The following is a 57,236-nucleotide window of genomic DNA, read 5'->3' as shown; positions in this document are numbered from 1 at the left end:
GGGGGCTGGTGCATTGCGTCCGAGCACCATACGACGGATGGGCCCGGTCGGTCCCACACGGTAATCGCTCGGTCACCGGCCCGGGCGTGGCCATCGGGTCGCGTCCAGCGGGACCGGGGGGCTACGATCGGCCGCCTTGCGGGCCGGTAGCTCAATGGTCAGAGCAGTCGACTCATAATCGATTGGTTGCGGGTTCGAGCCCCGCCCGGCCCACGCGGACCGCTCGCTGGCGCTCGCGAGGTGTCCTGTGGCTTCGCCACGGACGTCCGCGTGGGCTTCGCCCAGCCGTCACCCGCTTCGCTCGGACCGTTCGGGCCACGGAGGCCAAGCCCTGACTCGACAGTCCCTGGTGTGTTCGGGTGTGTTCGGGTGTGTTCGGGTGTGTTCGGGTGTGTTCGGGTGTGGGGGTTGTGTTCTGGGGTCGGGCGTGTCGTAGTGGGGGCAGGTCGTCCGTTCGAGTCGAAGGGCATGTCATGCGTCGGATGTTCGTGGTGTTCCTCCTCCTGCTGGTCGTCGCGTGTGGCTCCTCCGATGGGGCCGACGAGCCCAGCCCTGCTGGCGGTGACGACCCGGCGGCCGCCGGGGAGGGGGAGGTGACCCTGTCGATCGTCGACTTCGCCTTCGGTGACGTGGGCCCCGTGCCCGCCGGCAGCACGGTCCGGGTGGTCAACGGCGACGACGCGACCCACACGTGGACCGCAGCCGACGGCACGTTCGACTCGGGCCGGATCGATGCTGGCGGGGAGTTCTCGACCACGGTCGACGTGCCCGGCGAGTACGCGTTCGTGTGCAGCATCCACCCGTCGATGACCGGCACCCTCGTCGTCACCGAATGACGCTCGCCGCCCTACCGGCCCTGCCCGATGGGCCCGACCGGTAGGGTGAGGGGCCCGATCCGCCTGCCCTCGCAGGCGACCACGAGAGGCAGACCATGGGGCCACTGGACCAGCACCCGATCGGATCGGGCTTCCGCGCCAAGTCCACGGCGGCCGAGGTGATCGCGGGCATCGACCTCTCCGGCCACGAGGCCGTGGTCACGGGCGGCTACTCCGGTATCGGCCTGGAGACCGTGCGGGCCCTCGTCGGCGCCGGCGCCCACGTGACCGTCCCTGCCCGCCGACCCGACGTCGCCCGTGACGCGCTGGAGGCGTTCGGTGACGACGTCGACGTGGTGGCCATGGACCTGGCCGACCTCGCCAGCGTGCGACGGTTCACCGAGGACTGGACGACCCCCGACCGCCCCCTGCACCTCCTGATCGCCAACGCGGGGATCATGGCGTGCCCCGAGGGGCGGGTGGGCCCCGGCTGGGAGATGCAGCTGGGCGTCAACCACCTGGGCCACATGGCCCTCTACCTCGGCCTCGAACCGGCGCTGCTCACCGCCGAGGGCGCCCGCGTGGTCGCGCTGTCCTCCATCGGCCATCGCATCGGTGGGATCCAGTGGGACGACCCGCACTTCACCACGACCACCTACGACAAGTGGCGGGCCTACGGGCAGGCCAAGACGGCCAACGCGCTGTTCGCCATGGCCGTCGACGCCCGCGGCGCCGACCGCGGCATCCGGGCGTTCTCGGTGCACCCGGGCGGCATCTTCACCCCCCTCCAGCGCCACCTTCCCCTCGAGGAGATGGTCGCGCTCGGCTGGAAGAACGCCGACGGCACCATCCCCGACGCGGTCAAGCGGGGCTTCAAGACGCCGGAGGAGGGCGCGGCGACGACGATCTGGGCGGCCACGGCACCGAAGCTGGCGGGCCTGGGTGGGCTGTACTGCGAGGACGTCGACGTCGCCCAGCTGGCCGGCTCGGTCAGCCCACCCCACCAGCACGTCCGGCCGTGGGCCTGCGACCCCGACGCCGCCGAGCGGCTGTGGGCCCTCAGCGAGGGATGGCTGGCCGAGGCCTAGCGCAGGATGGCGCCATCGTCGAAGGGTTCGGTCCCCGGGACCAGGCGGAGGTTGGCCAGGCCTGGCTCGTTGGCGATGACGTAGTCCATGGACAGCGCCAGGTCGGTGACGTTGTTGGACGCCGGGAACGGGGCGGCCTCGACGGTGGACACGACCGCCAGGGCGTTGCCGTCGGCGTCGAGGTACCCCGACCCGGAGTCACCGGGGATGCCCGGGGTGACCGTGAAGACGTTGTGGTTCCAGCCCTCGTTGTCGGTCCCGAGCGACAGCCCGCGCTTGGGGCTGGTCTGCTCGATGCCGAACCGCAGGGAGGAGTTGCCCCACGAGTAGACGGGCTCAGCGACGGCGGTGCCGCCACGTGCCAGCGCGACGGGGCCGCCGAACACCGGCACGGAGGGGTTCACGTTCGTCCAGTCGGCTCGGGCGATGCGGACCAACCCGAAGTCGTTGTTCATGCACGTGGCCGTGTCGGTCTCGCCGATCCGTCGCATCGTCAACGACGCGTTGTAGGCGACGCTGGCGGTTGTGGTCGCCCCCTGGACCTCCACCGGATGGCCGACCGGATAGGCGATGTCGGTGCACTCGTCGGCGTTGCCCGTCTCGGCGGCACAGTGGCCGGCGTAGCCGAGCAGCACGTCGGTCAGGTACTCGACCCCGTCGATGGCCTCGACCTGCACGAAGACGAAGTTGGAGGTGCACTGGCCACCCTCGACCCGGGTCTGCACACCCGGGTGGATGCTCGCGGTGTCGGCATCTGCCCACGCCCACCCGTCCCACCTGGGGAAGGTGACCTGCGCCTCGGCGGCGGTCGGGGTCACGGCGAGGCTGGCCAGCAACGCCAGGCCGAGGGCCAGGAGCATGGCACGGACGGGACGGGTGAGGGACACGTGTGGTCTCCGGTCTGGATCTCCAGGGGTCCTCCCACTGTTCGCCGTCGACGGACCGGATCCCTTCCTCCGCTGCGGACAATGGCACCCAGGAGGCTGATCCCGGCGGGCGACGACCCGTCGACCGTCCACCACTGACACCACGGTGAGCACAGCTGCACGGCCCGGCCCCGACGCCCGACCACGGTCGGCAAGACTGGGTTCCCACATGCACGACTTCACCTTCACCACGCCCGTGTGGGAACACGATGGCGACGCGTCATGGCACTTCGTGACGTTGCCCGAGGAGGACAGCGACCACATCCGGGAGATCACCGGCGGCGCCGCTCGGCGGGGCTTCGGCTCGGTCCGTGTCGAGGTCCGCATGGGCCGCTCGACCTGGCTGACGTCGCTGTTCCCCGACAAGGGACGCGGCTGTTACGTCCTCCCGATGAAGAAGGCGGTGCGGACCGCCAACGGCGTCGGTGACGGCGACGTGGTCACCGTCACCGTCCGGCTCGTCGACCTGTAGGCCGGGCGACCGTCAGGGGCCGCCCGGCGCACCCCGCTCCCCTACTGGCCGACGAAGTCGGCCAGTACCCGGTTGAACGTCTCGGACGGCCGCATGGCCGCGGACGCCTTGTCGGCGTCGGGGGCGTAGTAGCCACCGATGTCCATGGGCTCGCCCTGGACCTCGTTGAGCTCGCCGACGATCGTGTCCTCTGCCTCCCCGAGCGCCGAGGCCAGCGGCGCGAACCGTTCGGCGAGCGCCGCGTCCTCGGTCTGCTCGGCCAACGCCTGCGCCCAGTACAGCGCCAGGTAGAAGTGCGAACCGCGGTTGTCCAGCTCACCCACCTTGCGCGACGGCGACCGGCCCTCGTCCAGCAGCTTCTCCGTGGCGGTGTCCAGCGCCGCACCGAGCACCCTGGCGCCCGCGTTGTCGGTCGTCTCGGCCTCGTGGTCCAGCGACACGGCCAGCGCGAGGAACTCACCGAGGGAGTCCCATCGCAGGTGGTTCTCGGCCTCGAACTGCTGGACGTGCTTGGGTGCCGACCCGCCGGCGCCGGTCTCGAACAGGCCACCGCCGTTCATCAGCGGGACGATCGACAACATCTTCGCCGACGTGCCGAGCTCGAGGATGGGGAAGAGGTCGGTCAGGTAGTCACGCAGCACGTTGCCGGTGACGGAGATGGTGTTCTCGCCCTTGGCGGCCCGGTCCAGCGTGACGCGGGTGGCGTCGGCGACGTTCATGATGCGGATGTCGAGGCCGTCGGTGTCCTCCTCCGCGAGGTAGGCGTTGACCTTCTCGATCAGCTGCGCGTCGTGGGCGCGGGTCTCGTCCAGCCAGAAGATCGCCGGCCAGCCCGTGGCGCGCGCTCGACGGACTGCCAGGGACACCCAGTCACGGATGGGGGCGTCCTTGGCCTGGCAGGCACGCCAGATGTCGCCGGCCTCGACCTCGTGGGACATCAGCACGTTGCCGTCACCGTCGACGACCTTGACGGTCCCGTCAGCCGGGACCTCGAAGGTCTTGTCGTGGCTGCCGTACTCCTCGGCCTTCTGCGCCATCAGCCCGACGTTGGGGACGGTGCCCATCGTGGTCGGGTCGAAGGCGCCGTGGGCCTTGCAGAACGCCACGGTCTCGGCGTACAGGTCGGCGTAGGAGCTGTCGGGGATGGTGGCCTTGGTGTCGTGCAGCTCGCCGTCGGGACCCCAGTCCTGGCCGCCGTCACGAATGACGCGGGGCATGGAGGCGTCGATGATGACGTCGGAGGGCACGTGCAGGTTGGTGATGCCCCTGTCGGAGTTCACCATGGCCATGTCGGGGCCGTCGGCGATGCGCTGCTCGATGGCGTCGCGGATCTCCGCGGCGATGGCGTCGTCGAGGTTGTCGAGGGAGGAGAGGACCCCGCCGAGCCCGTCGTTGGGGTTGGCTCCAGCCCGCTCGAGCTCCTCGCCGTACTGCTCGAACACGTCGGCGAAGTACACCTTCACGGCGTGGCCGAAGATGATCGGGTCGGAGACCTTCATCATCGTGGCCTTCATGTGGAGGCTGAACAGGACGCCCTTGTCCTCGGCGTCGGCGATCTCGGCGGCCAGGAACTCCTGCAGGGCCTTCGCGCTCATGTAGGTGGCGTCGACGACCTCGCCCTCGAGGACCGGCACGGACTCGCGCAGCACCGTCTCGGTGCCGTCGGCGGCCTCGTGGACGATCCGCAGCTCGCCGGCGGAGTCGATGGTCACCGACTGCTCGTTGGACCGGAAGTCGTGCTCGCCCATGGTCGCGACATGGGTGCCCGAGTCGTTGTCCCACGAGCCCATGCGGTGCGGGTTCTTGCGGGCGTAGGCCTTCACGGCGGCAGGGGCACGACGGTCGGAGTTGCCCTCGCGGAGCACCGGGTTGACCGCGCTGCCCTTGACCGAGTCGTACGCGGCCCGGATGGCCTCCTCCAGCGGGGTGGCGGGCTCGTCGGGGTAGTCCGGCAGCTCGTAGCCCTTGGCCTGCAGCTCCTTGATCGCGGCCTTCATCTGCGACACCGATGCGGAGATGTTGGGCAGCTTGATGATGTTGGCCTGCGGGGTCTTGGCCAGCTCCCCCAGCTCGGCCAGCGCGTCGTTGACCTGCTGCTCGGGCTCAAGGTGGTCGCCCATCGCCGCAAGGATGCGGCCGGCCAGCGAGATGTCCCGGGTCTCGATCTGCACCCCGCACGCCCCGGCGAACGCCTCGATGATCGGCAGGAACGAGTACGTCGCCAGCGCGGGCGCCTCGTCGGTGTGGGTGTAGATGATGGTGCTCATGGGACTCTTTCGTCTCTGTGTGCGGTCGGCGAGATTCGAGCGGATGCTACCGAGCGGCCGAGGGATCCGCTGATCCCAGCAGGTCCTCCATCGCGGCGGTCGCGGCGGCGATCAGCGGGGCGGTGTCCTCGCCCTCGCGGGATCGCACGGCGAGGGTCATCAGCAGGCTGGTCAGCGCCCAGGCGATGGCCTCCGCACCCTCGGGCGTGTCGACCTGGCCTGCGGCTGCGGCCCTGCGGACGCCCTGCACGATCGCGTCGTGCAGCTCGGCCATCTCCGGCGGCAGGTCCTCGGGTGTGGGTGCCCCCGAAGGATCCCCGTCGGAGGACGCCGGCACCGGCTCGGTCCATGTCGTGTTCCCGACCGGCGGGTCGTCGAGCAGGCGCGACACCATGCGCAGGAGGTCCTCCCGCAGCGAGGTGCCGGTGCGGATGGCCGCCAGCAGCGGATCGAGGGCCTGGCGCGTCGCCCGGGCGGCTCGTCGCGCGACCCTGAAGCCCTCCAGCGCCAGCGACCCGGCGGACCGGCTGGCGGCCTCGACGACCTCGCCCAGCAACGCCTCGAGCGACCCGTTGGCCGTCGCGGCACGCCACTGTTCCTCCTCCGACAGCGTGCGATCGGTCGGGGCCCCGTCGGCGTGGTGTGTCATGACCCCGATGATGCGTCGGATCCGCGGTCGGAAACCAACCGATGGCGGCCGCGTCGCCCCGGAGACACAGGAAGTTCCGTCCGTCGGCAGGAACTCGGCGGGTCCGTCGCGAACCGGGGGGCATGCGCAACAGGACCGCTTCCGCACTGATCGCAATCGTGGCGTTGCTCGGCATCGCCGCAGCCGACCCGCTGGCCCTGCTGGCCGAGATGCGAACCCACGTCCACAAGATCCCGGAGGTCTCGCAGGCCGTCCCGAACGAGTCGCTGGGCGCGACGCCGTGCGTGGACGGCATGGCCGGCCCGTTCCCCTGTGACGGCATCGACCTGCTGTCGTTCACCCCGATCAGCGAGTTCGCGGGGCTGCCGACCTACGCCCCGGTGCTGTACAGCTCGGTCCGAGGGTCCGACGTGTGGGGCTGGACGTCGCCCGAGACGGGTGATGAGTACGTGCTCTTCGGCAAGACCAACGGCGTGGCGTTCTTCCGGGTCACCGACCCGACGGCGCCGGAGTACCTGGGCACGATGCTCAACACCGCGGCCGCCCAGCTGGTCTGGCAGGACATCAAGGTCTACGACAACAAGGCCTACGCCGTCAGCGAGTCCAACCCCCACGGGATGCAGGTCTTCGACCTGTTCCGGCTCGACGGCGTCACCGAGCCCCAGGACTGGGTGATGGACAGCTTCTATCCCCTCAACGTCGCGGCCCACAACCTGGCGATCAACGAGGAGACCGGCTTCGCCTACATCGTCGGCGGCAACGCTGGCCTGGCTGCCGAGGACCAGTGCCGCGCCGGCCTGCACATCGTCGACCTCAAGACGCCCGTGCCCACCTTCGCCGGCTGCTACGTCGAGGAGGGCGGCGTCGGCGTCGTCGGATCGCTGGTCGGCCCGCTGGGTGCCCTGTCGCGCTACGTGCACGACACCGAGTGCGTGGTGTACCGCGGCCCCGACGTGGACTACCAGGAGCACGAGATCTGCTTCAACAGCTCCGAGACCCACGTCGCGATCGTCGACGTCACCGACAAGCTGGCCCCCAGCCACATCGCGTCGATCGAGTACGACCTGACCGAGTACGCCCACCAGGGCTGGCTGACCGACGACGGTCGCCACTTCCTGCTCGGAGACGAGCTGGACGAGGACGCCAACGCCGGGCTGCCCACCCGCACGCTCGTCTTCGATGTCGAGGACCTCGACAACCCGTCGTGGCAGGGCACCCACTACGGGCACTCGCAGTCGATCGACCACAACATGTACATCCGCGACGGGCTGGTGTACCAGTCCAACTACGCCTCCGGGCTGCGGGTCGTCGACCTCTACGACATCGACGACGTCGACCACGACCACGCCAACGGCAACGAGCTGGAGGAGGTCGCCTTCTTCGACGTCTTCCCCGACAACGACGGCACGTCCTTCTCGGGAACCTGGTCCAACTACCCCTACTTCGACTCGGGCACCGTGGTCATCAGCGGCTACGACGGCCTGTGGCTCGTGAAGGTCCAGGACGAGGTGTTCGACGACATCGTCACCGCCCGTCCCGACCACGACCTGGCCGACCGCTAGGCCGACGCGGACCGCCCCTGTCCGGCCGGCTGGGACCGGACGGGGGCGGACCTTGGTCAGCGGGCGACCGGCGTGGCACACTTGTCGCTCCGCACGGGACACGGAGTCCTCCGAACCCATGCGTGACCGCCGGCCACGGCCGGCACCTTCCGAGGTAGCTCAATCGGCAGAGCAATCGACTGTTAATCGATAGGTTGTGGGTTCAAGTCCCACCCTCGGAGCCACATTTCCCACCGCGCCTCCGGTGCGATCCCCCGGGTCCTCGGCGCGAAGGGCCGCCAGCGCAGCGTCGACCCCGGCGCGGAACGACTCGGCGTCGGCGTACAGCCAGGCGCGCTGGAGCAGCGTCTCTCGGATGTCATCCATCGGTGCCTCACCTCCGGCGCGCAGGCTAGGCCGCAGGTGTTTCCCGGCCGTTGCTGGACCATGAACACCTGCTGATCTCCCCGACCCGTCCCCACCCTCGGTACGGTGTCGGTCAGCACAGTGCACGGGACGCGGGAAGGACAGCAGCGATGGGATTCAGGTTCGGGGTCGTCACCGGCTTCGCGGTCGGCTACGTGCTCGGCGCCAAGGCAGGCCGGGAACGCTACGAGACCATCCGGCAGACCGCAGATGTGTTCATGGGATCCCGCACCGCCCGTCACCTGGAGGACGGGCTGCGCGAGGCCTGGTCGTCGGCCAAGGAGGAGTTCCCCGCCGTCGGTCAGGCCGGCGAGCAGATGGGACGTGTCCTGGACCTGCACGACCGCCTCGACGGGCAGGGCTGACCCAGGGCGGGGCCGACCGACGGGCCTAGTCGCGCAGGTAGTCCCGCAGCTGATCGGATCGTGAGGGGTGGCGCAGCTTTGCCAGCGTCTTGGCCTCGATCTGGCGGATCCGCTCACGGGTGACGCCGAACTCGTCGCCGACCTCCTCCAGCGTCCGGGCCTGCCCCCCGTCGAGCCCGAAGCGCAGCGCGATGACCCGCTGCTCCCGGTCGTTGAGGGTGTGGAGCACCCCGCGGATCTGGTCCTGCATCAGGTGGAAGCTGGCGGCGTCGAGCGGTACCACGGCGGCCTCGTCCTCGATGAAGTCGCCCAGCGAGGCGTCGTCCTCGCCACCGACGGGCGTCTCGAGGCTGACCGTCTCCTGGGAGATCTTGAGGATGTCCTCGATCTTCTCCTCGTCGATGTCGAGCTCTGCCCCGATCTCCGCCGAGGTCGGGTCACGGCCGAGCATCTGGTGCAACCGTCGCTGGGTGCGGACGACCTTGTTGATCGTCTCCACCATGTGGACGGGGATGCGGATGGTCCGGGCCTGGTCGGCGATGGCCCTCGTGATGGCCTGCCGGATCCACCAGGTGGCGTAGGTGGAGAACTTGTAGCCCTTGCGGTAGTCGAACTTCTCCACCGCTCGGATCAGCCCGAGGTTGCCCTCCTGGATCAGGTCCAGGAGCACCATGCCCCGACCCACGTACCGCTTGGCGATCGACACGACCAGCCGCAGGTTGGCCTCGACCAGCCGCCGCTTGGCGATGTGCCCGCCGCGCTCCACCCGGGTCAGCTGGCGACGTCGGACGATCGCGTCGTCGTCGTCGACGTCGAGGGAGGCGAGGAACACGCCAGCGGCCAGCCCCGCCTCGACGCGCTTGGCCAGGTCGACCTCCTCCTCGGCGCTGAGCAGCTCGACGCGCCCGATCTCCCGGAGGTACAGCCGCACCGGATCCCCTGTGGACGCCGGCACCACGACATCCGACGGGGGGTCACGACGGCGGGGCGCGGCCTTCGGCGGTGGTGGGGGTGGCTTGCGGGTGGTGATGCCCTCGGCCGACAGCAGGCTGGTGAGCGCCGTGTCGGCCCCCTCCCCCACCCGTGCGCCCGCCAGCGCGTCGTCGACCTCCTGCGGGGTCACGTACCCCCGCTGACGGCCGACGTGCAGCAGGTCGGTGACCGCATGGGCGTCCAGCAGGGCCGCCTCGACCTCGGCGGCGTCCCGTCCGGTCGTCGCCTTCGCCGCCGCAGGCGGGGCATCGGCCGTCCCCTCCTGCGGTATCCGTTGTGCGCTGCTCACAGCGCCCCCCTTCCCTCGTGGGCCCGCCAGACCCGTTCGAGCTCGCCGATCTCCCGCATCAGCTCGCCGCGTTCCTCCGGTGCCAGCCGTTCGCGGCTGTCCGACAGCCGGTTGCGGGCCGCCTGCCATCGACGTTTGGCGTCCCGGCCCCGCAGGGCCTCGAGCAGCCCGGCGATCGCGGTCTGCTCGGGCACGGTGGTCAGCTCGGCGACCGCAAGTCCCCGGACCCGGCGACGCATGTCGTCGTCGGGCATCGCGTCGAGCACGGCCTCGAAGTCGTCACCGGCCTTGCAGATCGCCCGGAACAGCTGGCGCGACGGTTCGGCGGTGAAGACCTGCTCGTCCAGTAGCTGCCACCCGTCGGGCAGCAGCTCGGGCCGCTGCAGGGCGACCTGCAGCACCTGCCGTTCGAGCTGCATCTGCGGATCGCGGCTTCCGGGCAGGACGGTGCGATCCGGCGGGGCCGCCGTCGTCGTCCGGCCCCGTCCCCCGGGTGGGTACGTCCGGTTCAGCTCGTCCTCGATCCGTTGCGCCGGCAGCCCCACCGCGGGGGCGACCACGTCGAAGACGTACTTGTACCGCAACGAGGGGTTGTCGATGCGGCCCAGCAGCTCGAAGGTCGACTGGTACGCCGCCGTCTGCAGCTCGGGAGTCGACAGGTCCGCGGTGCGCAGCTTGTGCTCGATCTGGAACTCCACCGCGGTCTTGCGGCCCGCCATGACCTGCTCGACCGCCGCTGCGCCGCCCTCGGCCACCAGGTCGGCCGGGTCCTTGCCCTCGGGCAGGACGAGGACGCCGAGGTCGGTGACGTTCGCCGCTTCGGCCCGCTCCCGAGCACGCTCGGCAGCCTCGAACCCGGCGTTGTCGGCGTCGAGGCAGAGCGTGACCCTCGCGTCCATCCGCTCGATCATCGCGAAGTGCTGCTCGGTGAGGGCGGTGCCGCACGGGGCGACGGCCTGGGTCGTGCCCGCCAGGTGCAGGGCGATGACGTCCATGTACCCCTCGACGACGAGGACCTCGCGGCGCTTGACGATCTCCCGCCGCGCGAGGTGCAGGCCGTAGAGGGTGGTGGACTTGTCGTAGACCTCGGTCTTCGGCGAGTTGATGTACTTGGGGGCGGTGCCGTCGATCCTGGTGACCACCGGCCCGTCGGGCAGGATCCGCCCGCCGAAGGCGACCACGTCGTTGCCCCGCTGGTCGTGGATGGGGAACAGCACCCGGGCACGGAACCGGTCGATGAGCCCGTGCTTGCCCTGGGTGGACAGGCCGGCCTCGATGAGGTCCTTGGCGGCCGCCCCCTTGCGCTGCATGTGGGTCGACAGCTCGTCCCAGGCGTCCGGGGCCCATCCGATCCCGAAGACCTCCCAGGCGCCGGCGGGGACCTGCCGGTCCAGCAGGTAGCTGCGGGCAGCGGCCCCGTCGTCGGCCTTGAGTCGCGACCGGTAGAACGCGGCGGCCTCGCCGATGATCTCCAGCATCCGCGTGCGCTTGCCGAGCGCGGCCTTCTGCCCGGGCCGCAGCTCCTGGTAGCGCAGGTCCACGCCGAACTGCCGGGCCAGCTTCTCCACGGCGTCGGCGAAGGACAGGCCCTCGATCTCCATCACGAACCCGATGGCGTCGCCGTGGGCGTTGCAACCGAAGCAGTAGTACACGCCCTTGACCGGGTTGACGGAGAACGATGCGCTGCGCTCCTCGTGGAACGGGCAGCGCCCCATGAGGCTGGTGCCGCTGCCCTTCAGCGTGGTGTAGGGCGCGATCACCGCGCTGATGTCCATCCGGTCCTTGAGGGTCCGGATGTCGTCATCGTTGATGCGCCCAGCCACGTCCGTCCGAGTCTAGTGTCGGGTTGCGACGTCGTCGGGACCCACGGGCACTCGGCGTCGGCTCAGAGCCGGTGCGGTGACCGCCGGGGCAGCAGCAGCTGGTTGAACAGGCGCAGGGCCTGGCCGTCGGTCAGCGACGTGACGAAGTCGATGACGCGCTGCAGCTCGGGATCACCGCCGTTGCGGAACTGGCTGGGCAGCCGGCCGGGGTTGTCGACGTAGAAGACGACGAGGCTGGACAGGCAGTGCGCGCCACGTGCCCGTTCGGCGAGGACCCCGTGGCGACCGCTGACCCGGGTCGTCGCGACGTCCTCCATGGCGTCGAGGGCGGTCGCGGCGGGGCTGGACAGGCGGATCTCCGGGGTGTCGGCCGACGCCTGCACCGCGTCCGCGCACAGTGCGGTGATCCAGTCCTCCGGGGTCGGGCCGAGGATGCTCGTGGCCCGTTCGGGAAGGTCCTCCGACACGATGACCCCAACGGACAGGGCGTCGCGGAGCTCGCCGATGACGCCGGCGATCCGATCGGCCAGGCGGACGACCTCGCCCTCTCGGGTGGCGGGCATCTCCGCGGCCACGGTGTGGGTCGCGATGCCGTCGCGGACCTCCCAGCACAGGTTCAGGCCCTGGCCGTCCTGCTCGATGAGCTCGACCACCCTGACCGACTGGTGGTTGTGGCGGAAGGGCTCCTCGGTGAACAGTCCGAACGCCTCGTCCCCGGCCCGCGCGAACGCCGCAGCACCGAGGTCACGGCCCAGGGCGATGGCCTCGGTCAGGTCCTCGTTCAGCCGCAGGGCCCGGCTGATGGTCCGGGCGATCCGTGACCCGAACAGCGTGTGGTCGATGCGCGAGCGGTACCCGTCCCCGCCGGGGGCCAGCAGCACGTGGCTCTTGTCCTTCAGCCGTCCGAACGCGGTCGAGGCGAGGATGCGGTGCACGTCGACCTGGAAGGTCGAGCGGAGCGGATCGGCCGGCTCGTGTTGTTCGCGCCCCTTGGTCTCTGCGGACAACGTCGCCCATCCCGAGAGGCTGGCACGCTCCAGTTCCTCGGTTCGATCACGGGGGGTTCGTGACGTTGCCACCGACCACGAGGCTAGCATCGGCGTCGCGATGGAACCCGTGAAGCCGAACGAGCTCGTGGTCGCTGCCCGTGTGGCCGACGGCCTGGTCTACGTCGCCGGCATGGCCGGCGTCGTCGCGGGCGCCCTGCTGTTCAGGGACGGCAACCTGCCGTTCGCGATCATCGCCTGGGTCGTGACGTTCATCGCGGGGACGGTCCTGCGGCTGGCGGCGTGGATGGCCCGCGGGGTCGCGCAGATCATGCAGCGCACCGAGCGCATCGAGTCCGATGCGGCCCGGCTGGTCCGCGATGCGGTTGCCGACGCCGAGCCGCACGACCCCTGGGCCCGGCGCGACCTGCGCTGACCCCGTTCCGACGGTGGCTCAGGCCGTGTCGGGACTCCACGGCTGGGCGAAGCGCTCCTGGAGGTAGCCGACCAGCTTCTCGATCGGGATGCGCTCCTGGGTCATGGTGTCGCGGTCGCGGACGGTGACCGCCCGGTCGTCCTCGACGGTCTCGAAGTCCACGGTGACGCAGAAGGGCGTACCGACCTCGTCCTGCCGGCGGTAGCGGCGGCCGATCTGGCCGGCCTCGTCGTAGTCCACGTTGGCGAAGTGCGGCTTGAGCAGGTCGTTGACCTCTCGCGCCGTCGGGGTCAGCGTGTCCTTCTTCGACAGCGGCAGGACCGCGACCTTCACCGGCGCGATCTCGGGGTGCAGCTTGAGGACGGTCCGGGTTTCGGTGCCGCCCTTGGCCGTCGGCGCCTCCTCCTGCCGGTAGGCGTCGACGAGGAACGTCAGGGCGATCCGGTCCACGCCGGCCGCCGGCTCGATGACGTAGGGGATGTAGCGCTCGTCGGCAGCCTGGTCGAAGTACGACAGGTCCTTGCCCGAGTGCTCGGCGTGCTGGGTCAGGTCGAAGTTGCCCCGGTTGGCGATGCCCTCCACCTCACCCCAGCCCATCGGGAACCGGTACTCGATGTCGACGGTGCCCTTGGAGTAGTGCGACAGCTCGTCATCGGCGTGGGGACGGATACGGATGTTCTCGGTGCGCAGGCCCAGGTTGCGGTACCAGTCGTAGCGCTGGCGGATCCAGTAGGCGTGCCACTCCTCGTCGGTGCCGGGCTTGCAGAAGAACTCCATCTCCATCTGCTCGAACTCGCGGACGCGGAAGATGAAGTTGCGGGGGGTGATCTCGTTGCGGAACGACCGACCGATCTGGCCGATGCCGAAGGGGATCTTCTTTCGAGCGGTCAGCTGCACGTGGGCGAAGTCCACGAACATGCCCTGCGCGGTCTCGGGTCGCAGCCACACCTGCGCTGCGGTGTCCTCCGTCGGGCCGACGAACGTGCGGAACATCAGGTTGAAGGCCTTGGACTCCCCGAAGGTGCCCACCTGCCCGCAGGAGGGGCAGAAGACCTCGCCCTTCTTGTTGGTCTCCAGCTGGTCCTCGCGATGGCGGGTGTTGCAGTTGCTGCACTCCACCAGCGGGTCGGTGAAGCCACCGACGTGGCCGGACGCCTCCCACACCTGCGGGTTCATCAGGATGGAGGCCTCCAGCGGCACGACGTCGTCGCGCAGCTGGAACATCGCCTTGCGCCACGCGTTGCGGACGTTGTCCTTCAGCGCCACGCCGAGCGGGCCGTAGTCCCACGCCCCGCGCAGGCCGCCGTAGATCTCCGAGGACTGGAAGATGATGCCTCGGCGCTTGCACAGCTCGACGATGGTCTCCATCGAGGTGTGGTGCTCGGTCACGGTGTCGTCGGCCAGCGGGTCGACGGTCTCGTAGTCGGCGTCGAACGGGGGCGGCAGGTGCGGGTCGTCGGTCACAGAGGGCTCCAGGGGCGTGCGCGGCATCGCCCGGTCGTCGGGACGGATGGGGGGTGATCGGGTGGACGAACGATCATACGGGGCGCAGTCAACGTGCCGGCCACCCCGTGGTGCAGGTGCGGAACCGATTACGAGAACCGTTGGTGGACCAGTGTTGCTATTTGTCCGCTGACCGTGTTTCATTGTGGACGAAGGGGGTGGGCTTTCTTGTCCCACCGATGATGGAGAATGCCTGATGGGCCGACCTCGTGATCTCGAGGCCCGTGACCGAATCCTCAAGGCGACCCACGATCTGATCACCACAGCGGATGCCGACGCATCCATCAACGCCATCGTGGCGCGAGCGGGCGTCGGCAAGGCGACGGTGTACAGGTGGTGGAACAGCCGAACGGCTGTCGTGCTGGACGCGCTCGTGGAGGTGCGCGGCGAACCCGCGTCCCCGCAGCAGACCGATGACCCCTGGGCTGACCTGCGCGCCCTCGTCGTCGACCTGGCCGAGCTCGTGGTCGGCGACACCAGCGCGCTGACCCGCGATCTGCTCGGCGCCGTGCTGCGTGGCGACGAGGAGGCCGGGGCCATCCGCGAGCTGCTGCTCGAGCGTGGCCAGCAGGACCTCGCGGCGGCGCTCCAGCGCGGTGTCGACGAAGGGGTCCTGCGCAAGGACCTCGACGTCGACGGTGCCGTCAGCGCCATCCACGGCTCGTTGTGGCTGCGTGCCCTGAGCAACGAGGGCAACGACGGTCAGTCCGCCGAGAAGGTCGCTGACGAGCTGCTGGAGGTCCTGTCGGGCGGTCTGCGCCCTCGGGTCTGACACGCCCCTCCTCCACCGAACGACACGAGGCGCCGCACCCCGAAGGGGGCGGCGCCTCGTCCGTGTCCGGCGGGCCGGAGGATCGCCTCCCTAGAGGATCTGGGAGAGGAACAGCTTGGTGCGCTCCTCCTGGGGGTTGTCGAAGAAGTGCTCCGGGGTCCCGACCTCGACGATCTCGCCGTCGGCCATGAACACCACCCGGTCGGCGACGGCCCGGGCGAAGCCCATCTCGTGGGTGACCACGATCATCGTCATGCCGGAGGCCGCCAGCTCCTGCATGGCATCGAGGACCTCCTTGACCATCTCCGGGTCGAGCGCCGAGGTCGGTTCGTCGAACAGCATGACCTTGGGCTTCATGGCCAGCGCACGGGCGATCGCCACGCGCTGCTGCTGGCCACCCGACAGCTGACCCGGCTGCTTGTGGGCCTGCTCGGGGATCTTCACCATCTCGAGCAGCCGCATGGCCTCGGCCTCGGCCTCGGCCTTCGGCTGCTTGCGGACCTGCCGCGGGCCGAGGGTGATGTTCTCCATGATGGTCATGTGCGGGAACAGGTTGAAGCTCTGGAAGACCATGCCGCACTCGCGGCGGATCTCCTGGATGTTCCGCACGTCGTTGGACAGCTCCACACCGTCCACCACGATCCGACCCCGGGTGTGCTCCTCGAGGTGGTTCACGCAGCGGATCATCGTGGACTTGCCCGAGCCGGACGGTCCGATGACCACCACGACCTCCTGGGCACCGACGACGAGGTTGATGTTCTTCAGGGCCTGGAAGTCCCCGTAGAACTTGTCCATGTCGCTGATCGTGATGATCGGCTCGCCCGTCCCGCCGGGCTTCAGTGCGGCGGAACGGAGATCGTCGAGGTTGCTCATCGGGTACCAACTCCAAGCTTGGTTTCGAGACGCTGTGATGCACGGGACATGGAGAAACACATGACCCAGAAGATGAAGGCGACGAAGGCGTAGACCTCCGGCGCGTAGCCCTGGTTCTGGAACTCGGGGCTGGCGAGGATCGGGTCGGACACGCCCAGCAGGTCGAACTGGCTGATGATGATCAGCAGCGTCGTGTCCTTCAGCAGGGCGATGAACTGTCCGACCAGCGCCGGGATCGAGTTCCGCAGCGCCTGCGGGAGGACGATCTTCCGGGTGATCGTGACCGGCGAGAGGCCGACGGCCTGCCCGGCCTCGGTCTGCCCGCCGGGGACCGACTGGAGGCCACCACGGACGATCTCGGCCACGTAGGCGGCGCTGAACAGGGTGAACATGATGATCGCGCGGATCACCGACGCCGGCGGTTCGAAGCTGGAGGGGAAGAAGAACCGCAGGGCGAACTCACCCATGAACAGCAGCGTGATCAGCGGCACACCCCGGATCAGCTCGATGTAGAGCACCGCGACCGGCCGCAGGAGCGGGAAGCTCGACCGGCGGGTCAGGGCGAGGACCACACCCAGCGGGAAGCAGGCCGCGATGGAGATGAAGGCGACGTTGACGGTCAGCAGCAGGCCACCGAAGTTGTCGACGTTGCCCGGGTTGAACCCGGTCTCGAGCAGGAAGGCCAGGAGGACGAGGCCGGCCAGGATGAGCGTCCGCCGGTGCAGCACCGACTCCGGCAGCAGCGCCGGGATGCGCTGGCCGACGAAGAACGGCACCGCGAGCCCGATGACCAGCAGCGTCGGGGTGATCGTCTCGGTGAAGCTGAGGATCACCGCCATCGCCAGCACGGGCGGGGCGACGATGCCGAGCTTCGTGCGGGTCGTCATCGGTGGCGAGGTGTCGCCCGGCATGCGGCCCGACGCGAAGCCCAGGGTGAAGGCGATCGTGTAGATCGCGGCCCACAGCATCGGGTAGCCGATGTCGGTGCCGTCGAACTGGGTGCCGACCATGTAGCGGATCAGCTGGGAGCTGATGATGTCCCAGGAGTTCCGCATGCCACCGTCGGGAGTGACCTTCTCGTTGAAGAACACGAAGATCGACGCGCGGTAGAGCACGTACCCGAGGATCAGCCCGAAGACGATCGTCAGGATCGAGTTCTTGGTGTCCTTGAACAGGTTCTCGCGGATCAGGCCGCGGAGCCCGTGGTCGAGGCCGGTGGGCAACGGCGCGTCCGGTGCGACCGGGTTGTCCTCCGGGCCGGGGGTCTGGGTCTTGATGGTGCTCATCGGGTCTCCAGCGCCAGTCGGTTGTTGAAGAAGTTCGCGATGAGCGAGATGCCCAAGGAGAACGTCAGGTACAGCCCCATCAGCACGACCACCGTCTGGATCGCCGGCGCGGCGTTGTTGGTGGCACGGCCGAAGATGGCGGTGATCTCGATGTAGCCGACGGCCACCGCGAGGGAGGAGTTCTTGGTGATGTTGAGGTACTGGTTCGCCAACGGCGGGATCATGATCCGGAAGGCCTGCGGCAGGATCACGAAGCGGTAGCGCTGGAAGGTCGACAGCGCGACGGCGTTGGCGGCCTCCGTCTGCCCCTTGTGGATGGCTTGGATGGCGCCACGCACGATCTCGGCGACGTGGGACGCGGTGTACAGCGTGAGGGCGACGGTGAGCGAGGCGTAGTTCGGGATGACGGTCAGGCCACCGCCGACCTGCCGGCCGTCGATCATGGCCGGGTCCAGCGCGAGGGCGTTGCCGGCGATGAAGTTGCCGATCGCGACGACGACGAGGAACGCGCCGATGCCGTACAGCCCTCCGCGGGCGGGCTGGCCTGTCCTGGCGTTGACGCTGCCCCGGTAGGCGGCCATCAGGACCGCGGCGAGCAGTCCGAGGCCGATGAACGCCACGAACATCAGGCCGCTGGCGTCGGGGTTCAGCCACGGGATGCCGATGCCGCGGTTGGACACCACGAACGCATCCAGCGGCGTGGGCGCCTCGGTGATCTGCGGCAGGGAGCCCAGCGTGATGCCGAAGTGGGCGATGAAGATCCACACCAGCGCCGGCACGTTCCGGAACGTCTCCACGTACAGGGTGCCGAAGGTGCGGACCGCCACGTTGTTGGACAGCCGCGCGATGCCGATCAGGATGCCGATGATCGTGCAGCCGGGGATCCCGACCAGGATCACCCTGACGGTGTTGAGGTAGCCCAGCCAGAAGGCTCCGAGCACGCTCTCGTCAGCGGCGTCGTCGAGCCCGGGGATGGCCGAGCCGAACTTGCCGTCCAGGAACTCGAACCCGGTGGGCAGGCCCGCCGCCTGCAGGTTCGTCCTGATGTTGTTGTAGAGGTACGCCGCTACTGCGACGACCACCGCCAGGACAGCAATCTGTCCGATCCACCGGATGACCCTGACGTCCCTGTAGAACGGCGGATTCTCCTGGCTTCTCAGCGGCGGAATGGGGGCAGTGGTTGACACGTGGCCTCCTCGAGCGCGTGCGCTGTCGTCTGTGTATCCGTTGAGTGTTTCAGATTGGACAGCATTCGGGGCGGACGTTTCCGCCCGCCCCGAACACCAACTGGCTGCTGGAGCAGCCCGGCCGCCGCGTCAACGGCGGCCGGAACCGTGCTCTAGCGGAACGGCGGCGCGTAGTGCAGGCCGCCCTCGGTCCACAGCTGGTTGACACCCTCGTCCAGACCGATGGGGAGGATGTTGCGGTCGAAGATCTCCTGGTAGTTACCAACAGCCTCGATCACGCGAACGGCCCACTGCTCGTCCGGGAAGCCCAGGCCGGCACCGGTCGTCTGACCGTCCTCCTGGCCCAGGAAACGGGCGATGTCGGCGTTGGCGCCGGCGTCGAAGGAGCCGATGTTCTCGGAGGTCAGGCCGAACTCCTCGGCCTGGAAGGTCGCGAAGACGACCCACTGGACGATGTCGAACCACTGGTCGTCACCCTGGCGGACGGCCGGGCCGAGCGGCTCCTTGGACATCACGTCGGGGAGGATCTTCACGTCGCCGCCGGTGTAGGTGGCCGCGAAGGAGGCCAGACCGGAACGGTCCGTGGTGTAGGCGTCGCAGGCGCCGGTGGAGAAGTTCTCCGTGACCGCGGCCTCGTCGGCAACGTTGACGGGCTCGTAGGAGATGCCCAGGTTGTCGAAGTAGGTCTCGAGGTTCAGCTCGGTGGTGGTACCGGTCTGCACGCAGATCAGGTAGCCGTCCATGTCCTCGACAGCCTCGGCGGGGTCGTCAGCGTTGACGAGCATGCCCTGGCCGTCGTAGTAGGTGGTGGCGGTCCACTGCAGGCCCAGCTCACCGTCACGGGAGGCGGTCCAGGTGCCGTTGCGGGACAGGACGTCGACCTCACCGGACTGCAGGGCCGTGAAACGGGTCTCCGCAGACAGGTTGGTGTACTCGACGGCCTCGGGGTCGCCGAGGACGGCGGCCGCGATGGCCTTGCAGTAGTCGACGTCGAGACCGCTGTAGGTGCCGCCCTCGTCGAGGGAGAAGCCGTTGAGCTGGCCGTTGACGCCGCACTTCAGGACGCCGGCGTCCAGCGTGGCCTGCAGGGTCGAGCCCTCAGAGCCGGTGGTCGAGCCGGTGGACGGCGCGTCCTCGGTGGCGGCGGTGTCGTCGCCACCGTCTTCGCCCTCGGGGGCGGTCTCCTCGGACGTGTCAGCGCCCTCGGACTCCTCGTCGGTCCCTTCGTCGTCGCCGGAGCTGCAGGCAGCCAGGACGAGCATGGCCACGAGCATCATGGCGATCAGACGTAGCTTCTTTGAGATGCGCAACGCATCGACTCCTTCGTGAGGTGTGCGGGTACGGGGTGGGTTGAGCGTCGCAGTTCGTGCCTCGCTCCCCGCGTACATGTGCGATCGGACAGGTCCGACCAGCCGCGAGGACCATAGCTACTACTGCGGTCATTGGCAATGGCATTGGTCTGCTTCGGGTGGTTCTTAACACCACCGAAACAGGGTCAGACGCCGGCCGGATGCCAGACGGTCTTGACCTCGAGCGCGCCCCGCAAGCGCGCCGTCGTCGCCGGAGTGTGCCATGCCTCACTAGTGACTGTCGAGGGTCGCGCGACGATGCGCGTGGTCGACCCCGCGGCCGCCTGCAGCAGGTCGACGGCCTGCTCCGGCGATGCGCCGGTCAGGTCGATGGCGCCGACATCCATGTGGCTGGCCAGCACCGGGGCCAGCTCGTCGGTGTGCCCGGTCAGCACGTTGACGACCCCCGCGGGAACGTCGCTGGTGGCCAGGACCTCCGACAGCGTGACCGCCGGGATCGGCCGCTGCTGGCTGGCGACGGCGACCACGACGTTGCCGCCGGCCAGGGCTGGGGCGATGGTGCTGACCAGTCCGAGCAGGCTGGACTCCTGCGGCGCGATCACCGCGACGACCCCGGTGGGCTCGGGGGTCGACACGTTGAAGTACGGGCCGGCAACCGGGTTGGCGTTGCCGAAGACCTGGGCGATCTTGTCGGTCCAGCCGGCGTACCAGACCCACCGATCGATGGCCGCGTCGACCTCGCGCGCGGCTGCGTCGCGGGACAGGCCCTCGGCGGCAGCCACGTCGGCGGTGAACTGGTCGCGCCGCCCCTCGATGACCTCCGCGATGCGGTACAGGATCTGGCCACGGTTGTAGGCGGTTCGTCCGGCCCAGCCGTCGACGGCCTTCCAGGCGGCCGACACGGCGTCGCGGACGTCCTTTCGGCTGCCCATGGCGATGTTGGCCAGGAACGTGCCGTCTGCCGTCGTCGCCTCGTAGGTGCGGCCGGACTCCGAGCGGGGGAAGGCCCCACCGATGTAGAGCTTGTGGGTCTTCGCCACCGACACTCGGCCGGTCGACGTCGTGTTGTCGGGCATCAGATCGTCACCTCGAGGTAGGGGGCCAGCCCCTGGCGGCCGCCCTCGCGACCGAAGCCCGACTCCTTGTAGCCGCCGAACGGGCTGGTCGGGTCGAACCGGTTGAACGTGTTGGACCAGACGACGCCGGCCTTGAGCTGCTGGGCCATCCACAGGATCCGGCTGCCCTTGTCGGTCCACACCCCGGCGGACAGGCCGTAGGGGGTGTTGTTGGCCTTGGCCACGGCCTCGTCGGGCGTGCGGAAGGTCATGGTCGTCAGGACCGGCCCGAAGATCTCCTCGCGGGCGATCCGCATGGACTGGCTGGCATCGGAGAAGATCGTCGGCGGGAACCAGTAGCCGCGGTCGGGCAGGTCACAGGCGGGTGACCACCGGGTGGCCCCCTCCTCCTCCCCTGCCGAGGCCAGCGCGGTGATGCGCTCGAGCTGCTCAGCGGAGTTGATCGCACCGATGTCGGTGTTCTTGTCCATCGGATCGCCCAGGCGCAGGGTGGACAGTCGGGTCCGCAACCGCTCCATGAGGGGTTCGGCGATGGACTCCTGCACGAGCAGCCGGCTGCCGGCGCAGCAGACGTGGCCCTGGTTGAAGAAGATGCCGTTGACGATGCCCTCGATCGCCTGGTCCAGCGGCGCGTCGTCGAAGACGATGTTGGCCGCCTTGCCGCCGAGCTCGAGGGTCAACGACTTGGCCGTTCCGGCGACGGACCGCTGGATGGCCTTGCCCACGGCGGTCGAGCCGGTGAACGCCACCTTGTCGACGTCGGCGTCGACGAGCGCCTGCCCGGTCTCGCCCGCGCCGGTGACGATGTTGACCACACCCGGCGGCAGGTCGGCCTGCTGGATGATCTCCGCGAGGTGCAACGCGGTCAGCGGGGTGGTCTCGGCAGGCTTGAGCACCACGGTGTTGCCGGTCGCCAGCGCCGGGGCCAGCTTCCACGCGGCCATGAGCAGCGGGAAGTTCCACGGGATGATCTGGCCGGCCACGCCGAGCGGCTTGGGGTCCGGGCCGTAGCCGGCGTACCCGAGCTTGTCGGCCCAGCCGGCGTAGTAGAAGAAGTGGGCGCTGACCAGCGGCAGGTCGCTGTCGCGCGACTCGCGGATCGGCTTGCCGTTGTCGATGGTCTCCAGCACCGCCAGCTCGCGGCTGCGCTCGGCGATCAGCCGGGCGATCCGGTACAGGTACTTGGCCCGTTCGCTGCCGGGCATCGGGCCCCACACCTCGGTCTGGGCCCGACGGGCGGCCGCAACGGCACGCTGGACGTCGGCCGGCGAGGCGTCGGCGACCTCGGCCAGCACCTCCTCGGTGGCGGGGTTGACGGTCTTGCGGAACCCGTCGCCCTCGGGGGCGACGAACTCGCCGTCGATGAACAGCCCGTAGGAGGAGCGGATGTCGACCACGTCGGTGGCCTGTGGGGCCGGGGCGTAGGCGAACCCGCCGCTGGGTGCGGTCGGCTCGGTGGTGTCGGTCATGTGGGTCCCCTAGTCGAGGGTGACGTAGTCGTGGCCCTCGTAGACACCGGAGGTCCGGCGCCGACGCTGGAGCAGCACGTCGTTGAGCAGGCTGGAGGCGCCGTAGCGGAACCAGTCGGGGGTCAGCCAGTCCGGCCCGGCGGTCTCGTTGACCAGCACGAGGTAGCGGATGGCGTCCTTGGAGGAACGGATGCCGCCGGCGGACTTCACGCCGACCTGGGTGCCGGTGGCGGCGCGGAAGTCCACGACCGCCTGCAACATCACCATGGTCACTGGTCGCGTGGAGGCGGGCGCTACCTTGCCCGTGGAGGTCTTGATGAAGTCGGCCCCGCCGATCATGGCCAGGACCGACGCCCGCCGGACGTTGTCGAGCGTCGCCAGCTCGCCGGTCTCCAGGATGACCTTGAGGTGGGCCCGGTCGGGGCCGGTGCCGCAGGCCTCGCGCACGGCGACGATCTCCTCGAGCACCTTGCCGTAGCGTCCGGACAGGAAGGCGCCACGATCGATCACCATGTCGATCTCGTGGGCCCCGTCGGCGACGGCCTGGCGGGTGTCGGCCAGCTTCACGTCCATGGCGGCGCGGCCTGCGGGGAAGGCCGTGGCGACCGCCGCGACCCTGACCGAGCTGCCGGCGGTGATGCGGGCGACGTCGGCGACCATGTCGGGATACACGCAGATGGCCGCGACCGGCGGGCAGGTCGGGTCGTCGGGGTCGGGGCGCAGGCCCTTCCGCGCGAGCGAGGTGACCTTGCCGGGGGTGTCGGCACCCTCCAGCGTGGTCAGGTCGATCATGCGGATGATCAGGTCGAGCGCCCAGTCCTTGGACTCGTTCTTGATCGAGCGCGTCGCGAGCTGGGCCACTCGGGCCTCGGCGCCGACCTGGTCGACGCCGGGGAGGCCGTGGAGGAACCGACGCAGCTGGGCGTCGGTGGCGGTCGGCTCGGGAACGCTCTCCAGGCCTGGGGGAAGGAGGGTCGTCATCGCTGCTCGATGCTAGCTGTCGACGACGAACGGTCGGGGGCCCCAGCGGAGGTCCTGGCCGTGTGCCTGGGCGAGGCCCAGCTCCACGGTGGCACCGCCCGGCCAGGTCGTGGCCAGGAGGGGGTAGGGCGTGCCGTCGTAGACCATCGCGGGTGGGCGGGGTTCCAGCCGCAGCCAGGCCAGCGGATTCGTGGCGGTGGCCGACGCGCCGACGTCGGCGAGCAGGGCGACGACGGTGTCCTGCTCGGCGGGTGGCAGGTAGCGCCAGACGACGGAGTGCGACACCACCGTCAACCCGTCGGGGCGGTCGGGCAGCACGTCGGCCAGCCACTCCCCTGCCCCTGCACGCGTCGTGGTCGCGGGGATGGCCTCGGCCAGGGCCAGGGCGCCCTTGAGCCGTTGGTGTCGCTGGGGCATGTCGGCCCACACGGCGGCGGTGAGCGTCTCGCGGTCCGCCTGTGACGCGGGATCCAGCAGGTTCGGGTCACAGCCCGCCCTGCTGGCCACCTCGACCGTCGTCGGCAGGTCCGTCGGGGGATCTGCCCAGTGGCCGACCAGGTCCACCGGCGAGTCCGCCGGCCCCCAGGTGTGCGACTCGTCGGCGGTGCCGTACCGGAAGGCGTCCCAGCGCAGGTTCAGGCCCGCCGAGGTGCCGATCTCGCGGTGGTGCAGCGGCAGGTCGTGCTGGGCGGCCAGCCACGCCAGGCCCGGGCCGAGGGCGGCGGAACGGCCGACCTCGTTGGTCTGGCAGGCCAGGCCGGTCAGCTCGACCAGCTCGTCGGCGTGGGTGGCGACGGTGGACAGGAAGGTGGACCAGAGCCCGTCGACCCCGGCCGTGCCGCCGACCGACGGGTAGTACGTGGCGAGCGCTGGCGCCTGCCGCCTGAGCACCAGGCGATGCACCCCGGCCATGAACCGCAGCGGCAGCGCCTGGCTGTCGGGCTGGTCGGCGTAGGCCGACATCACCCGCCAGCAGGGCCCACCCAGGTCGACGTCGGTGGCAGCGCCCCGCAGCAGCGTGGCGTACATGGGCGATCCGAGGTCGGCGGCGGACGCCGCCTGGTTGCGCAGGCGGGCGACCAGTCGTCCCCGATCTGCCTCGGTGGCCGGCCGACCGACCGGCGGTGGGAGGGTCATCGTCGTCAACGTACTATCCGCGACCGCATGCCTTCTCTGCTCGCAGGTGCCCTCGTCTTCTTCACGAGCGCCGCCGTCCTCGTCCTGGAAATCCTCGCCGGTCGTCTCCTGGCCCCCTACGTGGGGGTCACGCTCGAGACGTTCACCGGCATCATCGGCGTCGTCCTGGCCGGGATCGCCTTCGGCACCTGGTACGGCGGCCGTCTGGCCGACCGCGTCGATCCCCGGACCACGCTGGCCCCGATGCTGATCGTCGGTGGCGCCTTCGGCGTCGCGTCCCTCCCCCTCGTCCGGGTGTTCGGCAACGCCGGCCTGGGGTCGGGGCCCGTCGCGATCGTGCTGCTGGCCACCGTCGGGTTCTTCCTGCCCTCCGCGATCCTGTCGGCGGTATCCCCGACCGTGGTGAAGCTGCAGCTGAGCAGCCTGGAGGAAACCGGCGCCGTCGTCGGCTGGCTGTCGGCGCTCGGCACGATCGGCGGGTTGTTCGGCACGTTCGTGACGGGTTTCCTGCTCGTGGCGACCGCCCCGACCCCACCGATCATCTACGGGGTGGGCGGTGCGCTGATCCTCTCCGGGCTGGTCCTGTGGCCCTACCTCCACAAGGAGAGCAACAACCCCACGTTGATCGCTGCGGCCGTGGTCCTGGCGTTGGGGTCGGGGGCGCTCAGCCAGCTGATCGGCTCCCCCTGTCAGCTGGAGAGCGCCTACTTCTGCGCGTCGGTCAGCGTCGACCCCGACCGTCCGACCGGCCGGCTGCTCGTGCTCGACCAGCTGCGCCACTCCTACGTCGACCTCGAGGATCCGACCCACCTGGAGTTCAGCTACGCCCAGGGCATGGCCCACGTGCTGGAGACCTTCCGCCCGCCCGGCGAGCCGCTGGACGTGCTGCACATCGGCGGCGGCGGGTTCTCGTTGCCCCAGTACCTGGAGGTCACTCGTCCGGGGACGTTCTCGCGGGTGCTGGAGCTGGACGACGCGATGGTCGCCCTGGCGCAGGAGGAGCTCGGCCTGGACCTCAGCGAGGACCTGCAGGCCGTCACCGGCGACGCCCGCATCAACCTGCAGGCCGAGCCCGACGGCGCCTACGACCTGGTCATCGGCGATGCGTTCGGCGGCCAGGCGGTCCCGTGGCACCTGACCACCGTGGAGCTGCTGGAGGACGTGCAGCGCGTCCTGCGCCCCGACGGGGTCTACGCGATCAACCTGATCGACTACGGCAACCTGGGCTTCGCCCGGTCCGAGGCCGCGACGCTGCAGGCGGTCTTCGCGCACGTCGCGGTGATCGCCCCGCCCGAGCGGATCGCCACCCGCGAGGGCGGCAACTTCATCATGGTCGCCGCCGACGTGCCCATCGACGTCGACGCGGTCGCCCGGCATGCGCTGGACACCGATGACGACGACATCGTCATCACCGGTGCCGACGTGGACGAGTTCGTCGGCGACGGCATGGTGCTGAGCGACGAGTACGCCCCGGTCGACCAGCTGATGACGCCGCTGACCTGAGGGTGAACCGGCGTTGGCGCCGGGACGACCGGCGTCAGTCCACGAACGCGTCGAGCGATGCCTCCACGTCGGCGGCCAGGGCTGCCTCGCCGCCCATCATCCATATCTCGTTCCAGGTGCCGTTGCCGAGGTGGCTCGACACGGCGGTGGCCAGGGTGTCCCCGGGCGTCAGCAGCAACGGCATGTCCAGCGACGCGCTGAACGCGCCGCCACCCAGTCCGTCGGGGAAACGTTCGCCGCTGGCCACGCCGACGCGGGTGGCGTCGGGGAAGAACTCGCGCGCAAGCAGCACGGAGGTGTCGTAGGCGTCGGTCCCATCGATCGAGCGGGCCTCCGGGAGGGCGGTCGAGGCAGCCGGTCCGACCGCGGTGACGGTGGCGTCGGGGTGTTCGGCGAGGAACACCCGGGCGGCGTCGGACAGCCCGGAGGCGCTGGTCGTGATGACCACGCCGTCGCTGGCGCCTGCGGCCGCGCCGGCCATCAGCGCCCAGGGGAAGTCGAACGCGTCGGCCACGAGCACGTGGCTGACCTCGCCGAGCCGTGCCGCGGCCTCCCTGGAGATCGCCAGGGCCGTCTCGATCCGTGACGCACCGGCCAGGCGCACGGTCCCGAAGCCGAGCTGCTGGACGTCGGCGACGACGTCCTCGGCGAGGGCCGCGACACCACCGAGGACGTAGACGCGCCCACCCTCCGGCAGCAGGCGACGCAGCTCGGTCGCGACGGCCGACGTCAGGCCCGTCCTCGGCGTCAGCAGCAGCGGTCCGTCGACGGCCGCGGCCAGCGCGGCACCGGCCAGCGCGTCGGCCTCGACGTCCTGTCGTGCCAGCACCGCGGCCGCGGCCCCGTCGGGCCAGGCCTGCTGGGCGACGGCGATGCTCGTCTCGATGCGTGCGGGGCCGGCGAGTCGCTGCAGCCCGGCGTCCTGCGGTCGTGCCGCCGGATCGGGGACGTCGATGTCCTCGGGAGGGGTGCCGGTCCGTGCCTCGTCGACCGGCGCCGCACGGGCGATGTCGACGAAGGCGGCGTCCCCGGCCCGGTCGACGATGGCGGTGGAGGCCTCGCCCAGCGCCCCCATGCCGATCCCGACACCGAACCCGTCGGCGTCGTCGACGCACGCGGGGTCGAGGTCCCCGGCACGCAGCACCGGGCCGGCGATCACCGCGCGCCCCGAGCAGACGACCGTGCCGTCGGGGTCGGTCACGTGGACCCCGAAGCCCACGCCGTCCCAGATCGCCCGCAGGATGCGGTCCGCCGAGCGGTCACCGTCGAGGTCCAGCAGCGCCGCCGGTCCGGCGCCCGGCCCGAGGGACGCGAAGTCCATGGCTGGCAACCTGACCGACAGCTCCAACCCCTCGCCGTACTCCACGCAGGCCTCGGTGAGGTCCGCCGCGGGCCGGTCGATCGGGGTCTCGGTGCCGTTGGCCGCGCGAGCGACGACGTCGCCGGTCGGGTCGGTCACGCACAGGGGCACGCTCTCGGCGTCGGCCAGCGCCCCGGTGTCCAGCACGACCCGACCCGTGTCGGGGGCGTAGTCGGCCGTGGAGTTGTTCTCGCCGGGGTTGGACAGCGAGCCGTAGTGCCCGATGACGGCCGGCGAGCCGATGGTCGCGGCGTCGATCGTCACCGTCATGGCGTTGGGGCCGGGCCGGGTGACGGTGGCCAGCCCGACCGCCTCGAGGTCGCCCTGCTCGCACGACGGCGACACGAACACGCCGGCGAGCACGTCCTCGGAGCCGTCGTCGGCACGGTTGACGCCGTACAGCAGGTAGTCCCCCTCGCTGCAGCCGTTGGCGGGGTTGCCGTCGGTGTCGATCCGGACGTAGAGCTCGGAGAACCGGCTGTCGGCCCAGTCGTCGCGGGTGAGGAAGGTGAAGGCGAACGCGTCGCTGCCGCAGAGGTGTGCGGCGCCGTAGGTCACGATGTCGAGCTCACCGCCCTCGGCGTCGTCGGTCGTCGAGGTGGCGGCGCAGGTGCCGTCGGGTTGGGCGTGGACCGGTGGCGCCGCGAGCGCCACCAGCAGGAACGACATGACGACGATGCCGATGACCGACACCTTCGGGACCGATGGATTCACCTGACTGCTCCTTGGCTCCTCAGCACCGCCCCCTCGGCGGGCGGGGCAACCATAGGCCACGGAGGGTCAGACGGCCCCGAACCGTCGGGTCCGCTTCTGGAACTCCTCGATCGCGTCGAAGAGGTGGGTGCGTCGGAAGTCGGGCCACAGCACGTCGTCGAAGACCAGCTCGGCGTACGCGGCCTCCCACAACATGAAGTTGGACAGGCGTCGTTCGCCGGAGGTGCGGACAAGCAGGTCGACGTCGGGCGCGTCGGGGCTGTACAGCCGGCTGCTGATGGACTTCTCGTTCACCCGTCCCGGCTGCAGGCGGCCGGCCTTCACGTCCTCGGCCAGGGCGCGGGCGGCGTCGACCAGCTCGGCCCGGCCGCCGTAGTTGAACGCGATCTGCAGGGTCAGGCGGCGGTGGTGGGCGGTGCGCCGTTCGGTCTCGTCCATGATCTTCAGCAGGGACCTGGGGATCGGTCGCTTCTGGCGGCCGATGAAGCGCACCCGGACCTGGCGGGCGTCGAGCTCGTCGGCCCGTCGCAGCAGCAGGTCGCGGTTGAACCACATGATGAATGCGACCTCGCTCGGGGGCCGCTTCCAGTTCTCGGTGGAGAAGGCGTAGACCGTCATCCACTCCAGCCCGACCTCCAGGGCACCCTCCACGGCGTCGAACAGCGCCTCCTCGCCGCGGGTGTGCCCGTCGGTGCGGGGCAGGTCTCGCTGCTTGGCCCAGCGACCGTTGCCGTCCATGATCACGCCCACGTGATCGGGCACCCCACGCTGCCGCATGGCCTCCAGGTCGTGTCCGGGTTCGGCCGCGCTCATGGCCCGTTCTCCTCGCTGGCGCGAGAAGAACGCCCCCCAGCCGAACCGATGACCGCTCGCACGCTCGCGCTCATGGCCCATTCTCCTCGCTGGCGCGAGAAGAACGCCCCCCAGCCGAACCGATGACCGCTCGCACGCTCGCGCTCATCGGGGGACCGACTCCCATGCCTTGAGGGTGGTGGCGAGGTGGTGGGACAGGTAGGCGCGGACCAGCGAGGCGACGCTGCGGGGCAGCGGCTCCTCGCCCTGGGCGATGGTGAGCCAGTCCCCCTCCGCCAGCAACGTCAGTGCGGCGAGGGCCTCGTGGGAGATGCGCTGGAGGTCCGCCGGGGTGTCCTTGCTGCACAGGACCCCGCCCGCGCCCACGTGGAAGGCGGCGATGTCGGTGGTCGAGCCGCAGGTGATGCAGGTGTCGAGCGACGGCCGGAATCCCTCCAGCGCAGCCAGCCTGAGGAGGAACGCGTCGAGGACGGCGGCGGGACGGTTGGGGCCCGCGGCGAGCACCGACAGGCACTCCTTGAGCAGCAGGAACATGCCTGGGGCACGTTCGCCCTCCTGCGCGAGCTTGTCGCACGCCTCGGCCATCGTGGCCGCGCAGGCCGACGCCACCCAGTCCTCCCGGACGCCGACGTTGGGGGCGATCAGCTCGACCTGGGTCACGGTGTCCAGGGACCGCCCGTCGTACATCTGCAGGCTGACATGGCCGTAGGGTTCCAGCCGGCCACCGAACCGCGATCCGGGCTTGCGGACCCCCTTCGCCACACCCCTGACCAGCCCGAGGTTGGGGCTGAGGACGTGCAGGATCCGGTCGGTCTCGCCCAGCTTGTAGCTGCGCAGGACGATGCCGTCGACGAGGTAGTGGGCCACGTCCCGAAGAGTAGATGGGGCCGGCGAGGTCGCCGCGGACCGGTGACGGCCGGCTGGGCGCCGCGGGTCAGTCCAGTCGCTTCCACATGCGGGCAGCGAGCGGCAGGAAGACAGCGGCGATCCCCACGGTCCACGCCAGGGTGATCAGGGCCTGGTCGGCGACCCCGGTGCACAGCGTCGTCTGCTCCAGGCTGGGACCGCAGGGGTAGCCGCCGATGGTGAGCGATCGTGCGGCGTTGGCCAGCCGCGACAGCGGGTTGTGGCTGGCGAAGCCCTGCAGCCAGCCGGGCATGGTCGCGGGGAGCACGAAGACGCTGGAGGCGAACGCGAGGGGGAACATCCACACGAAGCCGGCACCCTGGACCGCCTCGGGTTCCTTCAGCGCCAGGCCGATCCATGCGGCGATCCACGCGAAGGCGAGGGAGAAGGCCACGATCAGGAACAGGGCGCCCAGCGCCTCCAGCGGACCGGTCGTGATGCGGAACCCGACGAGGTAGGCGACCGCGAGCATGACCACGAGGGAGACGACGCTGACGAGGACGTCCGCGAGGATGCGGCCGCTCAGCACCGCCGACCGCGACATCGGCAGGGACCGGAAGCGGTCGATCATGCCGCCCTTGAGGTCCTCCGCGATCCCGATGGCCGTCCCGATGGTGGAGAAGGTCACGGACTGCACGATGATCCCCGGCATCAGGTACTGCACGTAGTCCAGGCCCGGCGTCGGTATCGAACCACCGAAGACGTAGCGGAACAGCAGCACGAACATGATCGGCTGGATGAACACGAACACGGCGATCTGTGGCTGCCGCTGGTAGCGACGCAGGTTCCGACCGAACATGACCCAGGCGTCGACCGCGGCGGCGAGGAGACCCTGTCGCGGGACCGACGGGGTGGGGACGGCGGTGGGTGTCGTGGCGCTCACGTTGCCTCCTGCAGCTGCTCGGTGGACCCTTCCGCGGTGCGACCGGTGAGGGAGAGGAAGACGTCGTCGAGGGAGGCGCCCCGCAGGGACAGGTCGGCCACGTGGATGGCCGACGTCTCCAGGGCACGGACCGTGTCGCCGAGATGGGCGTCGCCGCCGTCGACGGGGAAGGCGATGGTTCCGCGGGAGGGATCGACCACGACCTCACCCGACGCGAAGGGGGCGACCGCGTCCGCGGCCTCACCGGTGCGGGCGTGGTCGACGACGGTGAACTCGATCCGCTCGCCACCCACCCGGTCCTTCAGCTCGCGAGCGGTCCCGCGTGCCAGCTCGCGACCGTGGTCGATGACCAGGATCTCGTCGGCGAGCGCGTCCGCCTCCTCCAGGTACTGGGTGGTCAGCAGCAGCGTCGACCCGTCCCGGACGATCTCGCGGATCACCGCCCACAGCGACCGGCGGGAGGCGGGGTCCAGGCCCGTCGTGGGCTCGTCCAGGAACAACACCTCCGGCCTGGCCACCAACGAGGCGGCGAGGTCCAGGCGACGACGCATGCCGCCCGAGTAGGTCCTGCTCGGCCGCCCCGCGGCGTCGGCCAGCCCGAAGCGAGCCATGAGCTGGTCGGCCCTGACGAGGGCATCGTGCCGGGTCAGTCCGGTCAGCCGTCCGATCATCACGAGGTTCTCGTGGCCGGTCAGGTACTCGTCAACCGCCGCGAACTGCCCCGTCAGGGCGATGCGGGTGCGCACCTCGTGGGCCTGTGTGGCCACGTCGAAGCCGGCCACCGTCGCGGTGCCGCCGTCAGCGGGCTGCAGCGTCGCCAGGATGCGCACCGCCGTGGTCTTGCCCGCCCCGTTGGGACCGAGCAGGCCGAGGACGGTGCCCCGGCGGACGGACAGGTCCAGGCCGTCGAGGGCCCGGGTCTCGCCATAGGTCTTCTCGAGGCCGTGTGCATCGACGGCCAGGTCGCCCGACATGTCCCCTCGCTTCGGTCGAATCAGTTATGCTGACAGGACAGTAACGCTGGAGGAATAGTGTCGCAATCAAAAGTATCTCCTGGTGGGTCCGACCCGGGGCACGACGGCGCCCCGATGTCGGAGGACGAGAGCCTTGCCCGCGCTGCGTGGCGGTCGATGTACCAGCTGTTCCGCAGCGAGGAGTTCCAGCGACAGGGCAGCGCCGCGGCGGCCGCGCTGGAGCTGACCGAACAACAGATGTTCGTCCTGCTCGGGCTTCCGCTGGACGGCGACGGCGGCATGGCGATGCGGGAGCTGGCCGAGGCCTGCCACACGACGCCGTCGTACCTGACCTCCGTCGTCGACGCGCTGGAGTCCCGCGATTTCGTCGGCCGACATCCCGACCCGAACGACCGCCGCGTCACGCGGGTCCGCCTGACCCTCAACGGCAAGGCGGCCGTCCACCAAGCGCAGTTCCTGCTGGGAACCCCGCCGTCGGGGTTGCTCGCCCTGTCCACCGATGAGCTCCGAACCCTCAGCACCCTCCTGGCCCGCGCCGCCGAGCCCTACCCCTGGCCCTGAGCCCGGCCCTCAGCAGTCCTCAGTAGCCCTGCCCCCCGGGGGCTCCGCCCCCAGACCCCCGATGGGCTCCTTCCGGGCCTCACGAAGCCGCTTCGCGGCGGTTCGGGTCCTCAGTAGCCCAGCTTGTCGAGCTTCTTCGGGTCGCGCTGCCACTCCTTGGAGATCTTGACGCGGAGGTCCAGGTAGACCTTGGTGCCGAGCAGCGCCTCGAGCTCGGGGCGGGCGTCGGTGCCGATCTGGGCGAGGACCGCACCCTGTCGGCCGATGACCATGCCCTTCTGCGAGTCACGCTCGACGTAGATCGACGCGAAGATCGCGGTGACGTTCTCCGAGCGGCCGGGGCCCATCTCCTCAACGGTGACCGCGATCGAGTGGGGCACCTCCTCGCGCATCACCACCATGGCCTTCTCGCGCACGATCTCGGCGACGCGCTGGGCCTCCTCGGAGTCCGTCACCATCTCCGCCGGGTACAGGGCCGGCCCCTCGGGCATGCGGGCGGCGATGAGGTCGGTGAGCACCTCGACCTGCTCGCCGCGGCGGGCGCTGACGGGCACGATCTCGTCGAAGTCGGCCAGCTCGGCCAGGGCAGCGATCGCCGGAAGCTGGGCGTCCTTGCCGATGCGGTCGACCTTGTTGAGCACCCCGATGATCGGCACGCCCAGCCCGCTCACGAGGTCGGCCATGAAGGCGTCGCCGGTCCCGATGCCCTTCGCCCCGTCGACGACGAGCACGGCGACGTCGACCCCGGACAACGAGGCCTGGGCGATGTCGTTGAGCCGGCTGCCGAGCAGGGTCTTGGGCTTGTGCACCCCCGGGGTGTCCACGAAGACGATCTGGACGTCCTCGCGGGTCAGGATGCCGCGGATGGCATGGCGGGTGGTCTGCGGGATCCGCGTCGTGATGGCGACCTTCTCGCCGATGATGGCGTTGAGGAGGGTCGACTTGCCGACGTTGGGACGACCGACGATGGCGCAGACGCCTGATGCGGTGACGGAGGTGCTCACGACCGCCGACGGTAGCCGACGGCCGCGGGACGCGCCCGGTGACACCCCTCCCGGTACGACACGATCAGGCGGCCACCGCGACCTCGTCCGCCCCCGCCCCCGTCCAGGTGGCGATCGCCTCCTCGCGGTTCTCCACGCCGAGCTTGGCGTAGGCCCGGTTGATGTGGTTCTTGACGGTCTTCTCCGAGATCACGAGCAGCCCGGCGATGGCGGTGTTGGACAGGCCGCGTGCGATCAACGACAGGATCTCGGCCTCACGGTCGGTCATGCTGTCGGGCCGGGCGGGCTCGACGGTGTCGGGGACGCCGGTCCTGATGAGCTCGAGCAGGGTCGGCGCCACGCTCGGCGACACCCACGACCCACCCGCCATGACCTCGCGCACGGCACGGACCAGCTCGTCGGCGTCGACCCGACCCCGGGCGAGGCATCCCACGGCACCGGCATGCACCGCCCTGACGACCACGCCGGGTGCGTGCGGATCGACGAGGGCCACGACCCTGGTGGACCGCGCGAGCGCCCGCAGGCGGGACAGCTGCTCGTCCCGTGCATCCACGGAGAGGATCACCAGGTCCGCGGAATCGATCGACGTGGGCCCCTCGTCGACGATCACGATGCCGTCCTCGGGATCGACGCACTCCTCGAGCCGACCGCGGATCGCAGCCGGGGCGTCGGTGACGGCGACCCGGATGGCGGCGGCTCGTGATGTGCGGGGGTGCGGGCGGCGGGCCGGGAGCGGGGCGATCGCGGTCACGACGGGTCCTTCCTCAGGTCACGGGGCGATGGCAGCGGGAAGCCGTCAGCGACGGACGCGGCGACGTCGAGCCAGGCCGCCTGGGTGTCGGGCCGCAGCTGGTCGGGGTCGGTCACGGCACCGGCCTCGAGGTGGCGATCGTGGGGCACGTGGTGCAGCGCCCTGGTCCGTCCACGGAAGTGGGCCTCGATCGCGTCGAGGTCGACACGGCCGGCGTCGGCCACGTGGTTGACGACGACCACGGCGTCGCGGACCAACGCGGCCCGGCCGTGACCCTCCAACCAGTCCAGCGTGAGGCCGGCGGCCCGGGCGGTGTCCAGCGCCGTCCCCGACACGAGCACGATCTGGTCGACGGCGTCGAGGATGCCGCTGTGGGCGTCGTCGATGATGCCGGTCCCGGTGTCGCACAGGACGACGGAGAAGTGGCGGTGCATCTCGTCGAGCACCTGCTGGTAGTCCCGGCCCGAGAGCGAACGGGACGAGTGCGGGTTCTCGGGCGAGGCCAGGACCTCCAGCCGGCTGGGCGCCTGCGAGGTCAGCTGGCGGGCGTCGGGATACCCCACGACGGTCCCGACGGCGGCGAGGGCGTCCACCACGGTGGCCGCGGTCTGGCGCGGGACCCGGTGGCCGAGCGTGCCGGCGTCGGGGTTGCCGTCCACCGCAAGCACCCGGTCCCGGCGGACCGCCGCAAGGGTGTGGCCGATCATCAGCGTGGTCGTGGTCTTGCCCACCCCGCCCTTGCGTGACACCACGGCGATGCGACGTCCGCCGGGCGCCGGCTGCCGGCACCGCTCGACCGCGAGCTGCCACCGGTCGGGGCCCGGATCGGGGTCCGGGCCCCGCAACCGCTGCCGCAGTCCCCGGAAACCCCCCGGAGTGGGTTCGCGGCGGGGAACGACCACGCGGTCCTCGTCGAGGGGCGACGTCTCGCGGTCGATCGGGGCCGATGTGGGGCCCTGCGGCGCCGGACCGCCAGCCGTGGCGTCCGCGTAGGCATCAGCCCACAGCAACCCCGACGACTCGTCGTCGCCTCCGGGGTGTGTGGGTTCGGCCATGTCGTGCCTCTACCGATCGGCCGGTCCGAAGTCCTCCCTCGTCGGCGACCTTTCTCATCGGCGAGCCGGCGGTGACGGAGCGGAGTTGTCCACATGACGCAGGGTGTCGGACTAGTCCCCCACCGTGGGAGCCGCTACAACAGGATCCAGCAGTCAACGAACAACGAGCGGTGAACCTCGGGGGAGGGACCTGATGAGCACGGGAGAGCAGGTGACCGAGGCAGGACCCATGGCGGATCCTGTCACGGTGGCGACCACGACGATCGACCTCGTCGTCGACCCCACGCCTGCCCCGTCGCACATCACCACGACGGACTCGCCGGCCGCGTCCGGCGACTCGGGCGATGCCGCGCCGGCGTCGGTCGACGAGCGCGCCCGCCCCCGCCGCGGTGCTGCGGACCCGTTCTCCCTGACGGATGAGGAGCTCGACCGGGACGGCACGTTCGCCTTCGACGGCGAGGCCTGGGTCGACGAGCCGACCCCGGTACCGGCGACGGGCTGGCGCCGGCGGGTGTGGGCCATGACGGGTGGCCGCATCAACCCGGGCCCCACCCCTCAGGAGCTGCAGCTGCGCGAGCGGATGGAGGCGATACGTCGCCCGTTCGGCGGTGCCCGCACGCTGGCCGTCGTGTCGACCAAGGGCGGCGTCGGCAAGACCACCACCACCCTGAACCTGGGGCACACGCTGGCCAGCATCCGCGGCGATCGGGTCGTCGCGCTGGACGCCAACCCCGACGCGGGCTCCCTGGGGCATCGAGTCCGTCGCGAACACGCGGCCACGTCCGTCGACCTGCTGGCCGAGGCCGACCACATCTTCGGCTACGGCGACGTTCGCCACTTCACCTCGCAGGCCGAGAGCCTGCTGGAGGTGGTGGCCAGCGACGACGACCCCCTGTCGGCGCGGCGGATGGGTCGGCCGGAGTACGAACGCCTGCTGAACGTCCTGCGGGTCCACTACAACCTGGTCCTGGCCGACTGCGGCACGGGGATTCTGGACGCGGCCACCCGTGGGGTGGTCCAGCGCAGCGACCAGCTGGTGGTGGTGACCGGTCCCAGCGTCGACTCCGCCCGGGCGGTCTCCTACCTGCTCGCCTGGTTGCGCGAACACGGTCAGGCGTCGCTGGTCGAACGGGCCGTCGTGGTGGTGAACGGGGTGCGCGACGGTGGGTCACCGGTCGACGTCGACTCGCTGGTCGACCACTTCGCCTCCCAGGTCCGGGCGGTCCGGACGGTGCCCTGGGACGACGAGCTCGCGAACGGGGCGGTGGTCGAGCTGGACTGGCTGGCGCCCGCGACACGACAGGCATACGTGCAGCTGGCAGCTGCAGTGGTCGATGGACTGGGCGACGACGTCGCCGGGGAAGGCGGTACTGGACGATGACGGATCGAGGACGACTGCACGCCGATGCGGCGCTGGAGTCCCTTCTGGCCGACGAGCGGGTGGAACGACGGGGCAGGCGACGCCGTCAGGCGGTGGAGGAGCTGACCATCGCGGAGGGATCGACCACCCGATCGGTGGTCACCGCGGCCGGACGTGGGGCCAGGGGTGGCGCCGTCGCCGCCGGGGCCGCCGGCATGCTGCTGGCGCCGAACATGGCCGGGGTGGCTGCCGCACAGGACGCTGCTGCCGACGCCGAAACGGCATCCGTTGTCGTCGAACCGGACGCCGCTGCACCAGCGACGGTCGAAGCACCTGCGGGCCCGACTGCGCCAGCTGGCCCCGCAGCCCCCGAACAGGCCCCGGGGCCGATCGGCCGTCAGGCCGGCGGGCCGGCCGCACCCACACCCTCCCCTGACGCGACTGCGGTCGAGGCGCCGACCCCGGCGGCCCCTGCCGCCGACGACCCCCTCGCCGAGGCGCCAGCGGACGGATCGCCACCGGACGGCGTCGAGACGGCCGCACCCGACGTTGACCTGCCGGATCCGGACGCAACCGGCGAGGAGCTGTCCGAGCCGGCGCCCGACCCCGACGCCCCCGGTCCGGTCGAGGATGTCGAGCTGCCGGTGGACGTGGCGCCCGGCGAACCGGGCGAGGACGAGACGCCGATCGCGCCGCCGGGCGACGGCATGCCGGTCGAGCAGACCCCGGTCGACCAGACCCCGGTCGAACAGGCCCCCGTCGACCAGGTTCCCGTCGACCAGGTCCCGGTGGAGGTGACTCCGGATGTCCCCGTCCCGGACGTCGAGCATCCCGATGCCCCGGAGCCCGACGTCGGTGGGCCGGTCGACGAGGAGCCCGTCGGCATCGACGACCAGCTGGCCGACCTCATCCACGACGCGATCGAGGACGCCATCGACCTGCCCGACGGCACCCCCCTCGAGGGCGGCGAGGTCGTCGTCGTCATCGAGACCCCCGCCGAGGGCGAGGAGGTCGACCCGGTCGAGGAGCTCGTCGGCGAGGAGCCCGTCGGCGAGGCGATCGACGAGCTCGTCGATGACACGGTCGGCGAGGGGGTCGAACCGGTGGTGGACGTGGTGGACGTGGTGGACGTGGCGGCACCGGTGACCGACGTCGTGGCGCCCACACCGGCCGTCGTCGCACCGCCGTCCACACCTGCGCCGGTCGTGCACCAGCCCGCCCCTGCCGCACCAGCGGCTCCGTCGACGCCGGCCGTGCGTCCTCCGGCTGCGCAGACCCCGTCGACCCCGAGCATCACCCCGCCCCGACCCAGCCCGCCATGGCCGGTCCCGACGGCGCTGGACGTCGACGAGCCCGATCGCGCCGACACCGGCCCGCAGGACGTCCTCGGCGCTGCCGGAACGGCCTCGGCCGCGACCGGGGCAGGCCGGATCGACCCGGCGCCGACCGCGACGCCCGACGCGTCGCTCGTGGCCCAGCCTGCGTCCGTTCCCGACGGGACCGGAACGGCTGCACCACCGCTGACCCCGCCGGCTCCCGCGCCGCTGCCCGCCACGGTCGTCGACCCGGTCATGTCCCCCAACCTCGCGACGACCGCTCGTCCCAACCCGGGCGCGGTGTCGACGACGGACGCGTCCGCATCGGTGTCGGTCGACGACCGCATCGCCGAGGCGCAACGACGTCCGGTCGACTCGCGTCGGATCCGGGACTGGTCGCAGGCGGTCCTGCGCGCATGGGACGCCGTCCGGGACGGATCGACGACCGAGCACGAGGTCGTGGCGGTCTCGGACACGGTGACGGCCACGCCCACCCTCGGCAACGCCTACGAGGTGCAGCCCGGCGACTCGTTGTGGACGATCGCACGGGCGCTCTGGCCCGATGTCGACCTGACGACCACGGAGCTCGAGGCCACCTGGCAGCTGTTGTTCACGTGGAACGCCGAACGGCTGGGCAACGACCCCGACGCCCTGCCGAGCGGGCTCGTCCTGCAGATCCCGGTCGACCTCGCCCCGGTGGCGTGATCGTCGGCCGACGACCCGCCGACGTGCCCGACACCGGAAGCGGCTTCGACCGTCGCGACTTCGCCCCACCGGGGACGAAGTTCCCCCTCGAACCCTCCGATCGCGCTGCCAGGCCCGCACGGGGCAGGTCCGGCGGTCGACCCGGCCCGCTGGTGCCCCCCGGGGGTCCGCCGCCGTGGCTGCGCTGGGCCCTGCTCGGGGTCGGCCTGGTGGTCCTCGCTGTCGTCGCCGTCCTCGCGTTCGGTGGAACGGGTGACGACACCCGGACAACGGACGCGTCACCCGACGTGTCGGCTGCCGCACCGCCATCGGCTGCCGGCGACGTGGGAGATCAGCCCGCCGACGACGAATCCCCGGCCACGGGCTCTGCACAGGTCGAGGGTGCTGCGGCACCCGACGCAGGACCGACCGGCGGCGACACCGCCGAGGCGCAGCCATCCGGCGCGGGAGAGGTCGGCGCGATCGACCCGGAGCTACAGGGGGCAGCCGGGTTCGCGGTCCAGTTCGCGAACAGCTACCTCAACTACGACGAGGCGCAGCCCGACGTCCGGGCACGGGAGCTCGCCGCCTACCTCGCGCCGGGCCTGGACGCCCAGCTCGGCTGGTCGGGCACCGGGCGGCAGCTGGCCGCCCTCGTCATCGCCCTGCGTGCCGAACCGACCGACGACGGGTCGGTCGTGGTCACGGTGGCCGCGCAGGTGACCGGCACCGACGCCCCCCGCTGGGTCCACCTGGCCGTTCCGCTGCGACAGGACGACCGGGCGCGCTGGGCCGTCACGGCACCGCCGGCCTTCGTGCCTCGACCCTCCCCCGGCAACCCGACGCTCCCCACGCCACCGGTACCCGACGACGCGCTCGGGGCACAGCTGACCGACGCGGTCACCCAGGCCTTCGTGGCGTTCGGGACCTCCGCCACCGTCGACCTGCCCGGCATCACCGCCGAGGATGCCCGGATCCGTGGGCTCGACGGCCAGTTCGCCTTCGTTCGCCTCGCCGAGCTGGTCGTGCACGACGGCGGCGACACCGCCCGGACGGCGATGGCACGGGTGGTCTGGCGCAACGACATCGCCGGAGGCGAGATCGAGCAGACGTACCGGCTGGACCTGACGGCCGCTGGCAGCGCGTGGCTGATCAGCTCGATCACGATCGGATGAACCCCGGAACCGGAACGACTGGTCATCCCGCCATGTGTCAGGATCATTGGGTGGCTGCAGTGTCGAACCGGTGGCACCAACCGAGCCACGCGTGCCGGACATCCCGCCGGGTGCCAGCACGGCGCAGTCAATCCCGGGGAGGGACCACCGAATGCACGTCGTGACCTACACGAGGGGATCGAGCGAGGAGAGCCGGGCCTACCGGATCGACCGGATCCTGGACGCCCAGTCCGACCGTGACCGGTACACCGCCATCACCCGGTTCGGCGACGGACAGGCAGGAAGCGCCGACCCCCGCCACCCGCAGCGCAAGGCCATGCTCGCTGCATGCGAGGGCGGACAGTTCGACCTGCTGGTCGTCAACACCCTCTGGGACCTGCACGCTCCCGGGACCGACGCGGACGTCAACACCCTGGTCGAGATCCTGCACCGCGGTGACCTGGACGAGATCCGCTTCGCCGACGGCACGTGCTGGGTCGCCACGGCCCCGGAGACCGTTGCCGCCGAACGGTTCCTCGGCGACGCCGACGAGGTGGTCGCTGCCATGGAGGTCCTGCGACAGGCCGCCCCCGACCGCTTCCTCGATGCCGCCGCCGAGCTGTACCGGGCAGTGGTCGGCGACGCCGCAGCCCGCCGGGCCCGGGGCGCCACCCTCGACGACGGGGACGACCTGGTCGTCGAGCACGGAAGCGACCCCGCGTCGACGGACTTCCTGCGCGGCTGACGCCGGATCCGGCGTCCGCACCCCGATAGGCTGCGCGAGGCGATGCCCCAGCAGTCCCCTCCCCCATCACCGATCGCACCGTCCGTTGCCGGCGTCGACGTCGGCGGCACGTTCACCGACGCCGTGGTGCTGACCGCCGACGGACCACGCCTCGCCAAGGTCCCGACCACACCCCGCGACCAGGGCGAGGGGTTGGTCGCCGCCATCGAAGCCGCTGGGCAGCGTCCGGCCGACGACCTGCGAGCGCTGGCGCACGGGACCACGACCGCGACCAACGCGGTGCTCGAGCGGACCCTCGACCGAGCAGTGCTGCTCGTGACCGAGGGGTTCGCCGACGTGCTGACGATCGCCCGGCAGAACCGCCCCTCGCTGTACGACCTGTCGGCGGTTCGCCCGGCCCCGGCGATCCCGCGCGACATGGTGGTCCCCGTCCCCGAGCGGATCACCGTCGACGGCGAGGTGCTCCATCCCCTCACCGACGAGGCCCTCGATGACGTGGTGGCCGCGACGGTGGCCCTGCAGCCCGACGCGGTGGCGATCTGCCTGCTGTTCGGATGGGCGGATCCCACCCACGAACGACGGCTCGCCGCCGCGGTGGGGCGGGCCCTTCCCGACGTGCACATCACCGTCTCCGCGGACCTCGTCGGCTCCATCAGGGAGTACGAGCGGGCCAGCACCTGCGCCCTCAACGCAGCCGTCGGCCCGACGATGGGTCGGTACCTGCAGCGGTTGTCCGATCGGCTGCCCGACACCGACGTGACCGTCATGACCTCCGGCGGAGGCACCGCGGACCTGGACCGGATGGTCGCCGACCCCGTCCACACCCTGCTGTCGGGGCCCGCCGGTGGCGTCGTCGCCGCCGCTGCGGCGGCCCGCTCCGCGGGGTTCGACAACGCGATCGCCTTCGACATGGGCGGCACGTCGACGGATGTCTGCCTGATCCGAGGAGGGGAACCGGTCGTCAGCCTCGCGGGCACCATCGACGGGTTGCCCATCGGCACGTCGACGATCGGGATCCACACCGTCGGGGCCGGCGGTGGCTCCATCGCCTCCCTCGATGCCGGTGGCGCCCTGCGGGTCGGCCCCCGCAGCGCTGGCTCCGACCCCGGTCCGGCCTGCTACGGCCGTGGCGGCACCCAGCCGACCGTCACGGACGCCCACGCCGTGCTCGGCCACCTCGACACCCTGGCGGGCGGCACGATGACCGCGGACCTGGCGGCAGCCGAGCGGGCCCTGGCCGGCGTCGAGGGGGTCACCGCGACCGGCATCCTCGACGTGGTCCGCGCCGCCATGGCCCGGGCCCTGCGGCGGGTCTCCACCGAAGCCGGGGTCGACCCCGACAGCCTTGCCCTGGTCGCCTACGGCGGTGCCGGCCCACTCCACGCCTCGGCGCTGGCCCGGATGCTCGGCTGCCCTGCCACGGTGCTGGCGCCGGCACCCGGCGTCCTGTCCGCGGTGGGGTTGCTGACCGCGGCGCAGCGGCGGGAGTGGTCACGAACGGTGATGGTGTCGCCGGACCGCCTGCGCGACACCCTCGACGCGCTGCCGCTGGACGAGCGCGCGGGCGCCCCAGACGACGACGGCGACGTCCGCACGGTCGCCGACCTGCGCTACGTCGGCCAGGCCCACGAGCTGCGCATCGACGTCGACCCCGACGCCGGTGGGGACCTCGGGACCCTGGCAGCGTTCCATCGGCGTCACGAGGAGGTCTACGGCTACGCGCTGCCCGACGCCGACGTCGTCGTGGTCACGGTCAGGCGGATCAGCCGCCGCCCGGCCCTCCACACCGACGCGGTCACCGGTTGGGACCTGGGTCCGGCCACTCCGGCGACGACCCGGACCGCCGACCTCGGCAACGGCCCGGAGACCGTTGCCGTGGTCGCCCGGGGCAGCCTTCGGCCGGGCGACACCGTCACCGGGCCGGCGATCCTGGTCCAGCCCGACTCGACCGGCTTGCTGCTGCACGGCGACGTCGGCACGGTCGACGCACACCTCAACCTGGTGGTCCAGCATGGCTGACCAGCGCCCACCCACCGACCCGGCACGCCTGCAGGTCACGCGTCACGCCCTGGACGGGGTGGCCGAGCAGATGGGGGTGGCGCTGGAGCGGTCGGCGTACTCCCCCAACATCACCGAACGGCTGGACCTGTCCGCGGCGATCTTCTCCCCCAGCGGCCTGATGGTGGCGCAGGCCGAGCACATCCCGGTGCACCTCGGTTCGATGCCGGCGTCCGTCGAGTCGATCCTCGGTGCCTTCGACCTCGCCCCCGGCATGACCGCTGTCGTCAACGACCCCTATCGCGGTGGATCCCACCTGCCCGACATCACCCTCGTGGGCGCGGTCGGTGACCGCGACGACGGACGGTCCGGCCAGCTCATCGGCTACGTCGCCAACCGGGCCCACCACGCCGACATCGCCGGTGCCGCCCCGGGATCGATGCCAGCCGATGCCACCGACATCGCCATGGAGGGGCTGCGGATCCCCCCGCTCCTGCTGGTCGACGGCCACGGCGAACGCAAAGACGTGATCGAGATGCTCGCCGCGAACTCCCGCACGCCGACCGAACGCCACGGCGACCTGCGGGCCCAGTTCGCCGCCAACCACGCCGGCGCGGCCCGGCTGTGCGAGATGGCCGCCGAGCGAGGGCGTGACGGGCTGCTGGCTGACATGGACGCGCTGGTGGACTACGCCGAACGGCGCATCCGAGCCGCCCTGTCGGAGATGCCCGACGGCGAGTGGACCTTCAGCGACTGGCTGGAGGTCGCAGCCGACGGTTCCATGGACGCCGATGCCCAGGCCGTCGGGCTCGAGCTGCACACCACAGTGGCCATCCGCGGCGACCAGCTGGTCGTCGACCTGACCCGCTGTCCCCCGCAGGTACCCGCCAACGTCAACGCGGTCCGCGCCGTGACGGAGTCAGCGGCCCTGTTCGTCCTCCGCCTGGTGACCGACCCCGATGCACCGGCCAACGCCGGCACGGCGCGGGCGATGACGGTCCGCACCACCCCGGGGACGATCGTCGACGCGGTCTTCCCCGCACCCGTCGCGACCGGCAACGTCGAGACCAGCCAGCGCCTGGTCGACCTGCTGCTCGGCGCGCTCGCCCAGGGCGTTCCCGACCGCGTGCCGGCCGCCTCCCAGGGGACCATGAACAACATCCTGATCGGCAGCACCGGGCAGGGCACCCCGTTCGCCTACTACGAGACGATCGGCGGCGGCGAGGGCGGTACCCCGGGCAGGCGCGGCATGGACGGCGTGCACACGGGCATGACCAACACCCGCAACACACCGGTCGAGGCGCTGGAGGTGGCCTATCCGCTGCGGGTGGTGCGTTCCGAGCTCCGGTCCGGTACGGGCGGCGAGGGAATGCACGCCGGAGGTGACGGGATCGTCCGCGAGATCGAGGTGCTCACCCATGCCCGCGTGACCGTGCAGACCGAACGCCGGGCCCGCGGACCGTGGGGCCTGGAGGGTGGCCGATCCGGGCAACCGGGGCGGAACACGCTGATCCGACCCGACGGGACGACGCAGGTCCTCCCCGCGAAGGTGACCCTGACGGTGCAGGCTGGAGACCGCATCCGCCTGGAGACGCCAGGCGGAGGAGGCTGGGGAACGCAGGCCGCACACCGATGAGCCAGGACAACTACGACTACGACCGCACCTACGGCGAACGCTGGGGCGGCGACGGGCATCGCCCGGACGACTTCGGCCCTGCCATGACGGGTCGCCACCGCCGGCTGTCGTTCGGCAAGGCGCTGGGCAGCGTGTTCAACATCGCCTTCTCGGCCCTGATGATCGTCCTGCTCGCGCTCGGCGGACTGGCGGTCTACGCCTCCAGCCAGATCCAGCGCGAACCGGTCGAGGGCCTTGTCGGCGGCGGCCCCACCCTCAACGTGCTCGTCGTCGGGTCCGACAGCCGGGACGGGTTCACCCCCGAGCAGCTGCTGGAGCTCGGCACCGAAGCCGTCGACGGGCGCCGGACCGACACGATCTTCCTGCTCAGCATCGACGGCGGCCGTGCAGCGATGCTGTCGTTCCCCCGTGACCTGTTCGTGGAGCAGTGCGACGGCGTCCAGGGTCGGGTCAACGCCGCGTTCGCCCGTGGCGGTCCCAGCTGCCTGGTCCAGACCGTCTCCAACGCATCGGGCATCCCCATCGACCACTACGTCGAGGTGAACCTGTTCGGGTTCGTGCAGATCGTCGACGCCGTCGGCGGCGTCCCGGTCTTCCTCGACGAGCCGCTGCAGGACCAGTTCGCCGCGGTCGACCTGCCGGCGGGCTGCCACGTGCTCGACGGCACCCAGGCGATCGGCTTCGTCCGTGCACGCCACGTCGACTCCGACCTGGGCCGCATCGCCCGCCAGCAGCGGTTCCTGCGGTCGCTGGCCCAGCAGGTCGTGTCACCCTCGACCCTGGTCAACGTGCCCCGGCTGTTCCGCGTCGCCGGGTCCGCCGGCCGCACGCTCATCGCCGACGAGGGTCTCGGCCTGATCGAGCTCGCGCAGCTGGCCCGTGCCGCTCGCGGGCTCGCCGGTTCGGGACTGGCCACCTACACCGTGCCGGCCAACGCCGCGAACATCGGGGGCGCAGCGGTCCTCGTGCCCGACCCCGACGCCGCGGGGGCGCTGTACGCCTCGTTCGCCGACGGCTCGGTCCTGTCGCTCAACCCCGGTGAGGACGTGCAGGCGCTGCAGCCCGGCGACGTGCCCGTGAGGGTGCTCAACGCCACGGGCACAGAGGGGTTGGCCGCATCGGTCCGGGACTTCCTGGTGGCGCGAGGGTTCGACATCGTCGGCATCGGCAACGCCGACCCCACCGACGGGACGGTCGTGCGCTACGCCGGTCCCAACGTCGCGGCGGCCCAGCTGGTCGCCGAGCAGATCCCCGGCGCGACGCTGCAGCAGGACGACTCGCTCACCGAGGTCGTGCTCATCGTCGGCTCGGCCATCGACGTGTCGGCCCCTCCGCCCCCACCCATGACGGAGGACCCCGGCGCGGCCGAGGAGATCCCCGTCGGCGCCGCCGCCGTCCCCGAGGAGTGCAGCTAGCCCTCCCACGACGGTCCCGGCGACCCGTCCCTGACAGCCCGTCCCGACGCGGCCACCTGACGCCGGCCACCCCACGGATGGAATCGACTCCACGGCCGGAGGGATTCGCCTCCGAGCTTGGGGGTCGGCGGCGCATGACCTCGCGTTGGGCCGAGGAATCGACTCCACTCGTCGGGTCGGACGCGCGGAGATGGAGTCGATTCCATCCCAGCGGGGCCCCGGTTCCGTCCCGGCGGGGGGGACGGCCTAGAGGTAGCCCATCGGGTCGACGGGGGTGCCGCCGGCCCAGACCTCGAAGTGCAGGTGGGTACCGGTGCACGAGCCGGTGCAGCCCATGCCGCCGAGGTAGGTCCCGCCGCTGACGGACTGGCCGGCGCTGACGGCGATGGAGGACATGTGGGCGTACAGCGTGGTCAGGCCGTTGCCGTGGGCGATGATCACGACGTTGCCGAAGCCGCTGCCGGACCAGTTCTCGGCCTTGGTGACGGTGCCACCGCGGGCGGCCACGATCGGTGAGCCCGATCCGGCGGCGATGTCGATGCCGTTGTGGTTGCGGCCCCAGCGCGGGCCGAAGCCGGACGTCACGGTCCCACCGGCGGGCCACTGCAGTCCGCCGCCGCCCGACGGGGCAGCCACGGGGGCAGGGGCGGGTGGGGGCGCGGTGGCCTCCTCGATGTCGGCGGCGTCGTCCTCGCCCTCGGCCTCGTCGTCGGCGGTGACCTCGGCGGCCAGCTGCTCGGCGGCTTCCTTGGCAGCCGCCTCGGCCACGGCGCGTGCCTCGGCCTGTGCCTGCTGGCGGAGCAGCTCGATGGCCTCCTCCTCCAGGTGCTCCTCGCGGGACTGCAGGCGGGCGACCAGGTCCTGGCTGGCGGCGGCGATCAGCTCGCGGTCGTTGCGGATCTCCTCGACCTCGACCAGCAGCGCCTGCTGCTCGACCAGGACGCGGTCCAGCGCGACCTTCTCCTCGTCCAGGGCACGGCGGCGACCCTCGACGCGGGACTGGGCGTTCTCGAGGCCCTCGACCAGCGCGCGGTCCTGGCGACCGATGGCGGTGATGTAGGCGCTCTGCTCGACGGCGTCGGACACCGTCGAGGCGTCCAGGACGGTGATCAGGGGGTCAGGGCGCGCCTGGCGGTACAGCCGGTTGATGCGCTGCGCCATCCGCTGCTGCTGCTCGACGAGCTCGCCCTGGGCGATGGACAGCTCGCGCTCGGCATCGGCGACGGCGTCCTGCTGCCGTCCGACGGCCTGCTGGGCCGTCTCGACCGCGGTGAAGACGGCTTCGAGCTGGGCGTCGGCGTCCTCCAGCGCGATCATGTCGTCGTCGGCCTCGCCACGAGCCGCATCCAGCTCGTTGCGGACGCGCTCGAGCTCCTGGCGGGTCTCGGAGATCCGCGACTCCTCCGAGCCGGTCGCGCTGGCCGGGCCGCTCGTGGCGATGGCCATGGCGAGCACGAGCATCAGCAGGACGACGCGGCGAAGCGACGAGGAGGTGGAAGAAGTGAGGATCATGGTTCCCGTTACGGCAGGACCGACCGGCTGGGGCAGGAGCCCAAGCCGGAACGACGTACGAGTGTTCGGTTGTGCGCGGGGAAGCGACCCGAAGGTGTACCTCGTGCGACACGCCGTCGACACGGGACGGACGGACAGGGGTCGTGCGCGACGTTGCTGCGACACCTCCACCCGCGGCTGGTGCACAACCGGCGGCAACCGTGCCGTGGCCCATTAGCCTCTGTACCCAATGGACACGACGCAGGATGCCGTCGACCGAGGGACGGGCCGACCGGCAACCTCCGGTCCCTCGCGCCGACGGCCACGACCGGGCGCCACCGAGTCACCCCTGCGAGGACCCCTGATCACGGTCCTCGTGCTGGTCGTCGTGCTCGGCGTCGCCTTCGTCGGGCTGCGTGCCGCACGGGCGGACACCGCGCTCCCGGGCATCACCGTCGCCGGTGTCGACGTGGGGGGCCTGTCCCCCGACGAGGTCACCACCGCGATCGCCGGGCTCGACGACGCCAGACGCACCCGGACCATCACCGTGACCCGCGGCCCCGACGAGGTGGTGTCCACCGCGGAGGAGCTCGGCTACGCCCTCGACGTCGACGCGACCGTGGCCGCGGTCATGGCGCGCGGGCGCCAGGCCAACCCGCTGGTGGCCTTCAGGGACCAGGTCCGGGCGACCTTCGTGCCGCTGACGGTGCCCCCGATCGCCGCCTTCGACAGCGTGGCGTTCGAGCGCTGGATCGACCGGATCGCCCGCGACCTCGCCCTGCCGCCGATCGAGGCGGACCTCGAGATCACCGGGACGACCGTGGCGGTCGTGCAGCCGCAGCCCGGGGAGACCATCGACGTCGAGGCGCTGCGGTCCACGGCGCTGGAGGCGCTGCAGGACGGCGGCGACGCGACGATCGAGGTCCCGACGGTGGTCACCACGCCGTCGACGGACCCCGAGGCGATCGCCGCGCTCGCCGACGCCGCCGAGCTGGCCATCTCCGCCCCGGTCACGCTGATCCGCGGCGACGTCCGGCTGTCGTTGACCGGTGAGCGGATCGGCGCGCTGCTGCAGGTCCGGGCCGAGGCGGTCAGCGACGACGGCGACGCCGACCTCGAGCTGGTCATCGATCCGGACCGGCTGCTCGCCATGCTCCCCGCCGAGCAGTTCGCCGCCCTCGCCCAGCCCCCGCAGGACGCCACCATCGAGGTCACCGGCGGCCAGGTCGTGGTGACCCCCTCGGTGGACGGGTTCGCCTTCGACGCCGCGGCCGCCGCCGAGCAGATCCTCGAGGTCGCCACGACGCCCGGCACGCGGACCGCCGAGCTGACCGGCGAGCTGACCGAACCCGAGGTCACGACCGAGGACATCGAGGCGATGGGGATCGTCGAGCAGGTCTCCACCTTCACCACCGAACATCCCTGCTGCCAGTCGCGGGTCACCAACATCCAGCGGATGGCCGACATCGTCCGCGGCACGATCGTGATGCCCGGCGAGACGTTCTCGCTGAACGGCCTGGTCGGCCCGCGCACGACCGACAAGGGCTTCGTCGGCGGTGGCGCCATCTCCGGCGGCGAGTTCGTCGAGCAGATCGGCGGCGGCGTCAGCCAGTTCACGACCACGATGTTCAACACCATCTACTTCGGTGGCTACGACATCGTGGAGTTCAAGCCGCACAGCTACTACATCTCCCGCTACCCCCTGGGCCGCGAGGCCACGCTGAACTACGACCCGCCGGTCGACCTCAAGTTCACCAACGACTCCCCGCACGCCATCTGGATCGACACCAGCTACACCGACACCTCGATCACCGTCAGCTTCTGGTCCACCGAGTACGCCGAGGTCACCTCGACCACCGGCGAGCGCTACGGCCTGCGCGAACCCCGGGAGGAGCGCGAGGAGACCGACGAGCTGCCCGCGGGTGAGGAACGCCTCGTGCAGAGCGGCCGGGACGGCTTCAGCGTGGACTTCACGCGGACGATCGCCTACGTCGACGGCCGCACCGCGACCGAGACCTACACGACGGTGTACCTGCCCGAGCCGCGGATCGTCATGGTCGGCACGGGCGACGGAGCGGGCGAGGAGGACCCGACGGAGGACCCCACGGCATCCGCACCCGCCCCGACGGGAGACCCCGAGCCCGCGCCGACGCAGCCGGCCCCCGCACCCGAGCCCACGGCCGAGCCGGCACCGGCTCCGGCCCCTCCCCCGAGCGCGGCCCCGGAGCCCGCCCCGAGCGACGGTGGGGCCAGATGACCCGCGGCCGACCGAACCCGCGGACATGGATCGAGCCCCGGCCGGGGGGGACCGAGGCTCGAGGACACGTCCAGTGTCCGAGGCACAACCAGTGCCAAGGGGAACCGCAGCGGGCCTGTCACCGACCCAACCGCTCCGTCAAGGCTATGACGGAGGCCCATGGGCAGACCATCGTCAACCGTGATGGTTCCCACCTGGTCCGAACGGGCCATCCCCCACGTCCCTGGACGTACGTATCCGGAGGCCCTGCGTGACCACCATCCTCGGCCTGGCAGCCGTCCTCCTGCTGATCTTCGGCAACGCCTGGTTCGTGGCCGCCGAGTTCGCGCTGGTCACCGCACGACGGGGCCGGCTCGAGGCCGACCACGAGGGCGGTGACCGTCGGGCGGGTCGGGCCCTGCAGCTGCTCGGTCGCCTGTCGTTCGCCCTGTCCGGGGCACAGCTCGGCATCACGGTGACCTCGCTCGCCGTCGGGTTCATCGCCGAGCCCGTCTTCACCGCCCTCTTCGAGCCGCTGCTGTCCCCCCTCGGCATCCGGCCCGCGCTGGTCCCGGCCATCGCCGTCTCCCTCGGCCTGGTGGTGTCCACCGCCGGGCAGATGGTCCTCGGCGAGCTGGGCCCGAAGAACCTCGCCATCGCCAAGGCCGAGGACGTCGCCAAGAGCCTTGCCGGTGGCCAGATCCTGTACCTGCGCCTGTTCGGCCCGATCATCCGCCTGTTCGACGGCGCCGCCAACGGCTTGCTCCGCCTCGTCGGCATCGAGCCCAGCGAGGAGATCGACAACTCCGTCACCGTGGAGGAGCTGGAGCACATCATCACGAGCTCCTCGGCGTCGGGCACGCTCAGACAGGGGGTGTCGGCCATGCTGCAGCGCTCCATCGAGTTCCGTGACCTGCATGCCGACGACGCCATGCGACCCCGTGCCGACGTGGTCTCCATCTCCGGCGACGCCACCTGTGAGGAGCTGACGGCCCTCGGGGTGCGCACCGGCCACTCGCGCTTCCCCGTGACCGGTCCCGAGGGGCTGGACGACCTGCTCGGCGTCGTCAACATCAAGGACCTGCTGGACGTGCCGGTCGCCGAACGGGCGATCACCCCGGTCAGGACGCTGGCCGAACCCGAGCTGGCCGTGCCGGAGTCGGCCTCCCTCCGTGACGTGCTCCTGCTGCTGCGCGACACCCACACCCAGCTCGCCGTCGTCGTCGACGAGTTCGGCGGCACGGAGGGGATCGTCACCCTCGAGGACATCGTGGAGGAGCTCGTCGGTGACATCCGCGACGAACACGACCGCGCCGAACGGCAGGCGGTCCTGCGGGCCGACGGCAGCTGGCGGGTCCCCGGGTCGTGGCGCATCGACGAGGTCCGGCGCGACACCGGCATCGAGCTGCCGCAGGGCGAGCACGACACCATCAGCGGCCTGCTGATGGCGACCCTGTCCCGCGTCCCCGTCGTCGGCGACACCCTGGTCCTCGACGGCATCACCATCGAGGTGCTCGCCGTCCAGCGCCACGTCGCCCAGACCGTCCGGCTGAGCACCGATCCCGGACACGGCCCAGCCGAGGACGACAGGCCGCCACCGGCACCAGCGCCCGTCCACGACAAGCCCGGACCCGATGAGGAGGCCGACCGATGACCGGCACGACCGGTGCCATCGTGGCCATCGTGCTGCTGGCCGTGAACGGGGCGTTCGTGGCGGCGGAGTTCGCGCTCCTCGCCGTCCGGCGGTCCCGCATCCAGCAGCTCGCCGACGCCGACGACGCCCGCGCGACCGCGGCGCTGAAGGGCCTGAAGGAGCTGTCGGTCACCCTCGCCGGCGCACAGCTCGGCATCACGATGGCCAGCCTGGGGCTCGGGTACGTGGCCGAGCCGCTGGTGGCGGGCTTCTTCGAGCACCTGCTGGCGGAGTCGACTCCCCTGCCCGAGCCCGCCGCCGTCACCATCGGCTTCACGATCGGCCTGTCGATCGTGGTGTTCCTGCACATGGTCGTCGGGGAGATGGCCCCCAAGTCGTGGGCGATCGCCGACGCCGAACGGTCCTCGCTGCTGCTGGCCCGACCGTTCCTGCTGTTCGTGACGATCTTTCGGCCGGTGATCCTCCTCCTCAACGGCATGGCCAACGGCCTGGTCCGTGCCGTCGGCGTCGAGCCGCAGGAGGAGCTGGCGGTGGCCCACGCCCCCTCCGACCTGCTCATGGTGCTGCGGGAGTCCTACAACGAGGGGACGATCGCCGGGGAGGACCACGAGCTGCTCAGCCGCGCGCTGGAGCTGTCGGGGCTGGACGCCGAGTCGATCATGGTCCCCCGCCGTGAGGTCGTGGCCGTCGCCGCGACCGTCACCGCCGAGGAGGTCATGGCGGTCGCCCGCGCCACCGGCCGATCACGCCTGCCCGTGCACGGCGGCGACCTCGACCAGGTCCTGGGAGTGCTGACGGTCAAGGACCTGGTCCTGCGTCCCGACCGGTTCGGCCCCGAGACGCCAGCCGCGCGCCTGGCCCGACCGGCCATGGTCGTGCCCGAGTCCCGGCCGATCGAGGACCTGCTGCTGGACATGCGCCAGCAGCGGCAGCACATCGCGATGGTCGCCGACGAGTACGGCTCGGTCAGCGGCCTCGTGTCGCTGGAGGACGTCATCGAGGAGCTGATCGGCGAGTTCGACGACGAGACCGACCGGCTGTCACGCCGGCTGCGTCGCCGTCCCGACGGTCGGCTGGTCGTGGCCGGCAACCTCCGAGCCCACGAGCTGGCCGAGCAGACGGGCCTGGAGCTGCCCGACGGCCCGTGGGAGACCCTCGCCGGGTTCATCGAGCACCGGACCGGCAACGTGCCGCAGGTCGGGGCGACCGCCACCCTCGGTGGGGTCCGCCTGACCGTGACCGCGGTCGACCGCTTCCGCATCACCGAGGTCGAGCTCCGGCCGGCCAAGCCGACCGGAGCCACGACACCGGATCGTCAGTAGGTGGGCGTCAGTAGGTCGGGATCGAGGTGTCGACCTGGCGGGCGTATCCGTTGATGCCGCCCTGCAGGTTGCGCAGCTTGCGGAAGCCGGCGTTCTGGAGGATGTGCAGGGCCTGCATCGACCGCTGACCGGACTTGCACTGCAGCACGATCTCCTCGGAGGAGTCCAGCTCGTGCATCCGCGAGGGCAGGTCCCCCAGCGGGATGAGGGTCGACCCCTCGATGCGGGAGATCTCGTACTCGTGGGGGTCACGGACGTCGATGAGCGTGACCTCGTCGCGGATCTTCTCGAACTCCGCGGGGGTGATCTGCAGGTCGAAGTCGGACTCGGAGTCGTCGGCGACGTGGTCGTTGGCGGGGACGCCGCAGAACTCCTCGTAGTCGATGAGCTCCGTGATCGGCTTTGCGTCGGGGTCCTTGCGAACCGTGATCGTGCGCCAGTCGTGGTCGAGCGCGTCGTACAGCTTCATCTTGCCGATGAGCGGCTCGCCGATGCCGGTGATGAGCTTGATCGCCTCGGTGACCTGACCGGCGCCGATGGAGGCGCACAGGACACCGAAGACCCCACCCTCGGCGCAGGAGGGGACCATGCCGGGGGGCGGCGGCTCGGGGAACAGGTCGCGGTAGTTCGGACCGACCTTGTCCCAGAAGACGCTCAGCTGGCCCTCGAAGCGGAAGATCGAGCCGTAGACGTTCGGCTTGCCGAGGATCGCGCAGGCGTCGTTGACCAGGTAGCGGGTGGGGAAGTTGTCGGTCCCGTCGATCACCAGGTCGTAGGGCTCGATGATCTCCAGCGCGTTGTCGCTGCGCAGGAGCGTCTCGTGGATGTTGACCGTCACCGTCGGGTTGATGTCGAGGATCGTCTCGCGGGCGGACTCGGTCTTGCGCTTGCCGATGTCCTTGGTGCCGTGAATGACCTGGCGGTGGAGGTTGGACTCGTCGACGGTGTCGTAGTCGACCAGGCCGATCTCCCCCACGCCGGCGGCGGCGAGGTACATGGCGGCCGGCGAGCCGAGCCCGCCGGTGCCGACGAGCAGGACCTTGGCGGCCTTCAGGCGTCCCTGCCCGTCCATGCCGATGTTGGGCATGATCAGGTGACGGGAGTACCGACGGATCTCGTCGTTGGTGAGCGGTGCCGGTTCGGCGATGAGCGGTTCCATGAGACCACCTAACAGTGAGATGGCCCCGACCCTTCCGGTGGAAACGATGCAATCATCGTCGGTGCCGTCCGCGTTGCGGTCGCGGGTCGAGGCCGGGTGCACGCGCGCGGTGTTCAGCGCTGGATCGACAGGTCCTCGGTCTGCCAGTCGCCGAACCACACGATGTCACGGGCGTCGTGGCGGGCCAGCACGTCGGCCACGGCGTCGCGGTGGGACTCCTCGACGTCGTTGACCACGATGGCGTGGCGGCCCGACCGTGCCTCCTCCCCCAGGCGCATCAGCTCCTCCCGTTCCTGTCCGAGGGACAGCAGGAACTTCACGAGCCGGCCGGCGGGCTGGGAGTCCTCGTCCCCGGCCTCGAGGCGAGCGGCGAAGGACTCGCCGGTGCCGTGGGTGATGGAGTCGCGGTCGACACCGGCGTCGGCGAGGTCGGCGACCGCGGCCTCGGCGGTCGCGGCGTCGGCCACGTGGGCGGTGACGGCATGGTCAGTGGGGCGTGCGTCAGCGGTCATGCCCGTCACCCTGCCCGTTCCTCCCTTCGATCGAACGCGTGTGGGATGAGGTGCGACCCGCGGGTCAGGACACCAGGACGACGTGGAGGGTGCGCGGGCCGTGGACGCCCTCGACGCGGTCGAGCTCGATGTCGCTGGTCGCCGACGGGCCGGAGATCCAGGTCTGGGGGCGGGCGGCGTCCAGCGAACGGACGGCCTGGGGGACGGCGCCGACAACCTGATCAGCGCGGACGATCACGACGTGGAGGTCCGGGACCAGCGTCAGCGCTCGACGTCCCTGCCCGGGGCCACCGTCGAGCACGATCGTGCCGGTCTCGGCGATGCCGACCGCGGAGGAGGTGACGACGGCGTCCACCGCGTCGAGGTCGGCCACGGCCAGCGGCTCGTCGGGCCCGTCGATGCGGACCTCGACGTCCTCGGGGACCACGTTCCCGGGCAGGTCGTGGGCGACGACGATCCGGGCGGGCCGACCGTCCACCGCCGCGAACAGGATCTCCCCGATGACGGCGGCCACGCCGTCCGGCGCGGCCCGGTGGACCGTCGCGCGGTAGTCCTCGACCCGTTCGACGAACCGCTCGAGGACATCGACGCCGGGTGCCGGGTGCACGGCGTAGTCGCGGGGTACCTCGACGGTCGTCGGGGCGGGGCCCAGGGCGTCGCGGATGCGGGCGAGGACCTCGACCCGCGCCGCGTCGGAACCGGCGCTCACGACGAGCCCTCCTCGCGGCCGCGCCACCAGTCCCGGAAGCTCTGGACAGCGGGGACGGGCGCGTCGCGGGTGGCGGTCCAGCCGTCCATGGGCGGTGGCAGGGTGCGGATGCGCCGGTCGCCGTCACCGCGATCACGACCGACGAGGCGCCCGATCCGGGAGGCTCGCTGGGCAGCGGACCATCGCGACGCGTCGCTCATCATCCATGCCGCAGCCTTCATGGCGGCCGCCTCCACCGTCGGGACGGTGCGGCGGGCCGCCTGTGCCTCGACGTGCTGTTCGCGCAGGTGGACCAGCATCGTTGGGATGTCGATGGCGACCGGGCAGGCGTCGAAGCAGGCGCCGCACAACGAGGAGGCGTACGGCAACGACGCGTTGTCCTCCACCCCCGTCAGCTGCGGGGACAGGACGGCCCCGATCGGCCCCGGATAGACCGAGCCGTAGGCGTGCCCGCCCGTCCGTTCGTAGACCGGGCACACGTTCATGCAGGCCGAGCACCGGATGCAGCGCAGCGCGTCCCGCCCGTGCTCGTCGGCAAGCACCGCCGTGCGGCCGTTGTCGAGCAGTACGAGGTGGAACGCCTGCGGGCCGTCGCCCGGGTGCACCCCGGTCCAGAAGGAGGTGTAGGGGTTCATCCGCTCGCCCGTCGCCGACCGCGGCAGCAGCTGGAGGAACACCTCGAGGTCGTCCCAGGTCGGGACCAGCTTCTCGATCCCCATGACCGTGATCAACGTCTCGGGCAGGGTCAGGCACATGCGGCCGTTGCCCTCGCTCTCGACCACCGACAGGGTGCCGGTGTCGGCGACGGCGAAGTTGGCGCCCGAGACCGCGACGCGGGTGGTCAGGAACTTGCGCCGCAGGTACCGCCGGGCGGCCATGGCCAGCACGCGGGGTTCGTCGGTCAGCGCCGGGTCGACCCCCTCCATGTGCTGCAGGAAGATGTCGCGGATCTCCGTGCGGTTGCGGTGGATGGCCGGGACGAGGATGTGGGAGGGGCGGTCGTCGGCCAGCTGCACGATCAGCTCGGCCAGGTCGGTCTCCAGGGCGTGGATGCCGGCCTCGGCGAGCGCCTCGTTGAGCCCGATCTCCTGGGTTGCCATCGACTTGACCTTGACGACCTCGTCGGCGCCGGTGGACCGGACCAGACGGGTGACGATGGCGTTGGCCTCGGCGGCGTCGCGCGCCCAGTGCACCGTGCCGCCGGCGGCGGTGACCCGCTCCTCCAGCTGCACCAGCAGCTCGGGCAGCCGTCGGAGGGTGTCGTCCTTGATGGCGGCACCGGAGCCGCGAAGGGCCTGCCAGTCGGGGACCTCACCGACCACAGCCTCGCGCTTGGCACGGATCGTGGCGGTGGCGTTGCCGAGGTTGCGCCGCAGCTGGGGGTCGGCCAGGGCCGTGCGGGCGGCGTCGGGGAACGACTGCTCGCCACGCAGCTGACCCACCCCACGGGGCGAGACGACGGGCAGGGGCGAGCGACCCGGCGGCACGGACGGCGTCACGAGCGCACCGCCGCACGGTCGCCGGTGGAGGCGAGGATCTCCGCCAGGTGCAGCGTGCGAACGCCGGCTCGCGAGCGGGACAGCCCGCCGCCGATGTGCATCAGGCACGAGGCATCCCCTGCCGTCACGTACTCCGCACCGGTGGACCGCACGTGGCGCATCTTGTCGGCCAGCATGGCCGAGGACGTGTCGGCGTTCTTGACCGCGAAGGTGCCCCCGAAGCCGCAGCACTCGTCAGCCCGGGGCAGCTCGACGAGGTCGATGCCCTCGACGGCCCGCAGGAGCTGCAACGGCTTGTCGTCGACCCGCAGCAGGCGCAACGAGTGGCAGGTCGGGTGGTAGGTGACGCGGTGCGGGAAGACCGCCCCCACGTCGGTCACCCCGAGCCGGTCGACCAGCAGCTCGGACAGCTCGAAGGTGCGTGAGGCCACGGCTTCGGCCCGGCGGGCCAGGTCCTCGTCCCCGGCGGCGCGCGCGATGCCGACGTGCTGGTGCCGCACCGATCCGACGCACGATCCCGAGGGCCCCACCACGACGTCGCAGTCCTCGAAGGCCTCCACGTGGTTGCGGACCAGCGGCAGGGCCATCGCGCCGTACCCGGTGTTGGTGTGTGCCTGGCCACAGCAGGTCTGGGAAGGCGGGAACACGACCTCGTGGCCGAGCCGTTCCAGCACCGTCACGACCGCGCGGCCGACATCGGGGAACAGGGTGTCGGCGAGGCAGGTCACGAACAGGGCGATCCTCATGCCGACCCCTGCCCCGCTGGCGATCCCCCATCGGCGCCGGCGGGGCCGCCGCGGCTCGGTCCCGCACGCAGCTGGCGTGCAAGCTCGTTGCGCACGTACCCGAGCTCGGCGATGGACGTCCGGACGCGTTGGAGGGTGTCGTCGTCGACGTTGGCAGGCCGGTTCAGCACATTGCTCACGGTGCCGACCAACGCCCCCGCGTGAGCGGCAACCTCCTTGATGCTGACCAGGTGGCTGCCCTCCACGTCGGCTCGGACTCACGGCTGAACATACCCCGTCATTGAACCGTGTCGGGGCGGGAACCCGGACACGAGCGAGCGCTGCGGGCCCGGGGCGACGTCCAGGTGGCGGCCACCGTCCTCAGCCCCCCTGCCTGCGCAACGTCCGGCAAGTGGACCTGCAGGTT

General features: G+C 71.1%; 49 protein-coding genes and 2 tRNA genes. 21 read left to right on the top strand and 30 right to left on the bottom strand.

What is annotated here, in order from left to right; translation table 11 throughout:
- The first annotated feature begins 140 nt into the window (after nt 1-140).
- The 3 genes from CUC05_RS04810 to CUC05_RS04800 all read left to right on the top strand — a co-directional run bounded on the left by CUC05_RS04810 (nt 141) and on the right by CUC05_RS04800 (nt 1,903).
- Nucleotides 141-213: transfer RNA gene (locus tag CUC05_RS04810), tRNA-Ile, on the top strand.
- Nucleotides 214-473: 260 nt separating this feature from the next.
- Nucleotides 474-836 carry a cupredoxin domain-containing protein gene (locus tag CUC05_RS04805; RefSeq protein WP_108664924.1) on the top strand — a complete coding sequence of 121 codons (363 nt, stop codon included), beginning with the start codon at nt 474-476 and terminating at the stop codon, nt 834-836.
- A 95-nt stretch (nt 837-931) separates the two neighbouring features.
- Nucleotides 932-1,903, top strand: coding sequence for an oxidoreductase (locus CUC05_RS04800; RefSeq protein WP_108664923.1), 972 nt, complete (start codon nt 932-934; stop codon nt 1,901-1,903).
- Here CUC05_RS04800 and CUC05_RS04795 read toward each other — a convergent pair.
- Nucleotides 1,900-2,790: a hypothetical protein gene (locus CUC05_RS04795; RefSeq protein ID WP_205712128.1), complete on the bottom strand. Its 891-nt coding sequence runs from the start codon at nt 2,788-2,790 to the stop codon at nt 1,900-1,902. The two genes, CUC05_RS04800 and CUC05_RS04795, sit on opposite strands and share 4 nt — an antisense overlap.
- A 208-nt stretch (nt 2,791-2,998) precedes the next feature.
- Here CUC05_RS04795 and CUC05_RS04790 point away from each other — a divergent pair, with 208 nt between their 5' ends.
- The gene (locus CUC05_RS04790; protein WP_108664922.1) at nt 2,999-3,301 is read left to right on the top strand and encodes a DUF1905 domain-containing protein; all 303 of its coding nucleotides are present in this window, start codon (nt 2,999-3,001) and stop codon (nt 3,299-3,301) included.
- Nucleotides 3,302-3,342: 41 nt separating this feature from the next.
- Here the strand turns inward: CUC05_RS04790 and CUC05_RS04785 are convergent, their stop codons facing one another.
- Both CUC05_RS04785 and CUC05_RS04780 read right to left on the bottom strand, forming a co-directional pair.
- On the bottom strand, nt 3,343-5,568 hold the full coding sequence (locus tag CUC05_RS04785) for an NADP-dependent isocitrate dehydrogenase (protein WP_108664921.1): 2,226 nt from the start codon (nt 5,566-5,568) through the stop codon (nt 3,343-3,345).
- Between the two features lie 46 nt (nt 5,569-5,614).
- Nucleotides 5,615-6,217 carry a hypothetical protein gene (locus CUC05_RS04780; protein ID WP_108664920.1) on the bottom strand — a complete coding sequence of 201 codons (603 nt, stop codon included), beginning with the start codon at nt 6,215-6,217 and terminating at the stop codon, nt 5,615-5,617.
- A gap of 122 nt (nt 6,218-6,339) precedes the next feature.
- Here CUC05_RS04780 and CUC05_RS04775 point away from each other — a divergent pair, with 122 nt between their 5' ends.
- The 3 genes from CUC05_RS04775 to CUC05_RS04765 all read left to right on the top strand — a co-directional run bounded on the left by CUC05_RS04775 (nt 6,340) and on the right by CUC05_RS04765 (nt 8,549).
- The gene (locus CUC05_RS04775; protein ID WP_157965209.1) at nt 6,340-7,779 is read left to right on the top strand and encodes a choice-of-anchor B family protein; all 1,440 of its coding nucleotides are present in this window, start codon (nt 6,340-6,342) and stop codon (nt 7,777-7,779) included.
- A 148-nt stretch (nt 7,780-7,927) separates the two neighbouring features.
- Nucleotides 7,928-8,003, top strand: a tRNA-Asn gene (locus CUC05_RS04770).
- Between the two features lie 291 nt (nt 8,004-8,294).
- Nucleotides 8,295-8,549: a hypothetical protein gene (locus CUC05_RS04765; protein WP_108664918.1), complete on the top strand. Its 255-nt coding sequence runs from the start codon at nt 8,295-8,297 to the stop codon at nt 8,547-8,549.
- Nucleotides 8,550-8,574: 25 nt separating this feature from the next.
- Here the strand turns inward: CUC05_RS04765 and rpoD are convergent, their stop codons facing one another.
- The 3 genes from rpoD to CUC05_RS04750 all read right to left on the bottom strand — a co-directional run bounded on the left by rpoD (nt 8,575) and on the right by CUC05_RS04750 (nt 12,733).
- Nucleotides 8,575-9,831, bottom strand: a complete 1,257-nt coding sequence (gene rpoD / locus CUC05_RS04760; RefSeq protein ID WP_338066368.1) for an RNA polymerase sigma factor RpoD — start codon at nt 9,829-9,831, stop codon at nt 8,575-8,577.
- Complete coding sequence (gene dnaG, locus CUC05_RS25505) at nt 9,828-11,654, bottom strand: DNA primase (RefSeq protein WP_108664916.1); 1,827 nt, start codon at nt 11,652-11,654, stop codon at nt 9,828-9,830. The genes rpoD and dnaG overlap by 4 nt, the downstream gene beginning before the upstream one ends.
- A gap of 62 nt (nt 11,655-11,716) precedes the next feature.
- Complete coding sequence (locus CUC05_RS04750; protein WP_170127918.1) at nt 11,717-12,733, bottom strand: HD domain-containing protein; 1,017 nt, start codon at nt 12,731-12,733, stop codon at nt 11,717-11,719.
- 28 nt (nt 12,734-12,761) lie between these two features.
- Here CUC05_RS04750 and CUC05_RS04745 point away from each other — a divergent pair, with 28 nt between their 5' ends.
- Nucleotides 12,762-13,076: a hypothetical protein gene (locus tag CUC05_RS04745; protein ID WP_108664914.1), complete on the top strand. Its 315-nt coding sequence runs from the start codon at nt 12,762-12,764 to the stop codon at nt 13,074-13,076.
- Between the two features lie 18 nt (nt 13,077-13,094).
- Here CUC05_RS04745 and CUC05_RS04740 read toward each other — a convergent pair whose 3' ends face one another.
- Complete coding sequence (locus tag CUC05_RS04740; protein WP_108665005.1) at nt 13,095-14,444, bottom strand: glycine--tRNA ligase; 1,350 nt, start codon at nt 14,442-14,444, stop codon at nt 13,095-13,097.
- 331 nt (nt 14,445-14,775) lie between these two features.
- On the opposite strand from CUC05_RS04740, the gene CUC05_RS04735 reads away from it, so the two are divergent.
- Entirely contained in the window at nt 14,776-15,351 is a 576-nt protein-coding gene (locus CUC05_RS04735) for a TetR/AcrR family transcriptional regulator (RefSeq protein WP_108664913.1), read from the top strand.
- Nucleotides 15,352-15,441: 90 nt separating this feature from the next.
- On the opposite strand, the gene CUC05_RS04730 is transcribed toward CUC05_RS04735, so the two are convergent.
- From CUC05_RS04730 to CUC05_RS04695, 8 genes are all read right to left on the bottom strand, one after another.
- Nucleotides 15,442-16,224: an amino acid ABC transporter ATP-binding protein gene (locus CUC05_RS04730; RefSeq protein WP_108664912.1), complete on the bottom strand. Its 783-nt coding sequence runs from the start codon at nt 16,222-16,224 to the stop codon at nt 15,442-15,444.
- Nucleotides 16,221-17,510 (bottom strand): amino acid ABC transporter permease, encoded by a 1,290-nt coding sequence (locus CUC05_RS04725; protein WP_108664911.1) that lies wholly within the window; start codon nt 17,508-17,510, stop codon nt 16,221-16,223. The genes CUC05_RS04730 and CUC05_RS04725 overlap by 4 nt, the downstream gene beginning before the upstream one ends.
- On the bottom strand, nt 17,507-18,697 hold the full coding sequence (locus tag CUC05_RS04720; RefSeq protein WP_108664910.1) for an amino acid ABC transporter permease: 1,191 nt from the start codon (nt 18,695-18,697) through the stop codon (nt 17,507-17,509). Before CUC05_RS04720 ends, CUC05_RS04725 begins: the two co-directional genes overlap by 4 nt.
- Nucleotides 18,698-18,849: 152 nt before the next feature.
- Nucleotides 18,850-20,001 (bottom strand): amino acid ABC transporter substrate-binding protein, encoded by a 1,152-nt coding sequence (locus CUC05_RS04715; RefSeq protein ID WP_420810892.1) that lies wholly within the window; start codon nt 19,999-20,001, stop codon nt 18,850-18,852.
- Between the two features lie 191 nt (nt 20,002-20,192).
- Nucleotides 20,193-21,083 (bottom strand): aldehyde dehydrogenase family protein, encoded by an 891-nt coding sequence (locus tag CUC05_RS04710; protein ID WP_108664908.1) that lies wholly within the window; start codon nt 21,081-21,083, stop codon nt 20,193-20,195.
- On the bottom strand, nt 21,083-22,552 hold the full coding sequence (locus tag CUC05_RS04705; protein ID WP_108664907.1) for an aldehyde dehydrogenase family protein: 1,470 nt from the start codon (nt 22,550-22,552) through the stop codon (nt 21,083-21,085). Before CUC05_RS04705 ends, CUC05_RS04710 begins: the two co-directional genes overlap by 1 nt.
- Before the next feature lie 9 nt (nt 22,553-22,561).
- Nucleotides 22,562-23,533 carry a deoxyribose-phosphate aldolase gene (deoC, locus tag CUC05_RS04700; protein ID WP_108664906.1) on the bottom strand — a complete coding sequence of 324 codons (972 nt, stop codon included), beginning with the start codon at nt 23,531-23,533 and terminating at the stop codon, nt 22,562-22,564.
- A 12-nt stretch (nt 23,534-23,545) separates the two neighbouring features.
- The gene (locus CUC05_RS04695; protein WP_108664905.1) at nt 23,546-24,670 is read right to left on the bottom strand and encodes a DUF2332 domain-containing protein; all 1,125 of its coding nucleotides are present in this window, start codon (nt 24,668-24,670) and stop codon (nt 23,546-23,548) included.
- A gap of 27 nt (nt 24,671-24,697) precedes the next feature.
- On the opposite strand from CUC05_RS04695, the gene CUC05_RS04690 reads away from it, so the two are divergent.
- Entirely contained in the window at nt 24,698-26,173 is a 1,476-nt protein-coding gene (locus tag CUC05_RS04690) for a fused MFS/spermidine synthase (RefSeq protein WP_108664904.1), read from the top strand.
- Between the two features lie 34 nt (nt 26,174-26,207).
- On the opposite strand, the gene CUC05_RS04685 is transcribed toward CUC05_RS04690, so the two are convergent.
- The 5 genes from CUC05_RS04685 to CUC05_RS04665 form a co-directional block, all read right to left on the bottom strand.
- Nucleotides 26,208-28,247 (bottom strand): cell wall-binding repeat-containing protein, encoded by a 2,040-nt coding sequence (locus CUC05_RS04685; RefSeq protein WP_157965208.1) that lies wholly within the window; start codon nt 28,245-28,247, stop codon nt 26,208-26,210.
- A gap of 66 nt (nt 28,248-28,313) precedes the next feature.
- Entirely contained in the window at nt 28,314-29,060 is a 747-nt protein-coding gene (uppS, locus tag CUC05_RS04680; RefSeq protein WP_170127917.1) for a polyprenyl diphosphate synthase, read from the bottom strand.
- A gap of 144 nt (nt 29,061-29,204) precedes the next feature.
- Nucleotides 29,205-29,927: a DNA repair protein RecO gene (gene recO, locus CUC05_RS04675; RefSeq protein WP_157965207.1), complete on the bottom strand. Its 723-nt coding sequence runs from the start codon at nt 29,925-29,927 to the stop codon at nt 29,205-29,207.
- 67 nt (nt 29,928-29,994) lie between these two features.
- Nucleotides 29,995-30,849 (bottom strand): ABC transporter permease, encoded by an 855-nt coding sequence (locus tag CUC05_RS04670; protein WP_205712126.1) that lies wholly within the window; start codon nt 30,847-30,849, stop codon nt 29,995-29,997.
- Nucleotides 30,846-31,823 (bottom strand): ATP-binding cassette domain-containing protein, encoded by a 978-nt coding sequence (locus tag CUC05_RS04665; protein ID WP_108664901.1) that lies wholly within the window; start codon nt 31,821-31,823, stop codon nt 30,846-30,848. Before CUC05_RS04665 ends, CUC05_RS04670 begins: the two co-directional genes overlap by 4 nt.
- A 114-nt stretch (nt 31,824-31,937) precedes the next feature.
- Here CUC05_RS04665 and CUC05_RS04660 point away from each other — a divergent pair, with 114 nt between their 5' ends.
- Nucleotides 31,938-32,384: a MarR family winged helix-turn-helix transcriptional regulator gene (locus CUC05_RS04660; RefSeq protein WP_108664900.1), complete on the top strand. Its 447-nt coding sequence runs from the start codon at nt 31,938-31,940 to the stop codon at nt 32,382-32,384.
- 110 nt (nt 32,385-32,494) lie between these two features.
- Here CUC05_RS04660 and era read toward each other — a convergent pair whose 3' ends face one another.
- The 3 genes from era to CUC05_RS04645 form a co-directional block, all read right to left on the bottom strand.
- Nucleotides 32,495-33,388 carry a GTPase Era gene (gene era / locus CUC05_RS04655; protein WP_108664899.1) on the bottom strand — a complete coding sequence of 298 codons (894 nt, stop codon included), beginning with the start codon at nt 33,386-33,388 and terminating at the stop codon, nt 32,495-32,497.
- A gap of 64 nt (nt 33,389-33,452) precedes the next feature.
- Entirely contained in the window at nt 33,453-34,139 is a 687-nt protein-coding gene (locus CUC05_RS04650; protein ID WP_108664898.1) for a response regulator transcription factor, read from the bottom strand.
- Nucleotides 34,136-35,194: a MinD/ParA family ATP-binding protein gene (locus CUC05_RS04645; protein WP_108664897.1), complete on the bottom strand. Its 1,059-nt coding sequence runs from the start codon at nt 35,192-35,194 to the stop codon at nt 34,136-34,138. The genes CUC05_RS04650 and CUC05_RS04645 overlap by 4 nt, the downstream gene beginning before the upstream one ends.
- 193 nt (nt 35,195-35,387) lie before the next feature.
- Here CUC05_RS04645 and CUC05_RS04640 point away from each other — a divergent pair, with 193 nt between their 5' ends.
- The 7 genes from CUC05_RS04640 to CUC05_RS04605 all read left to right on the top strand — a co-directional run bounded on the left by CUC05_RS04640 (nt 35,388) and on the right by CUC05_RS04605 (nt 45,502).
- Nucleotides 35,388-36,575 carry a MinD/ParA family ATP-binding protein gene (locus tag CUC05_RS04640; RefSeq protein WP_108664896.1) on the top strand — a complete coding sequence of 396 codons (1,188 nt, stop codon included), beginning with the start codon at nt 35,388-35,390 and terminating at the stop codon, nt 36,573-36,575.
- Nucleotides 36,572-38,575 carry a LysM peptidoglycan-binding domain-containing protein gene (locus tag CUC05_RS25815; protein WP_157965206.1) on the top strand — a complete coding sequence of 668 codons (2,004 nt, stop codon included), beginning with the start codon at nt 36,572-36,574 and terminating at the stop codon, nt 38,573-38,575. The genes CUC05_RS04640 and CUC05_RS25815 overlap by 4 nt, the downstream gene beginning before the upstream one ends.
- 23 nt (nt 38,576-38,598) lie before the next feature.
- The gene (locus CUC05_RS04625) at nt 38,599-39,729 is read left to right on the top strand and encodes a conjugal transfer protein (protein ID WP_157965205.1); all 1,131 of its coding nucleotides are present in this window, start codon (nt 38,599-38,601) and stop codon (nt 39,727-39,729) included.
- 151 nt (nt 39,730-39,880) lie between these two features.
- Nucleotides 39,881-40,453 (top strand): hypothetical protein, encoded by a 573-nt coding sequence (locus tag CUC05_RS04620; protein ID WP_108664894.1) that lies wholly within the window; start codon nt 39,881-39,883, stop codon nt 40,451-40,453.
- Nucleotides 40,454-40,495: 42 nt separating this feature from the next.
- Nucleotides 40,496-42,472: a hydantoinase/oxoprolinase family protein gene (locus tag CUC05_RS04615; protein WP_108664893.1), complete on the top strand. Its 1,977-nt coding sequence runs from the start codon at nt 40,496-40,498 to the stop codon at nt 42,470-42,472.
- Entirely contained in the window at nt 42,465-44,087 is a 1,623-nt protein-coding gene (locus tag CUC05_RS04610; protein ID WP_108664892.1) for a hydantoinase B/oxoprolinase family protein, read from the top strand. The genes CUC05_RS04615 and CUC05_RS04610 overlap by 8 nt, the downstream gene beginning before the upstream one ends.
- Nucleotides 44,084-45,502 carry an LCP family protein gene (locus CUC05_RS04605; protein ID WP_108664891.1) on the top strand — a complete coding sequence of 473 codons (1,419 nt, stop codon included), beginning with the start codon at nt 44,084-44,086 and terminating at the stop codon, nt 45,500-45,502. Before CUC05_RS04610 ends, CUC05_RS04605 begins: the two co-directional genes overlap by 4 nt.
- A 246-nt stretch (nt 45,503-45,748) precedes the next feature.
- Here the strand turns inward: CUC05_RS04605 and CUC05_RS04600 are convergent, their stop codons facing one another.
- On the bottom strand, nt 45,749-47,014 hold the full coding sequence (locus CUC05_RS04600) for a murein hydrolase activator EnvC family protein (protein ID WP_157965204.1): 1,266 nt from the start codon (nt 47,012-47,014) through the stop codon (nt 45,749-45,751).
- 229 nt (nt 47,015-47,243) lie between these two features.
- Between CUC05_RS04600 and CUC05_RS04595 the strand changes: the two genes are divergently transcribed.
- The 3 genes from CUC05_RS04595 to CUC05_RS04585 all read left to right on the top strand — a co-directional run bounded on the left by CUC05_RS04595 (nt 47,244) and on the right by CUC05_RS04585 (nt 52,205).
- Nucleotides 47,244-49,250 carry a VanW family protein gene (locus tag CUC05_RS04595; RefSeq protein WP_108664889.1) on the top strand — a complete coding sequence of 669 codons (2,007 nt, stop codon included), beginning with the start codon at nt 47,244-47,246 and terminating at the stop codon, nt 49,248-49,250.
- Nucleotides 49,251-49,500: 250 nt separating this feature from the next.
- Nucleotides 49,501-50,883, top strand: a complete 1,383-nt coding sequence (locus CUC05_RS04590; RefSeq protein WP_108664888.1) for a hemolysin family protein — start codon at nt 49,501-49,503, stop codon at nt 50,881-50,883.
- A complete protein-coding gene (locus tag CUC05_RS04585; RefSeq protein WP_108664887.1) occupies nt 50,880-52,205 on the top strand; it encodes a hemolysin family protein in 1,326 nt (441 codons plus the stop codon). Before CUC05_RS04590 ends, CUC05_RS04585 begins: the two co-directional genes overlap by 4 nt.
- Before the next feature lie 7 nt (nt 52,206-52,212).
- Here the strand turns inward: CUC05_RS04585 and moeB are convergent, their stop codons facing one another.
- From moeB to CUC05_RS04555, 6 genes are all read right to left on the bottom strand, one after another.
- A complete protein-coding gene (gene moeB / locus CUC05_RS04580; protein ID WP_108664886.1) occupies nt 52,213-53,364 on the bottom strand; it encodes a molybdopterin-synthase adenylyltransferase MoeB in 1,152 nt (383 codons plus the stop codon).
- Nucleotides 53,365-53,477: 113 nt separating this feature from the next.
- Nucleotides 53,478-53,876 (bottom strand): hypothetical protein, encoded by a 399-nt coding sequence (locus tag CUC05_RS04575; protein WP_108664885.1) that lies wholly within the window; start codon nt 53,874-53,876, stop codon nt 53,478-53,480.
- Nucleotides 53,877-53,940: 64 nt separating this feature from the next.
- A complete protein-coding gene (locus CUC05_RS04570; protein WP_108664884.1) occupies nt 53,941-54,585 on the bottom strand; it encodes a LutC/YkgG family protein in 645 nt (214 codons plus the stop codon).
- Nucleotides 54,582-56,084 carry a LutB/LldF family L-lactate oxidation iron-sulfur protein gene (locus tag CUC05_RS04565; protein WP_108664883.1) on the bottom strand — a complete coding sequence of 501 codons (1,503 nt, stop codon included), beginning with the start codon at nt 56,082-56,084 and terminating at the stop codon, nt 54,582-54,584. The genes CUC05_RS04570 and CUC05_RS04565 overlap by 4 nt, the downstream gene beginning before the upstream one ends.
- The gene (locus CUC05_RS04560; protein ID WP_108664882.1) at nt 56,081-56,830 is read right to left on the bottom strand and encodes a (Fe-S)-binding protein; all 750 of its coding nucleotides are present in this window, start codon (nt 56,828-56,830) and stop codon (nt 56,081-56,083) included. The genes CUC05_RS04565 and CUC05_RS04560 overlap by 4 nt, the downstream gene beginning before the upstream one ends.
- A complete protein-coding gene (locus CUC05_RS04555; RefSeq protein WP_108664881.1) occupies nt 56,827-57,075 on the bottom strand; it encodes a LacI family DNA-binding transcriptional regulator in 249 nt (82 codons plus the stop codon). Before CUC05_RS04555 ends, CUC05_RS04560 begins: the two co-directional genes overlap by 4 nt.
- Nucleotides 57,076-57,236: the final 161 nt, after the last annotated feature.

Source organism: Euzebya rosea, from assembly GCF_003073135.1.
Taxonomy (GTDB): Bacteria; Actinomycetota; Nitriliruptoria; order Euzebyales; family Euzebyaceae; genus Euzebya; species Euzebya rosea.
This window is presented reverse-complemented; position numbering and strand designations above follow the sequence as displayed.

Bases quoted from the DNA above. Each gene is read 5' to 3' on its own strand.
- CUC05_RS04805 (WP_108664924.1), top strand. From the start codon at position 474: ATGCGTCGGATGTTCGTGGTGTTCCTCCTCCTGCTGGTCGTCGCGTGT.
- CUC05_RS04800 (WP_108664923.1), top strand. From the start codon at position 932: ATGGGGCCACTGGACCAGCACCCGATCGGATCGGGCTTCCGCGCCAAG.
- CUC05_RS04790 (WP_108664922.1), top strand. From the start codon at position 2,999: ATGCACGACTTCACCTTCACCACGCCCGTGTGGGAACACGATGGCGAC.
- CUC05_RS04785 (WP_108664921.1), bottom strand. From the start codon at position 5,568: ATGAGCACCATCATCTACACCCACACCGACGAGGCGCCCGCGCTGGCG.
- CUC05_RS04780 (WP_108664920.1), bottom strand. From the start codon at position 6,217: ATGACACACCACGCCGACGGGGCCCCGACCGATCGCACGCTGTCGGAG.
- CUC05_RS04775 (WP_157965209.1), top strand. From the start codon at position 6,340: ATGCGCAACAGGACCGCTTCCGCACTGATCGCAATCGTGGCGTTGCTC.
- CUC05_RS04765 (WP_108664918.1), top strand. From the start codon at position 8,295: ATGGGATTCAGGTTCGGGGTCGTCACCGGCTTCGCGGTCGGCTACGTG.
- CUC05_RS04745 (WP_108664914.1), top strand. From the start codon at position 12,762: ATGGAACCCGTGAAGCCGAACGAGCTCGTGGTCGCTGCCCGTGTGGCC.
- CUC05_RS04740 (WP_108665005.1), bottom strand. From the start codon at position 14,444: ATGGAGACCATCGTCGAGCTGTGCAAGCGCCGAGGCATCATCTTCCAG.
- CUC05_RS04735 (WP_108664913.1), top strand. From the start codon at position 14,776: ATGGGCCGACCTCGTGATCTCGAGGCCCGTGACCGAATCCTCAAGGCG.
- CUC05_RS04730 (WP_108664912.1), bottom strand. From the start codon at position 16,224: ATGAGCAACCTCGACGATCTCCGTTCCGCCGCACTGAAGCCCGGCGGG.
- CUC05_RS04725 (WP_108664911.1), bottom strand. From the start codon at position 17,510: ATGAGCACCATCAAGACCCAGACCCCCGGCCCGGAGGACAACCCGGTC.
- CUC05_RS04710 (WP_108664908.1), bottom strand. From the start codon at position 21,083: ATGCCCGACAACACGACGTCGACCGGCCGAGTGTCGGTGGCGAAGACC.
- CUC05_RS04705 (WP_108664907.1), bottom strand. From the start codon at position 22,552: ATGACCGACACCACCGAGCCGACCGCACCCAGCGGCGGGTTCGCCTAC.
- deoC (WP_108664906.1), bottom strand. From the start codon at position 23,533: ATGACGACCCTCCTTCCCCCAGGCCTGGAGAGCGTTCCCGAGCCGACC.
- CUC05_RS04695 (WP_108664905.1), bottom strand. From the start codon at position 24,670: ATGACCCTCCCACCGCCGGTCGGTCGGCCGGCCACCGAGGCAGATCGG.
- CUC05_RS04690 (WP_108664904.1), top strand. From the start codon at position 24,698: ATGCCTTCTCTGCTCGCAGGTGCCCTCGTCTTCTTCACGAGCGCCGCC.
- uppS (WP_170127917.1), bottom strand. From the start codon at position 29,060: ATGAGCGCGGCCGAACCCGGACACGACCTGGAGGCCATGCGGCAGCGT.
- CUC05_RS04665 (WP_108664901.1), bottom strand. From the start codon at position 31,823: ATGTCGGGCGACCTGGCCGTCGATGCACACGGCCTCGAGAAGACCTAT.
- CUC05_RS04660 (WP_108664900.1), top strand. From the start codon at position 31,938: ATGTCGGAGGACGAGAGCCTTGCCCGCGCTGCGTGGCGGTCGATGTAC.
- CUC05_RS04645 (WP_108664897.1), bottom strand. From the start codon at position 35,194: ATGGCCGAACCCACACACCCCGGAGGCGACGACGAGTCGTCGGGGTTG.
- CUC05_RS04640 (WP_108664896.1), top strand. From the start codon at position 35,388: ATGAGCACGGGAGAGCAGGTGACCGAGGCAGGACCCATGGCGGATCCT.
- CUC05_RS25815 (WP_157965206.1), top strand. From the start codon at position 36,572: ATGACGGATCGAGGACGACTGCACGCCGATGCGGCGCTGGAGTCCCTT.
- CUC05_RS04620 (WP_108664894.1), top strand. From the start codon at position 39,881: ATGCACGTCGTGACCTACACGAGGGGATCGAGCGAGGAGAGCCGGGCC.
- CUC05_RS04615 (WP_108664893.1), top strand. From the start codon at position 40,496: ATGCCCCAGCAGTCCCCTCCCCCATCACCGATCGCACCGTCCGTTGCC.
- CUC05_RS04610 (WP_108664892.1), top strand. From the start codon at position 42,465: ATGGCTGACCAGCGCCCACCCACCGACCCGGCACGCCTGCAGGTCACG.
- CUC05_RS04605 (WP_108664891.1), top strand. From the start codon at position 44,084: ATGAGCCAGGACAACTACGACTACGACCGCACCTACGGCGAACGCTGG.
- CUC05_RS04600 (WP_157965204.1), bottom strand. From the start codon at position 47,014: ATGATCCTCACTTCTTCCACCTCCTCGTCGCTTCGCCGCGTCGTCCTG.
- CUC05_RS04595 (WP_108664889.1), top strand. From the start codon at position 47,244: ATGGACACGACGCAGGATGCCGTCGACCGAGGGACGGGCCGACCGGCA.
- CUC05_RS04585 (WP_108664887.1), top strand. From the start codon at position 50,880: ATGACCGGCACGACCGGTGCCATCGTGGCCATCGTGCTGCTGGCCGTG.
- moeB (WP_108664886.1), bottom strand. From the start codon at position 53,364: ATGGAACCGCTCATCGCCGAACCGGCACCGCTCACCAACGACGAGATC.
- CUC05_RS04575 (WP_108664885.1), bottom strand. From the start codon at position 53,876: ATGACCGCTGACGCACGCCCCACTGACCATGCCGTCACCGCCCACGTG.
- CUC05_RS04560 (WP_108664882.1), bottom strand. From the start codon at position 56,830: ATGAGGATCGCCCTGTTCGTGACCTGCCTCGCCGACACCCTGTTCCCC.